The organism is Streptomyces sp. NPDC002825, from assembly GCF_040295385.1.
Lineage (GTDB): Bacteria > Actinomycetota > Actinomycetes > Streptomycetales > Streptomycetaceae > Streptomyces.
In genome coordinates, this window is the sequence record NZ_JBEOVH010000020.1 from 1 (window position 1) to 41,638 (window position 41,638).

33 protein-coding genes and 1 pseudogene are annotated in these 41,638 nt (G+C 69.8%); 16 read left to right on the forward strand and 18 right to left on the reverse strand.

The window, feature by feature from the left end:
* Positions 1 to 71: 71 nt before the first annotated feature.
* Together hemQ and hemG are read right to left on the reverse strand one after the other, a co-directional pair.
* Positions 72 to 785 carry a hydrogen peroxide-dependent heme synthase gene (hemQ, locus tag ABT041_RS23955; protein ID WP_351187612.1) on the reverse strand — a complete coding sequence of 238 codons (714 nt, stop codon included), beginning with the start codon at positions 783 to 785 and terminating at the stop codon, positions 72 to 74.
* A 17-nt stretch (positions 786 to 802) separates the two neighbouring features.
* A complete protein-coding gene (gene hemG, locus ABT041_RS23960) occupies positions 803 to 2,311 on the reverse strand; it encodes a protoporphyrinogen oxidase (RefSeq protein ID WP_351187614.1) in 1,509 nt (502 codons plus the stop codon).
* Between the two features lie 138 nt (positions 2,312 to 2,449).
* Between hemG and ABT041_RS23965 the strand changes: the two genes are divergently transcribed.
* The 3 genes from ABT041_RS23965 (at position 2,450) to ABT041_RS23975 (ending at position 5,347) form a co-directional block, all read left to right on the forward strand.
* Positions 2,450 to 3,472, forward strand: coding sequence for a DUF4349 domain-containing protein (locus tag ABT041_RS23965; RefSeq protein ID WP_351187616.1), 1,023 nt, complete (start codon positions 2,450 to 2,452; stop codon positions 3,470 to 3,472).
* Positions 3,473 to 3,482: 10 nt separating this feature from the next.
* Positions 3,483 to 4,856, forward strand: a complete 1,374-nt coding sequence (locus ABT041_RS23970) for an FAD-dependent oxidoreductase (protein WP_351187618.1) — start codon at positions 3,483 to 3,485, stop codon at positions 4,854 to 4,856.
* A gap of 65 nt (positions 4,857 to 4,921) precedes the next feature.
* Positions 4,922 to 5,347 (forward strand): hypothetical protein, encoded by a 426-nt coding sequence (locus tag ABT041_RS23975; RefSeq protein WP_351187620.1) that lies wholly within the window; start codon positions 4,922 to 4,924, stop codon positions 5,345 to 5,347.
* Positions 5,348 to 5,404: 57 nt separating this feature from the next.
* Here the strand turns inward: ABT041_RS23975 and hemE are convergent, their stop codons facing one another.
* On the reverse strand, positions 5,405 to 6,481 hold the full coding sequence (hemE, locus tag ABT041_RS23980) for a uroporphyrinogen decarboxylase (RefSeq protein WP_351187622.1): 1,077 nt from the start codon (positions 6,479 to 6,481) through the stop codon (positions 5,405 to 5,407).
* A gap of 89 nt (positions 6,482 to 6,570) precedes the next feature.
* On the opposite strand from hemE, the gene ABT041_RS23985 reads away from it, so the two are divergent.
* The 3 genes from ABT041_RS23985 (at position 6,571) to ABT041_RS23995 (ending at position 9,521) form a co-directional block, all read left to right on the forward strand.
* Positions 6,571 to 7,263, forward strand: coding sequence for a DUF3000 domain-containing protein (locus ABT041_RS23985; protein WP_351187624.1), 693 nt, complete (start codon positions 6,571 to 6,573; stop codon positions 7,261 to 7,263).
* Positions 7,264 to 7,491: 228 nt separating this feature from the next.
* Positions 7,492 to 8,157, forward strand: a complete 666-nt coding sequence (locus ABT041_RS23990; RefSeq protein WP_015037008.1) for a response regulator transcription factor — start codon at positions 7,492 to 7,494, stop codon at positions 8,155 to 8,157.
* 80 nt (positions 8,158 to 8,237) lie between these two features.
* The gene (locus ABT041_RS23995; RefSeq protein WP_351187626.1) at positions 8,238 to 9,521 is read left to right on the forward strand and encodes a ribonuclease D; all 1,284 of its coding nucleotides are present in this window, start codon (positions 8,238 to 8,240) and stop codon (positions 9,519 to 9,521) included.
* Between the two features lie 49 nt (positions 9,522 to 9,570).
* On the opposite strand, the gene ABT041_RS24000 is transcribed toward ABT041_RS23995, so the two are convergent.
* Entirely contained in the window at positions 9,571 to 10,701 is a 1,131-nt protein-coding gene (locus tag ABT041_RS24000) for an alpha/beta hydrolase (protein WP_351187628.1), read from the reverse strand.
* Between the two features lie 283 nt (positions 10,702 to 10,984).
* On the opposite strand from ABT041_RS24000, the gene ABT041_RS24005 reads away from it, so the two are divergent.
* Positions 10,985 to 12,199, forward strand: a complete 1,215-nt coding sequence (locus ABT041_RS24005) for a thiolase family protein (RefSeq protein ID WP_351187630.1) — start codon at positions 10,985 to 10,987, stop codon at positions 12,197 to 12,199.
* Complete coding sequence (locus tag ABT041_RS24010) at positions 12,196 to 14,334, forward strand: 3-hydroxyacyl-CoA dehydrogenase NAD-binding domain-containing protein (protein ID WP_351187632.1); 2,139 nt, start codon at positions 12,196 to 12,198, stop codon at positions 14,332 to 14,334. The genes ABT041_RS24005 and ABT041_RS24010 overlap by 4 nt, the downstream gene beginning before the upstream one ends.
* A gap of 77 nt (positions 14,335 to 14,411) precedes the next feature.
* Here ABT041_RS24010 and ABT041_RS24015 read toward each other — a convergent pair whose 3' ends face one another.
* From ABT041_RS24015 to ngcE, 10 genes are all read right to left on the reverse strand, one after another.
* Entirely contained in the window at positions 14,412 to 15,491 is a 1,080-nt protein-coding gene (locus ABT041_RS24015; RefSeq protein ID WP_351187634.1) for a PLL family lectin, read from the reverse strand.
* Positions 15,492 to 15,589: 98 nt separating this feature from the next.
* Positions 15,590 to 17,104: an amino acid permease gene (locus tag ABT041_RS24020; protein ID WP_351187636.1), complete on the reverse strand. Its 1,515-nt coding sequence runs from the start codon at positions 17,102 to 17,104 to the stop codon at positions 15,590 to 15,592.
* A gap of 120 nt (positions 17,105 to 17,224) precedes the next feature.
* Complete coding sequence (dxs, locus tag ABT041_RS24025; protein WP_351187638.1) at positions 17,225 to 19,144, reverse strand: 1-deoxy-D-xylulose-5-phosphate synthase; 1,920 nt, start codon at positions 19,142 to 19,144, stop codon at positions 17,225 to 17,227.
* A gap of 210 nt (positions 19,145 to 19,354) precedes the next feature.
* On the reverse strand, positions 19,355 to 20,644 hold the full coding sequence (locus ABT041_RS24030) for a sugar ABC transporter permease (RefSeq protein WP_502976583.1): 1,290 nt from the start codon (positions 20,642 to 20,644) through the stop codon (positions 19,355 to 19,357).
* Positions 20,641 to 21,429 carry an ATP-binding cassette domain-containing protein gene (locus ABT041_RS24035; protein WP_167352215.1) on the reverse strand — a complete coding sequence of 263 codons (789 nt, stop codon included), beginning with the start codon at positions 21,427 to 21,429 and terminating at the stop codon, positions 20,641 to 20,643. Before ABT041_RS24035 ends, ABT041_RS24030 begins: the two co-directional genes overlap by 4 nt.
* Before the next feature lie 281 nt (positions 21,430 to 21,710).
* Complete coding sequence (locus ABT041_RS24040; protein ID WP_351187640.1) at positions 21,711 to 22,775, reverse strand: sugar ABC transporter substrate-binding protein; 1,065 nt, start codon at positions 22,773 to 22,775, stop codon at positions 21,711 to 21,713.
* Between the two features lie 122 nt (positions 22,776 to 22,897).
* On the reverse strand, positions 22,898 to 24,109 hold the full coding sequence (locus ABT041_RS24045; protein ID WP_351187642.1) for an ROK family transcriptional regulator: 1,212 nt from the start codon (positions 24,107 to 24,109) through the stop codon (positions 22,898 to 22,900).
* A 162-nt stretch (positions 24,110 to 24,271) separates the two neighbouring features.
* Positions 24,272 to 25,210 (reverse strand): carbohydrate ABC transporter permease, encoded by a 939-nt coding sequence (locus ABT041_RS24050; RefSeq protein ID WP_351187643.1) that lies wholly within the window; start codon positions 25,208 to 25,210, stop codon positions 24,272 to 24,274.
* Positions 25,210 to 26,139: a carbohydrate ABC transporter permease gene (locus ABT041_RS24055; RefSeq protein ID WP_351187645.1), complete on the reverse strand. Its 930-nt coding sequence runs from the start codon at positions 26,137 to 26,139 to the stop codon at positions 25,210 to 25,212. The genes ABT041_RS24050 and ABT041_RS24055 overlap by 1 nt, the downstream gene beginning before the upstream one ends.
* A 105-nt stretch (positions 26,140 to 26,244) precedes the next feature.
* Positions 26,245 to 27,687: an N-acetylglucosamine/diacetylchitobiose ABC transporter substrate-binding protein gene (gene ngcE, locus ABT041_RS24060; RefSeq protein ID WP_351187647.1), complete on the reverse strand. Its 1,443-nt coding sequence runs from the start codon at positions 27,685 to 27,687 to the stop codon at positions 26,245 to 26,247.
* 541 nt (positions 27,688 to 28,228) lie between these two features.
* Between ngcE and ABT041_RS24065 the strand changes: the two genes are divergently transcribed.
* The gene (locus tag ABT041_RS24065; protein WP_351187649.1) at positions 28,229 to 29,149 is read left to right on the forward strand and encodes an FG-GAP repeat domain-containing protein; all 921 of its coding nucleotides are present in this window, start codon (positions 28,229 to 28,231) and stop codon (positions 29,147 to 29,149) included.
* 91 nt (positions 29,150 to 29,240) lie between these two features.
* Here ABT041_RS24065 and acnA read toward each other — a convergent pair whose 3' ends face one another.
* Positions 29,241 to 31,955, reverse strand: coding sequence for an aconitate hydratase AcnA (gene acnA, locus ABT041_RS24070; protein ID WP_351187651.1), 2,715 nt, complete (start codon positions 31,953 to 31,955; stop codon positions 29,241 to 29,243).
* 320 nt (positions 31,956 to 32,275) lie between these two features.
* Positions 32,276 to 33,025, reverse strand: coding sequence for a hypothetical protein (locus tag ABT041_RS24075; protein WP_351187653.1), 750 nt, complete (start codon positions 33,023 to 33,025; stop codon positions 32,276 to 32,278).
* A 192-nt stretch (positions 33,026 to 33,217) separates the two neighbouring features.
* Between ABT041_RS24075 and ABT041_RS39085 the strand changes: the two genes are divergently transcribed.
* The 7 genes and pseudogenes from ABT041_RS39085 (at position 33,218) to ABT041_RS24105 (ending at position 39,296) form a co-directional block, all read left to right on the forward strand.
* Positions 33,218 to 33,418, forward strand: coding sequence for a hypothetical protein (locus tag ABT041_RS39085; protein ID WP_502976584.1), 201 nt, complete (start codon positions 33,218 to 33,220; stop codon positions 33,416 to 33,418).
* 7 nt (positions 33,419 to 33,425) lie between these two features.
* A pseudogene (locus ABT041_RS39090) lies at positions 33,426 to 33,716 on the forward strand (hypothetical protein); the annotation flags it as partial.
* 322 nt (positions 33,717 to 34,038) lie between these two features.
* Positions 34,039 to 34,380, forward strand: coding sequence for a hypothetical protein (locus ABT041_RS24085; RefSeq protein WP_351187655.1), 342 nt, complete (start codon positions 34,039 to 34,041; stop codon positions 34,378 to 34,380).
* A gap of 246 nt (positions 34,381 to 34,626) precedes the next feature.
* Entirely contained in the window at positions 34,627 to 36,312 is a 1,686-nt protein-coding gene (locus ABT041_RS24090; RefSeq protein WP_351187657.1) for a SpoIIE family protein phosphatase, read from the forward strand.
* Positions 36,313 to 36,557: 245 nt separating this feature from the next.
* Positions 36,558 to 36,914 (forward strand): VOC family protein, encoded by a 357-nt coding sequence (locus tag ABT041_RS24095; RefSeq protein ID WP_351187659.1) that lies wholly within the window; start codon positions 36,558 to 36,560, stop codon positions 36,912 to 36,914.
* A 50-nt stretch (positions 36,915 to 36,964) separates the two neighbouring features.
* Complete coding sequence (locus ABT041_RS24100) at positions 36,965 to 38,494, forward strand: helix-turn-helix domain-containing protein (protein WP_351187661.1); 1,530 nt, start codon at positions 36,965 to 36,967, stop codon at positions 38,492 to 38,494.
* 154 nt (positions 38,495 to 38,648) lie between these two features.
* Complete coding sequence (locus tag ABT041_RS24105) at positions 38,649 to 39,296, forward strand: PASTA domain-containing protein (protein ID WP_351187663.1); 648 nt, start codon at positions 38,649 to 38,651, stop codon at positions 39,294 to 39,296.
* Between the two features lie 167 nt (positions 39,297 to 39,463).
* On the opposite strand, the gene ABT041_RS24110 is transcribed toward ABT041_RS24105, so the two are convergent.
* Together ABT041_RS24110 and ABT041_RS24115 are read right to left on the reverse strand one after the other, a co-directional pair.
* Positions 39,464 to 41,014: an MFS transporter gene (locus ABT041_RS24110; RefSeq protein ID WP_351187665.1), complete on the reverse strand. Its 1,551-nt coding sequence runs from the start codon at positions 41,012 to 41,014 to the stop codon at positions 39,464 to 39,466.
* 102 nt (positions 41,015 to 41,116) lie between these two features.
* A complete protein-coding gene (locus ABT041_RS24115) occupies positions 41,117 to 41,515 on the reverse strand; it encodes a RidA family protein (protein ID WP_351187667.1) in 399 nt (132 codons plus the stop codon).
* Positions 41,516 to 41,638: the final 123 nt, after the last annotated feature.

Here is a 41,638-nt window from a genome sequence, read left to right on the forward strand (position 1 = left end):
GCTCGTCCTGCTCGGCGCGCTGGACTGGGTGGCCTGGCGGTGGGCGCCGGCCGTGTGGTCGTGAACGGCCGTCAGGCCAGGCCCGCCACCAGGTCGGCGACGCTCTTGCGGCGGCCGGTGAAGAACGGGACCTCCTCGCGGACGTGCATCCGCGCCTCGGAGGCGCGCAGGTGGCGCATGAGGTCGACGATGCGGTACAGCTCGTCGGCCTCGAAGGCGAGGAGCCACTCGTAGTCGCCGAGCGAGAAGGAGGCGACCGTGTTGGCGCGGACGTCCGGGAAGCCGCGGGCCATCTTGCCGTGGTCGGCGAGCATGCGGCGGCGGTCCTCGTCCGGCAGCAGGTACCAGTCGTAGGAGCGCACGAAGGGGTACACGGAGACATAGTCGCGCGGGTTCTCGTCGGCCAGGAAGGCCGGGATGTGCGACTTGTTGAACTCGGCGGGGCGGTGCAGCGCCATGTTCGACCAGACCGGCTCCAGAGCGCGGCCCAGCTTGGTGCGGCGGAAGAGGTTGTACGCCTCCTGGAGCTCGTCGCTCGTCTCGGCGTGCCACCAGATCATGACGTCGGCGTCGGCGCGCAGACCGGACAGGTCGTACGTGCCGCGGATCGTGATGTCCTTGGCCGCGAGCTGGTCGAACAGCTCCTGGACCTCGTCGGCGTAACCGCCGCGGTCCTCGGGGAGAACGTCGCGCAGCTTGAAGACGGACCACAGGGTGTAGCGGATGACCTCGTTGAGGTCCTTCGCCTTCTTACCGGCGTTCGGGATCTTTTCGGGCGCACTCATACGCCTATTCTCGCCCGTCACAGGGAGTGCCCCGCACCGGGGTCGGCCGTTTTCGACGTGGCGATGATCTCGTCGGCCGCGCGCTGGGCCGAGGCGATGCAGGCGGGGATGCCGACACCGTCGTACGCGGCGCCCGCGAGGCGCAGTCCGGGGAGGCCTGCGACGGCCTCGCGGACCCGGGCGACCCGGGCCAGGTGGCCCACGGGGTACTGGGGCAGGCCGCCTGTCCAGCGGGTGACCGTGGAGGCGACGGGGCGGGCGGCGAGGCCGGTGGCGGCGGCGAGGTCCTTGAGGGAGGCGGCGACGAGATCGGCGTCCTCGCGGTGGACCTGCTCCTCCTCGCCCTGGCGGCCGACGGAGGTCCGCAGCACGAACAGGTCGGGGGCGGCGTCGGCGACCCACTGCCACTTCTGGGCGGAGAAGGTGGAGGCCTTGATGGTGTGGCCGTCGACGGGCGGCACGAGGAAACCCGAGCCCGGCAGGGCGGGAAGATCCGTGCCGTCCAGGGCGGGCATGTCGGAGCGGCGGAAGGCGAGGGTGACGAGGGCCATGGAGGCGTAGTCGACGGCGTCGAGCTCGGCGGCGGCCCCCGGGGCGTGGCCGCCGAGGAGGCGGGCGGCGATGCCCGCCGGGGTGGCGAGGACGACGGCGTCGGCGTCGAAGGTCCGGTCCCGGGTCACGACCTGCCAGCCGTCGGCGCCGGTGCGCACGAGGGCGGTGACGGGCGTTCCCGTGTGGATCTCGCCGCCGGCGGCGAGGATCGCGTCGGCGACCGCGCCGGGGAGGGTGCCGATGCCGCCCCGGATGCCGAGGAAGACGGAGCCGCCGAGGCCGGTGGCGGCGCCCGCCGCGTCGGCGGGGGTGGCGGCGCCCGCCCGCTGGACGGCGTGGACGGCGGCGGTGAGCGTGGGATGGACGCGGGCGGCCTCGAAGAGGGCCGGGACGGCGGCCTTCATCGAGATGCGGTGGGCGTCACCGGCGTACACGCCGCCGAGGAGGGGTTCGACGAGCCGGTCGACGACCTCGTGGCCCATGCGGGCGGCGACGTACGCGCCGATGGCGATGTCGTCGCCGATCTCGGTGGGCGGCAGCTCCAGGTCCCCGCCGATGCGGCGCACGCCCTCGGCGGAGAGCAGGCGCTCGACGGCGGCGGGGTCGCCGGGGACGCCCATGACGTGCCCCTTGGGCATGGGGACGAGCTCGCCCCTGGACCAGACGGACGCGGTGGTCGTCGCGGGGGCCTGGAGCCGGTCGCCGAGGCCGACGGCCCGGGCGAGGGCGACGGCCTCGGGGCGACGGGCGAGCAGCGACTCGGCGCCGAGGTCGACGGGGGCGCCCGCGATCTCCCCGGCGAGGAGCTTGCCGCCGAGCCGGGCGTCCGCTTCGAGGAGCGTCACCCGGTGGCCGGCGAGGGCCAGCCGGTGGGCGGCCGCGAGTCCGGCGATCCCGCCTCCGGCGACGACGACATGAGGCCCGGCGTGGTGTCCGTGCGTCCCGGCGTGCTGTCCCGTGGTGTCCGCGTTCATGGCACCACTCTCTCAAATCGCCCGCCCGCTCCCGTTCCGAGGCCGGACCGTGACCGCTTCGCTACCGTCCGGGGGGACCCGTTCGGGAGGACGCTACGTCCAAGGGCCATCACTCACCACGATCCTGGGGGGATCCTCGTGCGGGCAGCAAGAACGAGAACGACGGCCGCGGTCCTGCTGACGGCCTCACTGGTCCTGACCGGCTGCGGCGCGGGCGCCGCGGACACGGCGGCGGACAGCAAGGGCGGGGGCGTGGCGGCGGCGAAGCCCGCCGACGGCGCGGCACGGGACGGGGCGCCCGAGGGAGCGGCCGACAGCGCGCCGGGCGCGGCCGGGAAGCCCGCGCCGAAGACGCCGGTGCAGCAGCACGTCATCCGTACCGCCACGCTCTCCGTCGAGGTGAAGGACGCGGCGAAGGCGCTGGCCGCGGCCCGCCGGGCGGCGACGGACGCGGGCGGGCGCGTGGAGAACGAGACGACGGAGCGGGTCGAGGACTCCCGTCTCACCTCGCGGATCGTGCTGCGGGTGCCGCAGGAGCGGTACGACTCCGTCCTCGCCGAGCTCGCGGGCGCCGGGAAGCTGCTCGACCGCAGCGCGTCGGCCAAGGACGTCACCGACCAGGTGGTGGACGTCGAGAGCCGGATCGCGACCCAGCGGGCGAGCGTGGCGCGGGTGCGGAAGCTGATGGACCGGGCGGAGAAGCTGTCCGACGTGGTGACCCTGGAGGGCGAGCTGAGCCGCCGCCAGGCGGACCTGGAGGCGCTGCTCGCCCAGCAGGACGCACTGAGGGACCGGACGACGCTGGCGACGATCACCCTGCGGCTCGTCGAGCCCGACAAGCAGTCGGCGGAGGAGCGGGAGGAGGGCCGTCCCGGTTTCGGGGAGGCCCTGGGCGGCGGCTGGGACGCGCTGGTGGGGGCGGCGGCCTGGATCGGGATCGTCCTGACCGCGCTGGCCCCGTGGCTCGCGGTGGCCCTGATCGTCTTCGTCCTGTGGCGCCGTCTGATCCGCCCGTTCCTCGCGGCCCGCAGGCCCGGCGCGGCGGCCCCGGCTCCCGTGCTGCCGGACGTCCCGAGGAACGCCGCCGGAGCGCCGGTGGCCGCCGAGCCGGCGCCCGAGTCCCCGGCGGCTCCCCGGCCCCGGAAGGCCCCCGAGAAGTAGCGTCTCCTTCATGAGCGAACGACTGGTGGTCATCGGTGGCGACGCGGCGGGCATGTCCGCCGCGTCGCAGGCGCGCAGGCTCAGGACTCCCGGGGAGCTGGAGATCGTCGCCTTCGAGCGCGGACACTTCTCCTCGTACTCGGCCTGCGGCATCCCGTACTGGGTCGGCGGGGACGTGGAGACGCGCGGGGAGCTGATCGCGCGCTCCCCCGAGGAGCACCGGGCCCGCGACATCGACCTGCGGACGCGGACCGAGGTGACGGAGATCGACGTCCCGGGGCAGCGGGTCCGCACGCGGGACCTGGAGGCGGGCACGGAGGCGTGGACGGGCTTCGACAAGCTGGTGATCGCGACCGGCGCCCGGCCGCTGCGCCCCCCGATGCCGGGGATCGACGCGCCCGGGGTGCACGGGGTGCAGACCCTCGACGACGGGCAGGCGCTGCTCGACTCGCTGTCCGGTACGCCGGGGCGGCGGGCGGTCGTCGTCGGCGCCGGGTACATCGGCGTGGAGATGGCGGAGGCCCTGCTGAACCGGGGCTACGAGGTGACGGTCCTGACCAGGGGCGAGCAGCCGATGGCGACCCTCGATCCGGACATGGGGCGGCTCGTGCACCGGGCGATGGACGGGCTCGGGATCAGGACGGTGGCCTCGGCGCCGGTGACGAAGATCCTGACGGGCGCGGACGGGCGGGTGCGGGCGGTGGCGACGGACGCCGACGAGCACCCGGCGGACGTGGTGGTGCTCGGCACGGGCGTGGTGCCGGAGACCACGCTCGCGCGGGCGGCGGGCCTGCCGCTGGGGGCGTACGGAGGGCTGCTCACCGATCTGGCGATGCGGGTCAGGGGCCACGACAACATCTGGGCCGGCGGTGACTGCGTGGAGGTCCTGGACCTGGTCTCGGGCCGGGAGCGGTACGTCCCCCTTGGCACGCACGCGAACAAGCACGGCCAGGTCATCGGCTCCAACGTGGGCGGCGGCTACGCGACCTTCCCGGGCGTCGTGGGCACGGCGGTCTCCAAGGTGTGCGACCTGGAGATCGCGCGGACGGGGCTGCGGGAGAAGGACGCCCGGGAGGTGGGCCTGCGGTACGTGACGGTGACGGTCGAGTCGACGAGCCGCGCGGGCTACTACCCGGGGGCCGCGCCGATGACGGTGAAGATGCTGGCCGAGAAGCGCACGGGCCGGCTGCTCGGGGTGCAGATCGTGGGCCGGGAGGGCGCGGCGAAGCGGGTGGACATCGCGGCGGTGGCGCTCACGGCGGGGATGACGGTGGAGCAGATGACGATGCTCGACCTGGGGTACGCGCCGCCGTTCTCGCCGGTCTGGGACCCGGTGCTCGTCGCGGCGCGCAAGGCGGTGGCGGCCGTTCGGGCGGCGGAATGACCCGAGCGGTCCACGACGCTTGGTGACGGTTTGCGAGCGATTGTGCACCATGCGTCACTGTTCGCATGATCAGACACGCCGCGCGAGCGCTCTGCGCCGCCTCCCTCATCGTCACGCCGCTCGTCCTGAGCACGCCCGCCCACGCCGCGACCACGTGCCGGGTCAACGGGATCACCGTCACCGGCACCAACATCACGGGAACGCCGGGCTCCGACTACATCACGTGCAACTCGGTCGACGTGATGAACACGGTCAACGGCCTGGGCGGGAACGACTACATCTCCATCGCCACCACCAGCAGCGGAGCGGTGCTCGGCGGTGACGGCGGCGACTACGTCACGGTCGGCACGGTCGTCTCCGGCGTGGTCGACGGCGGACCCGGCAACGACTACCTCCGCGTCGGCACGAACAACTCCACCGTCAGCGGTGGCACCGGGTGGGACGTGTGCCGGGTGAGCGCCGGCAACCCGCCCGTCAACTGCGAGGCCTGACTCCCGCACCCCCTGTGCGCCGCCGGTACCCGGCGGCGCACAGCCGCGCGCGGCGGCTCAGACGGCCGTCCGCGTGTGCACGTACTCGACGAGACGGGTCAGGGCGTCCGGGTCCATCGACGGCATGACGCCGTGGCCCAGGTTGAAGACGTGCCCCTCCAGGTCCTTCGCGGCGGCGAGGACCTCGTCGGCCTTGGCCTCCACGACCTCGCGCGAGGCGAAGAGCACGGCCGGGTCCAGGTTGCCCTGGAGGGCCTTGCCGGGGCCGACGCGGCGGGCGGCCTCGTCGAGCGGGACGCGCCAGTCGACGCCGACGACGTCCGCGCCCGCCTCGCCCATCAGGCCGAGGAGCTCGCCCGTACCGACACCGAAGTGGATGCGCGGGACGCCGTGGCCGGCGACCGCGTCGAAGACCTTGGCGGAGGCCGGCATCACCGAGCGGCGGTAGTCGGCCGGGGCGAGGGCGCCGACCCAGGAGTCGAAGAGCTGCACGGCGGAGGCGCCGGCCTCGATCTGCACCTCGAGGAAGGCCGAGGTGATCTCGGCGAGGCGGTCGAGCAGGTCGGCCCAGAGCTGCGGGTCGCCGTACATCATCGCCTTGGTGCGCTCGTGGCTGCGCGACGGGCCGCCCTCGACGAGGTAGCTCGCAAGGGTGAAAGGCGCGCCGGCGAAGCCGATGAGCGGGGTGTCGCCGAGCTCCTCGGTCAGCATCCCGATGGCCTCGGTGACGTAGTGGACGTCCTCCGGGGTCAGGTCGCGCAGCCGGTCCAGATCGGCGCGGGTGCGGATCGGGTCGGCGACGACCGGGCCGACACCGGGCTTGATGTCGAGGTCGAGACCGATCGCCTTGAGCGGGACGACGATGTCGCTGAAGAAGATCGCGGCGTCGACCTTGTGGCGCCGGACCGGCTGGAGCGTGATCTCGGTGACCAGCTCGGGCCGCATGCACGACTCGAGCATGGGGATGCCCTCGCGGACCTTCAGGTACTCGGGGAGGGAGCGCCCGGCCTGCCGCATGAACCAGACGGGGGTGTGCGGCACCGGCTCGCGTCGGCACGCCTTGAGGAACGCGGAGTCGTGCGTCCGCGACTGCTGCTTCGTCTGCTGGCCCGTGGGGCGGTCATTGGCACTCACGCCAGAATCTTCGCATGTGGCGTGAAGCCGCTCGTCCGGGCCGGGTGTCCTCCCTGCACGGAGGCCCCGTTCCGCCTACTCTTCCCCGCATGGCTGCGGCTCAGGGACATTTTTCCGATCATTCCGACGGCGATCGAGGGACGGACGAAACGGCGGAGAGCAAGGAGACGAACCCGGTTCCGCCGGCGTTCCGGCGCGCGGTGGAGGCCTTGCGCTCGGCGAGGCTGCGGCCCGAGATCGAGATCGACCCGACCAGGCCGCCGCAGCGGCTCGCTCCGTACGCGTACGCGGTGGAGGCGGCCGTCGTGGACGGCGAGGAGGACCTGGCGGACGGGCGGCTCGTGCTGCTGCACGATCCGGACGGGCACGAGGCCTGGAAGGGCACGTTCCGTCTGGTGACCCTGATCAGGGCGGAGCTGGAGCCGGAGATGGCGGCGGACCCGCTGCTGCCCGAGGTGTGCTGGTCGTGGCTGACCGGCGCGATGGAGGCGCGGGGGCTCGCCTACGGGGAGGCGAGCGGGACGGTCACGATGGCGGGCTCGCACTATTTCGGCGGTCTCGCGGACCGCAGACCGGCGACCCAGATCGAGATCCGGGCGTCCTGGACCCCGCGCGAGGGCGCGGGCGGGGTGCCGGACTCGGGGGCCCATCTGGCGGCCTGGTGCGATCTGCTCTGCCAGATCGCGGGGCTGCCGCCCGCACCGGCGGATCCGGGGTCGGGAACGGTGACGGGCGCGGGGGTCGTCTCACTGCCCCAGCGCCGGGGGCCGCAGGGGGCCTGAGACGCCCCGCCCGGGGGTCCCTCGTGGGGGTGATGGGACGGGGCCCGCTCGTAGGATGATCGATCACGCGTCCGAATTGCCCTAATTGTTACTCACCAAATCGTGATCTTTCCCTAAAGGCGGGCGGCCCAGCTGCCGAAGGAGTCAGTGACCCCTTCACAGCACGGGTTCGCCCCCGGCTTCTTCCCCGAGCCGGCTCCGTCCCGCACCCTTCCCCCAGGAGGCCTGGTGTCCGTTCTCCTCGAGCAGCCCGCAAGCCTGGTCGCCTACCGCCCGAACAAGCCGACGGCCATGGTCGTCGTGGCCGATCCGCGCGTCCGTTCCACCGTGACCCGCCACCTGTGGGCCCTTGGAGTACGCGACGTGATCGAGGCTTCGTCCATCGCGGAGGCCCGTCCCCGCGTCGGCAACCCGCGCGACATCTGCGTGGCCGACGTCCACCTGCCCGACGGCAGCGGCCTGACCCTGCTGTCCGAGACCCGCGCGGCGGGCTGGCCGAACGGCCTCGCCCTCTCGGCCGCCGACGACATCGGCGCCGTGCGCAACGCCCTGGCGGGCGGCGTGAAGGGCTATGTCGTCACCGGCACCCGGACCAACATCGGCCACCCGACCCGCCCCGGCGCCGCCCCCATCGGCGCCGCGGCGGCCCGTCTCGGCCACCGCCGCCCCCCGGGTGCCCCGAGCCACCCGGGCGGCTACCGCGAGCTCTCCGGCCGTGAGGTCGAGGTGCTGCGGCTCGTCGCGGAGGGCCAGTCGAACAAGGCGATCGGCGTCTCCATGGGGCTCTCCGCCCTCACCGTCAAGAGCCACCTCGCCCGCATCGCCCGCAAGCTGGGCACGGGGGACCGCGCCGGCATGGTCGCGGTCGCCCTGCGGACGGGGATCATCCACTGACGGCCGGTGGACACGGGCCCGCGCCTGTCGACGGAACGTTCCGTCGGCAGGCGCTTGCCGTCGACCGATACCCTTGACACGTGACCGACGCCCAAGAGACCGCAGCAGACACAGCACTGCGCACCACCGGGGGCGGCCCCCCGGACGACGATGTCCCTGCGAATGGGCTTCCGATCCCGTTGCTGGAGCCCCGCGAGGGGATTCCTCCCGTCGTCGAGACCGAGGACGCCCTCGCCGAGGTGATCGCCGCGTTCGCCGCCGGAAGCGGTCCCGTGGCCGTGGACGCCGAGCGCGCCTCCGGCTACCGCTACGGCCAGCGCGCCTATCTCGTCCAGCTCCGCCGCGAGGGCGCGGGCACCGCGCTGATCGACCCCGTCGGCTGCCCCGACCTGTCGGGGCTCGGCGAGGCGCTCGCCGGGACCGAGTGGATCCTGCACGCCGCCACCCAGGACCTCCCCTGCCTGCGTGACATAGGCATGCTCCCCACCTCGCTCTTCGACACCGAGCTCGCCGGGCGCCTCGCGGGCTTCCCCCGGGTCGGCCTCGGCGCGATGGTGGAGTCCGTCCTCGGCTACGCCCTGGAGAAGGGCCACTCCGCCGTGGACTGGTCCACCCGCCCGCTGCCCGAGCCGTGGCTGCGGTACGCGGCCCTGGACGTCGAGCTCCTCGTCGACCTGCGGGACGCCCTGGAGAAGGAGCTGGACCGGCAGGGCAAGCTGGAGTGGGCCCACCAGGAGTTCGACGCGATCGCCTCGGCCCCGCCCGCTCCGCCGCGCAAGGACCCGTGGCGCCGGACCTCCGGCATGCACAAGGTGCGGCGCCGCCGTCAGATGGCGGTCGTACGGGAGCTGTGGACCGCCCGTGACAAGGTCGCCCAGCGGCGTGACGTCTCCCCCGGCAAGGTGCTGAGCGACGCGGCGATCGTGGAGGCCGCGCTCGCGGTGCCGGTGAACGTGGGTGCGCTCCTCGCGCTGCCCGGCTTCGGCAACCGGATGAACCGCCGCCAGCTGGAGCAGTGGCAGGCCGCGGTGGACCGGGCCAGGGCCCTCCCGGAGAGCGAGCTGCCCCAGCCGGGCCAGCAGGTCGCGGGTCCGCCCCCGCCGCGCGCCTGGGCGGACAAGGACCCGGCCGCGGCGGCCCGCCTCGCGGCGGCGCGCACGGCGGTCTCGGCGCTCGCGGAGGAGCTGAACCTCCCGCAGGAGAACCTGATCACCCCGGACACGGTGCGCCGCGTCTGCTGGGAGCCGCCGTCCCCGGCGACCCCCGACACGGTGTCCGCGGCGCTGTCCGGCCACGGCGCCCGGCCGTGGCAGGTGGAGCTGGTGACCCCGCTGCTCGTGAAGGCGCTGTCGGCGAGCGCGTGATCCGGCCGGAAGAGCCCCCGGTGCCCCTCGGGGCGCCGGGGGCTCTTGGCTAGGGCGCCGGGCTGAGGTTGCCGGCGGTGTCCATGTCGAAGACCCCGTTGGTCTTGCCGTCGACCTTGAGGTTCTTCAGCCAGTGCTTCGAGAGCTCGTGCACGTTCCCGTGCTGCATCTCCCACGGCACGGAATGCCCCGCGCAGGCCAGCTTGACCATCAGCTTGTGGCTGCCCGCGACCGCGTTGTAGAGCGCGGGGACGGAGAAGTTGAGTTCCGGGTTGGCGTTGGGCGGATTCGTGTTCGCCTGCTTGTCGTACTCCCCGTACACGATGAGTACGGGCACGCTTCCCCCGAGAACCCCGCCCTGCGCCGCGGTGGTCTCGTTCCACCCCCACCGGGTGAAGCTCCTGAAGCGGCTGAGCCCGTCGATGCCTCCCCAGACGCTGCCGACCGGATCGCTCTTCAGCAGCGCGTCCCAGACCACGTCGACGATGCCGTCCTCACGCTGACCCTCGCAGTGCAGTTCGCCGCCCCAGCCGCCCGGGGAAGACAGTCCGGCCTTCGTGCTGAGGTTGGTCGGGAAGCCCGTCACCGGCAGCGAGGCCGGCGGAGTCGAGCTGCCCTTGGCCGGGAAGATCGGCGCCAGCAGGAACAGGCTCTCGACCCTGCCGGGGTTCTTGACCGCGTACGGCCCCATCCAGAACGCGGCGGCGGACCAGCCGATGAAGGCGACTTTTTCCACCTCGCACAGCTCGCGGACGAACTCCACGACGGTATGGAGCTCGTCCCAGTCGCTGTACGAGTCGTTCAGCTGGTACGGGTAGTTCGGGCTGCCCGGCGTGAATCCCGGCGGCCGCGGTGTGAGCAGGTTCTGCTGGAGGGGGTTGACGTTGTGGGGGTCGTTCATCTGGGGCCGAGCCGAGAGGCCGGAGCCCTGGAGGTCCATCATGAAGACGTCGTAGCCGGCCTGCGCCAGCGCACCGGCCCAGCTGTACGTCTTGTACCGGAGGTCGAAGCCCGGGAGCGCCGGGACGCTCCGGCCGTGGAGCATGAGGACCGGCTTGCGCTTCTGACCCTTGGGGGTGCCGTTGCGTTCTCGTACGAAGAGCTCGACCTCCTCGTCCTTGTTCGCGGGGACTGTGGACGTGTGCCAGACCCAGTGGTCGGTGGTGATGACCTTCGCCATGGGAGTCCGTTCCGTGTGGGGGGCCGGAGCCCTTCGCCCCGGCCCGGCCAGACTCCGTCCGCCCTGGAGCGGGCGCCATGGGACGGCCGCCGGTCTGGGTCCATCGGGGTTGCGGGACCCTCCGATCGGAGGGGCGCACGGGGGCGCACGAGTGTGACCTTCACCGCTTGGCCCGCAAGGGGTGGGCAGCTTGGTTACCCACAAGTAGCATGGGTGGAGCAAGCGCACGCTTAGGCGTGGGCCGCAGCAGCAGTGCCATCCCGCACCCTGGAGGAGAGCCATCGTGCCTCGTACCGTCAGGGACGTCGTCTTCGTCGACGGCGTCCGCACCCCGTTCGGCAAGGCGGGCCCGAAGGGCATCTACCACGAGACCCGCGCCGACGACCTCGTCGTGAAGGCCATCCGGGAGCTGCTGCGCCGCAACCCGGGCCTCGACCCCGCGAAGATCGACGAGGTCGCCATCGCCGCGACCACGCAGATCGGTGACCAGGGCCTGACCCTCGGCCGCACGGCGGGCATCCTCGCCGGGCTGCCGCAGTCGGTGCCGGGCTACTCCATCGACCGCATGTGCGCCGGCGCCCTCACGGCCGTCACCAGCGTCGCCGGTTCGATCGCCTTCGGCGCGTACGACGCCGTCATCGCCGGTGGCGTCGAGCACATGGGCCGTCACCCCATGGGCGAGGGCGTCGACCCGAACCCGCGCTTCGTCAGCGAGAAGCTGGTCGACGAGTCCGCCCTGTTCATGGGCATGACCGCCGAGAACCTGCACGACCGCTACCCGAGCATCACCAAGCAGCGCGCCGACGAGTACGCCGTGCGCTCGCAGGAGAAGGCCGCCAAGGCGTACGCCGACGGCAAGATCCAGCAGGACCTGGTGCCGATCTCGGTGCGCCGCACCGACGCCTCCACCGGTGAGACCGGCTGGGGTCTGGTCACCGCCGACGAGCCGATGCGCCCGGGCACCACGCTGGAGTCGCTGGCCAACCTGAAGACGCCGTTCCGCGTCCACGGCAACGTCACCGCGGGCAACGCGGCCGGCCTCAACGACGGCGCCACCGCCTCGATCATCGCCTCCGAGGACTTCGCCCGGGAGAACGACCTCCCGGTGAAGATGCGCCTCGTCTCGTACGCCTTCGCCGGCGTCGAGCCCGAGGTCATGGGCTACGGCCCGATCCCGGCGACCGAGAAGGCCCTGGCCAAGGCCGGCCTGACGATCGACGACATCCAGCTGTTCGAGATCAACGAGGCCTTCGCCGTTCAGGTCCTCGCGTTCCTGGAGCACTACGGCATCGCCGACGACGACGCCCGCGTGAACCAGTACGGCGGCGCGATCGCCTACGGTCACCCGCTCGCCTCCTCCGGCGTCCGTCTGATGACGCAGCTGGCCCGCCAGTTCGAGGAGCAGCCGCAGGTCCGTTACGGCCTCACCACCATGTGCGTCGGCTTCGGCATGGGCGCGACGGTCATCTGGGAGAACCCCCACTGGGAGGGCAAGTGAGCACCACCGCCGAGCTTCTGAAGGGCGCCGCCGAGCTCTTCCCGGACGAGGTCGTCACCTCGGCCCACGTACGGCACTTCGAACTCCCGGCGAACGCCGGCCGGTTCGCGCTGATCACGCTGGACAACGGCTTCGACCACACCAAGCCGACCACCTTCGGCCCGCAGTCCCTCGCCAACCTCAACGCGGCGATCGACCAGGTCGAGGCCGAGGCCGCGAACGGTGACATCGTCGGCGTCGGCATCACCGGCAAGCCGTTCATCTTCGCCGTCGGCGCCGACCTCAAGGGCGTCGAGCTGCTGAAGAAGCACGACGAGGCGCTCGCCATCGGCAAGGGCGGCCACGACGTCTTCAAGCGTCTGTCCGCGCTCGCCGTGCCGACCTTCGCGTACTACAACGGCGCGGCCATGGGCGGCGGCGTCGAGGTCGGTCTGCACTGCTCCTACCGCACCGTGTCGAAGGCCCTCCCGGCCTTCTCGCTGCCCGAGGTCTTCCTCGGCCTGGTGCCCGGCTGGGGCGGCTGCGCGATCCTGCCGAACCTGATCGGCGCCGAGAAGGCCGTCTCGGTCATCATCGAGAACTCGCTGAACCAGAACCGTCAGCTCAAGGGCAAGCAGGTCTTCGAGCTCGGCATCGCCGACGCGATCTTCGAGGGCGCCGACTTCCTGGAGCAGTCGCTCATCTGGACCGCCGGTGTCCTGGGCGGCTCCGTCACCGTCGAGCGTCCCGAGGTCGACCGCGGCGAGGCCTGGGACCAGGCCGTCGCCAAGGGCCGTGCCATCGCCGACTCCAAGGTGCACGGCGCCGCCCCGGCCGCCTACCGCGCCCTCGACATCATCGAGGCCGCCAAGGACGGCGACCTGCAGAAGGGCTTCGACGCCGAGGACCAGGCCCTCGCGGACCTGATCATGGGCGGCGAGCTCCGCTCCGGCATCTACGCCTTCAACCTGGTGCAGAAGCGCGGCAAGCGCCCGGCCGGTGCCCCGGACAAGTCCCTGGCCCGCCCGGTCACCAAGGTCGGTGTCGTCGGCGCCGGTCTGATGGCCTCCCAGCTGGCCCTGCTCTTCCTGCGCCGCCTCGAGGTGCCGGTCGTCCTGACCGACATCGACCAGGAGCGCATCGACAAGGGCGTGGGCTACGTCCACGGCGAGATCGAGAAGCTGCTCGGCAAGGGCCGCATCAACCAGGACAAGGCCAACCGTCTCAAGGGCCTGGTCTCCGGTGTCCTCGACAAGGCCGAGGGCTTCGCGGACGCGGACTTCATCATCGAGGCCGTGTTCGAGGAGATGGGCGTCAAGCAGCAGGTGTTCGCGGAGGTCGAGGCGGTCGCCCCGGCGCACGCGATCCTCGCCACCAACACCTCCTCGCTGTCCGTCTCGGAGATGGCCTCGAAGCTCCAGCACCCGGAGCGCGTGGTCGGCTTCCACTTCTTCAACCCGGTCGCGATCCTCCCGCTCCTGGAGATCGTCCGCGGCGAGAAGACCGACGACGCCTCGCTCGCCACCGCCTTCGGCGTGGCGAAGAAGCTGAAGAAGACCGCGGTCCTCACCAAGGACGCCCCGGCGTTCGTCGTGAACCGCATCCTCACCCGCTTCATGGGCGAGATCCAGAACGTCATCGACGAGGGCACCCCGGTCGAGACGGCCGAGAAGGCCATCGAGCCGCTCGGTCTGCCGATGTCCCCGCTGGTCCTTCTGGAGCTCGTCGGCCCGGCCATCGGTCTGCACGTCTCCGAGACCCTGAACCGCGCCTTCCCGGAGCGCTTCACGGTCTCCCCCAACCTGAAGGCGGTCGTCGAGGCCGGCAAGCGCGGCTTCTACGTCTACAAGCCGGAGAACGGCTTCAAGCCGGAGCTCGACCCCGAGGTCGCCGCGCTTCTCGTCCAGGGCGACTCCGTCCTGACCGAGGAGCAGGTCCGCGACCGCGTCCTGGACGCGGTGGCGCAGGAGATCGGCCTCATGCTGGAGGAGGGTGTCGTCGCCGAGGCGCAGGACATCGACCTCTGCCTGATCACGGGCGCGGGCTGGCCCTTCCACCTGGGCGGCATCACGCCGTACCTGGACCGTGAGGGCGTCTCCGAGCGCGTCAACGGCAAGCGTTTCCTGGCCCAGGGCGTGGCGAGCGTCCCGGCCTGACGGCAGGGCGCGTCATAGGACGACGGCCCCGGCACCTCGCACAGGTGCCGGGGCCGTTTCCCGTTGCGCGGGCGGTGTCACCCTATGGAGCGCCAGCCTTCGAGCAGCAGGCCCTCGGCACCCACCTTCTGACGGGTGGTGAGCGGGGTGCGGCCGTCGGCCACGGTCACCGCGACGAGGCCGCCGTCGAGGCCCCGGGTGAGGACGGCGGCCAGGTTCCCGTGCCGCTCGCCGGTCTCGGACCAGCTCAGGCCCTCCGCCTCCTGCTCGCTGGGGTAGGCGGCGAGGGCGAGCCGGCCGTCCTCGGACTGCTGGGCGAGGACCGTGCAGTCGAAGCCGTCGATGAGACAGCGGGTGACGGACAGGCGTCCGGCGCCGACCGACTTGCCCAGCGGCGTCGGCGCGAGCTCGCGCTCCGGCGACCAGGCCATGACCTGGCCCTCCTGGTCCAGGTAGAAGAGCGTGACGTGGCCTGAGGGGCCTGTGACGGCCGCGAGGGTTCCCATGGTCACCGAGGCGGGCAGCAGCTCCTCGCGGATCGGCCTGGCCCCGGACTCGCGCTGCACGTAGCGGACGAGGCCCTTGGCGTGCGAGCTGTACAGCTCGACGAAGCCGGAGCCGTTGGTGATGGCGACCGGCGAGGGGTCGGTCTTGGAGCCGAGCAGGTCCCACCAGGGGTGCCAGCCGCCCGCGTCCTTCTGCGCCCGCACGCTGAGGCCCCCGCCCCCGTTCCGTACGAAGACGTAGACGCGGCCCAGGGCGTCCACGGCGACCGCCGGGTGGCCCGTCCAGGGGGACTTGCCGTTCGAGTGCCCGATGGACCGCCAGGCGGCCGCCGGACGGCCCGTCTGGAACTGGACGGCGTGCACCAGCTCGACGTGCCCCTCGTCGCCGCCCGTCGGCCGCACGCCGACGAGGTGGACGTACCGGTCGGCGCCCTGGCCGACCGCGAGGAACGGGGTCAGGCCGTCGCCGCCGAGGGAGACGGGGCCGCTCCAGCCGCCTCCGGGCTCCTCGGTCCAGCGCACCACCTCGCCGTCCCGGGGCAGGTAGGCGCTGAACCGGCCCTCCTCCCCTCTGGTCAGCCAGCCGCCCTGGAGCACGGGGGCGGCGGGGCCGTGGGAACGGTCGTTGGGGGCCTGGGATCGATTCGCCATGGGGGGATCCAGCACTCCGGTCGTCGGGAGGAGTTCGGGTACGAACCGACTGTAGTCGCCCTCCCGGACGGTCTCCCCCGCGCCTACGGCCTCACCGTTCAGTACATGGCGTCCCGGCCCTGCCGCCCGAGCCGGCTGTGACCGCGCCCGTACAGGAAGTACACGAAGAAGCCGATCACCATCCAGACGGCGAAGCGGAACCAGGTCTCGCCGGGCAGGTTGAGCATGAGCCAGACGGAGGCCGCGACGGAGAGGATCGGGAGGACCGGCACCCACGGGGTGCGGAAGGCCCGGTGCAGGTCGGGGCGGGTGCGGCGGAGGATGATGACGCCGATGGCGACCATGACGAAGGCGAAGAGGGTGCCGATGTTCACCAGGGTCGCGAGCTCGTTGATGCTGGTGAAGCCGGCGACGATGGCGATGATCACACCGAGCAGGATGGTCGGCCGGTACGGCGTCCTGAACCGCGGGTGGGTCACGGAGAAGAAGCGCGGCAGCAGACCGTCGCGGCTCATCGCGAAGAAGACACGGGTCTGGCCGAGCAGCAGGATCAGACAGACCGTGGTGAGGCCGACGGCGGCGCCGAAGCTGATCACGCCCGCGTACCAGGGGTGTCCCGCCGCCTTGAAGGCGTCCGCCAGCGGGGCGCTGGTGGACAGCTTGGTGTACTTCTCCATGCCGGTGACGACGAGGGCCACCGCCACGTACAGCACGGTGCAGATGAACAGCGAGCCGAGGATGCCCCGGGGCATGTCCCGCTGCGGCAGCTTGGTCTCCTCGGCCGCCGTGGCGACCACGTCGAAGCCGATGAAGGCGAAGAAGACGACGGAGGCGGCGGTGAAGATGCCCATGACGCCGAAGTTCGTCGGCTCGTAGCCGAAGATCAGCTGGACCATCGGGGAGTCCCAGCCGGACGTACCGCCGGGCGGGGTGACGGCCGGCGGGATGAAGGGCTTGTAGTTGTCGCCGACGATGAAGAACAGGCCCGCGACGATCACGATCATCACGACGGTCACCTTGATCGCGACGACGACCGCGGTGATCCGGGCGGAGAGCTTCATGCCGAGGACGAGGACCACGGTGAGCACGAGGACGAGCAGGAAGGCCAGGATGTCGAAGGTGCCGCCCGAGACGTCCGGGCCCTCGAGCGAGGCCGGCAGGTGCCAGCCGATGTTGTCCATCAGGGATCTGACGTATCCGGACCAGCCGACGGCCACCACCGCCGTACCGAGCGCGAACTCCAGGACCAGGTCCCAGCCGATGATCCAGGCCGGCAGCTCGCCGATCGAGGCGTACGCGAAGGTGTACGCCGATCCCGCCACCGGCACCGTCGAGGCGAACTCGGCGTAGCACAGGGCGGCCAGGGCGCAGACGATGCCCGCGGCGACGAAGGCGAGGGCGGTCGCCGGCCCCGCGTTCTCCTTGGCGACCTTGCCGGTCAGCACGAAGATGCCGGTGCCGATGATGACACCGACGCCGAACACCGTCAGATCCCAGGCCGACAGGGATTTCCGGAGCGCGTGCTCCGGCTCCTCCGTGTCGCGGATCGACTGCTCGACCGACTTCGTCCGGAACAATCCGGTATTGGCGCGTGGCTGCTGGTCCGTACTCACGTCGCACCTCCCTGCCGTGGGGCTGCCCGCCCTCTGGTCAGAATGCACGCGAAAGGGCCGGTCGGCACTCCGAAGAGTGAGCCGACCGGCCCAAAGGTGACGCCGGGTGACGGAGCTCCGTCAGTCGCGGGCGGGTTCCACGGCCTTGCTGCTGCTCTCGAACCGTCCGTCCAGCCGGGACACGAGGCCGGTGACCTGGCGGGCGATGTCCGGGGCGGTCAGACCGATCTCGGCCAGGACCTCGCCGCGGGACGCGTGGTCGAGGAAGCGCGGCGGGATGCCGAAGTCACGCAGCGGTACGTCGACGCCGGCGTCGCGCAGCGCCTGGGCGACGGCGGAGCCGACACCGCCGACACGGCTGTTGTCCTCGACGGTGACGACGACCCGGTGGCGCTCGGCCAGCGGGGCGAGGGCCTCGTCGACGGGCTTGACCCAGCGGGGGTCGACGACCGTGGTGGAGATGCCCTGCCGGTCGAGGAGGTCGGCGATCTCCAGGCACATGGGGGCCAGGGCGCCCACGGAGACCAGGAGGACGTCCGGCCGGTCGCTGTCGGGCTCGCGGAGCACGTCCATGCCGCCGACGCGGCGCAGCGCGGGGACGGCCGGGCCGACCGCGCCCTTGGAGAAGCGGACCACGGTCGGGGCGTCGGTGACCTCGACGGCCTCGCGCAGCTGGGCGCGGACCTGGTCGGCGTCGCGCGGGGCGGCGAGCCGCAGGCCGGGCACGACCTGGAGGATCGACATGTCCCACATGCCGTTGTGCGAGGCGCCGTCGGTGCCGGTGACGCCGGCCCGGTCCAGGACGAAGGTGACGCCGCACTTGTGCAGGGCCACGTCCATCAGGACCTGGTCGAAGGCGCGGTTGAGGAAGGTCGCGTACACGGCGAAGACCGGGTGCAGACCGCCGGTGGCGAGGCCGGCCGCGGAGACCGCGCCGTGCTGCTCGGCGATGCCGACGTCGAAGACCCGCTCGGGGAAGGCCTTGGCGAACTTGTCGAGCCCGACGGGCTGGAGCATGGCCGCGGTGATGGCGACGATGTCCTCGCGCTCCTTGCCGAGCGCGACCATCTCCTCGCCGAAGACGCTGGTCCAGTCGGCTCCGGAGGAGGCGATGGGCAGGCCGGTGTCGGGGTGGATCTTGCCGACGGCGTGGAAGCGGTCGGCCTCGTCCTGGAGGGCGGGCTGGTAGCCGCGGCCCTTCTCGGTGAGGCAGTGGACGATCACGGGGCCGCCGAAGCGCTTGGCGCGCGTGAGGGCGGACTCCAGGGCCTCGATGTCGTGGCCGTCGATGGGGCCGACGTACTTGAGGCCGAGGTCCTCGAACATGCCCTGCGGGGCGATGAAGTCCTTGAGGCCCTTCTTGGCGCCGTGCAGGGTCTCGTACAGCGGCTTCCCGACGACCGGGGTGCGCTCCAGGATGTCCTTGCCGCGGGCGAGGAAGCGCTCGTAGCCGTCGGTGGTGCGCAGGGTGGCCAGGTGGTTGGCGAGGCCGCCGATGGTGGGCGCGTAGGAGCGCTCGTTGTCGTTGACGACGATGACGAGCGGGCGGTCCTTGGCGGCGGCGATGTTGTTCAGCGCCTCCCAGGCCATGCCGCCGGTGAGCGCGCCGTCGCCGATGACGGCGACGACGTGGTCGTCCTTCTTCAGGACCTCGTTCGCCTTGGCCAGGCCGTCGGCCCAGCCGAGGACGGTGGAGGCGTGCGAGTTCTCGATGACGTCGTGCTCGGACTCGGCCTGCGAGGGGTAGCCGGAGAGGCCGCCCTTCATCTTGAGCTTCGAGAAGTCCTGGCGTCCGGTGAGGAGCTTGTGGACGTAGCTCTGGTGGCCGGTGTCCCAGAGGACCTTGTCCTTAGGGGAGTCGAACACCCGGTGCAGGGCGATGGTCAGCTCGACCACACCGAGGTTGGGGCCGAGGTGCCCGCCGGTCTTGGAGACGGCGTCCACGAGGAACGTCCTGATCTCGTCGGCCAGCTGGTCCAGCTGTTCCGGGGAGAGCCGGTCCAGATCTCGCGGTCCCCTGATACGGGTCAGCAGAGCCACCCGTTCCTCCTTGCTTTGAGCTGGTCGAGCTTGCCGATTTGTCGAGTCTAATGTTCCGTCTTGGATCGTGGGCATCGGGCCGGGGGGTGAGGCGTCACCCGCACGGCCGACAATCCGCTGATCTGTACGGCTCTGTACGCGCGCGTGCACTGCTCCGGACGCAGCAGTGCCCGGCACCGGTTTCCCGGTGCCGGGCTGCTGTGACGGTTCTTACGCGCGGCCCGCCGTCTTCTGCGTGCGACGGGAGACCGAGTCGATGATCACGGCGATGAGCAGGACCGCTCCGGTGATCATGTACTGGATCGCGTTCGAGGACAGGTTCATCTGGTTGAGGCCCTGGACGATCGACTGGATGACCAGGATGCCGAGGAGCGCCGACCAGACCTTGCCGCGTCCGCCGAACAGGGACGTGCCGCCGATGACCGCCGCGGCGATGCACATCATCAGCTGGTTGCCGCCGCCGAGGGAGCGGTCGGCGCCGCCCGTCGCGGAGGCGAGGAAGAGACCGCCGACGGCGCCCAGCGTGCCGGAGATCATGAAGACCGAGATCCGGATCCAGTCCACGCTGATGCCTGCGCGGCGGGCGGCCTCGATGCCGCCGCCGACCGCGAAGACCTGACGGCCGTACGTGGTGCGGCGCAGGACGAAGTCGGTGGCGAGCAGGATGACCAGGAAGATCACCAGGGAGAGGGGCAGGCCCTTCTCCTGGTTGAAGCCGTACGCGGCGACGAGGACCAGGACCGCGAGGACGGCGGTGCGCAGGATGATCTCGCTCTGCGGGCGGTGCGGGAGCTCGGCGGCCTTGCGGCGGCGGGAGTCGCGCAGCTGGGCGAGGTAGAAGCCGGCGATGACGGCCACGGCGAGGCCGTAGGCGGCGGCGACGTCGGAGAAGTAGTACTTGGTGAGGTCCTCGACGAAGCTGCCGATCGGGGTGGGGATGGTCGACCGGTCGCCCATCACCCAGGTCTGCAGGCCGGCCCAGCCGAGGAAGCCGGCGAGGGTGACGACGAAGGCGGGCACGCCGATCTTGGCGAAGACGATGCCGTGGAAGGCGCCGATCAGGGTGCCGGACAGGATGCCGAGGAGGATGGCGACCCCGTCGGGCATGTCCGTGCCGAGGACGCCCCAGACCGAGCCGGCGAGGCCCGCGACGGAGCCGACGGCGAGGTCGATCTCGCCGAGCAGCAGCACGAAGACGATGCCGACGGCCATGATGCCGGGGCCGACCGCGTACAGCGTGATCTGGTCGAGGTTGTACGAGGTGATGAAGTTGCCGGTGAGGGCCTGGAAGACGACGCCGATGACGATCAGGCCGACGACGACGGGCAGCGAGCCGATCTCGCCCGAGCGGATCTTGCGCTTGAACTCGTCGACGTATCCCTTGAAGCCCTGCTCGCGGACGAGGAGGCGGGGGTCGACGGCGGGGACGGGCGCGGTGGCCGGCGTCTCCGTGCGCGGCTCGGGCACCGTGTCCTCGGAGGTGCTGGGGGTGGTGCTCACTTGGCTACCTCCGCGTTGCGGGCCTGACGGCGGGTCACGGCGTTGTCCGTGGCACCGGTGATCGCGGCGATGATCTCTTCGTGCGTGGTGGTGGCGACCGGGAAGGTGCCGTTGTTGCGGCCCAGGCGGAGGACGGCCACGGTGTCGGCGACGGCCTTCACATCGGCCATGTTGTGGCTGATGAGGATGACGCCGAGGCCCTGCTCGCGCAGCCGCTCGACCAGGTCGAGGACCTGCGCGGTCTGCTCGACGCCGAGCGCGGCGGTGGGCTCGTCCAGGATCACGATCTTGGGGTTGCCGACCAGGGCGCGGGCGATGGCGACGACCTGCCGCTGACCGCCGGAGAGGGCGGCGACGGGGATGCGGACGCTGGGGATGCGGATGGAGAGCGTGGAGAGCAGGTCCTTGGCCCGCTTCTCCATGGCGACCTCGTCGAGGACGCCGCCCTTCTTGATCTCGCGGCCGAGGAACAGGTTGGCGACGACGTCGAGGTTGTCGCAGAGCGCGAGGTCCTGGTAGACGGTCGCGACACCGAGGTTCTGGGAGTCGTGCGGCCGCTGGATCTCGACGCGCTCGCCCTCCCACTCGATGACGCCCTCGTCGATGGGGTGCACGCCGGCGATCGTCTTGACCAGCGTGGACTTTCCCGCTCCGTTGTCGCCGACGAGCGCGACGACCTCTCCTGCGTGGACTTCGAGATCGACGCCGGAGAGGACCTGAACCGCTCCGAATCGCTTGAAGATCCCGCGCAACGCCAGCACGGGCGTCTGGGACACGTGAACCAACTCCTTCGCCGCCCGAGGGGGCGACGGCATGTCGCGCCGTCGTGCGGCGCCGAAGACTTCGAGGGGGGGCTGGGCTCGTCCGGCCCCCGGACCGACAGCGGGGTCTGGGTCGGCCAGGGGGCCGGACGGGCTGGGGGACGGATCCGTTCGTCGTACGCCGCCCTTGTTACCGAGGGTCTTCACCCTCTGTACGCGGGGCCGTGCGGCGCCCTCTCCAAGGGGCGGCGGACGTGCGGGATCCGTGGCGCCGGGCCCTCAGGGCCCGGCGGGTGGAGCCGGGGTTACTTGATGCCCAGCTCGGCGCACTTGGCGGCGAGGTCCGCGGTGCAGAGGTCGGCGGCCTTGTAGATGCCGTCCTTGACGACCGTGGACTGGATGTTGGTCTTGTCGACCACGACCGGGGCGAAGAGCGTGGAGGGCACGCCGTCCGTCTCGCCCTGGGCGCCGAGCTCCTTGCCCTTGAGCAGGTTCACCGCGAACTTGGCGGCCTCGGGGGCCAGCTGGAGCGGCGACTTGTAAATCGTGAAGGTCTGGGTGCCGGCGATGATGCGCTGGATGCCCGCGACCTCGGCGTCCTGGCCACCCACCGGGATGCCCTTGACGCCGGCGTTCTCGAGGGAGGTGATGATGCCGCCGGCCATGCCGTCGTTCGCGGAGTAGACGGCGCCGATCTTGTCCTTGCCGACCGAGGAGATCGCGGCGGACATCTTCTCGCCGGCGACCTTCGGGTCCCACTCGCCGGAGGCCTCGTAGGCGATCTTGCCGACCTTGCCGTCGAGCGCGGTGTGGGCGCCCTTCTTGAACAGCGCGGCGTTCGGGTCCTTCTCGTCGCCGTTGATCATCACGACGTTGGCGGTGGCGGCCTTCGCGCCGAGCGCGGTCAGCAGGGCCTGGCCCTGGAGCTCGCCGACCTTGTTGTTGTCGTGGCTGACGTAGGCGTCGGCGCCCGGGACGGCGCGGTCGTACGCGACGACCTTGACGCCCTTGGCCTTCGCGTCCTTGACCCAGCCCTCGGCCTTGGCGGCGTCCACCGGGTCCAGGGCGATGACCTTGACGCCGTCGGCGATCAGCTGGTCGAACTGCTGCTTCTGCTTGACGACGTCGGAGACGGCGTTGTTGTAGACGATCTCGCAGTCGGAGCAGGCGGCCTTGACGGCCTTCTCGAACTGGGGCTTGTCCAGCGCCTCGTAGCGCGAGGTCTTGTTCTCCGGCAGGAGCAGACCGATCTTGGTCGAGCTGCCCTTGTCGCCGCTGTCGCCGCCGCCGGCCTGGCCGCAGGCGGCGAGCGAGAGGGCCATCGAGACCGCGGCCGTGGCTATGACGGCACGACGCGTCACTGCGTTCATGTGGGGTTGCCTCCCTGACGAGGCCGCGACGTTGCGGCCGAGGTGGCACGAAGTCAACTCGGCCGAAACGTTAACGTCAAGAAGTAAATCCTTAACGAGATGACAACGACGTTGTTCGTTATCTAAGTGAAGGCAAGCCGTGAGGCAGGGGCGGACGCGGGCAGCGCACTCTCCAACAGGGTCGAATCGCCCATTTCGCTCAGCGCGAGGGCGAGGGCGCCCAGCACTTCGGCGCGCCCGCCGAGGGCCCCCTGGGCCAGCGAGAGCTGCCGGGCGGCGCTGGGGATCGCGTACCGCGAGACGGAGTCCCTGATGGGCCCCAGGACCAGCTCGCCGGCCTCGGCGAGGTCGCCGCCGAGCACCACCCGGCTGGGGTTCAGGAGGTTGCAGAGGTTGGCGATGCCGCTGCCGATGTGCCGTCCGACGTCGGCGATCACCCGGCGGCAGCCGGGGTCGCCCTCCCTGGCCAGCTGGACGACCCGCTCCATCGTCAGGTCGGGGCCGTGGCTCGGCTGGAGCAGCGGGAGCACGTACCGCGCGGCCGTGAAGGTCTCCAGGCAGCCGCGGTTGCCGCAGCGGCAGACCGGTCCCGACTCGTCCAGGGTGATGTGCCCGATCTCCCCCGCGGTGCCGCCGGGGCCCCGGTAGACCCGGCCGTCGATGACGAGTCCGGCGCCGACGCCGCTGGCCACCTTGATGTACGCCAGGTCCTTGACGCCCCGGCCGCTGCCCCAGACGAGCTCGCCGAGCGCGCCGAGGTTGGCGTCGTTGTCGACGTGCACGGGGACGCCGAGCCGGGCCGAGAGCTCCTCGGCGGGGTTGATGCCGCTCCAGCCCGGCAGGATCGAGGTCGAGCCGAGGGTCCCCGAGGAGACGTCGATCGGTCCCGGCACGCCGAGGCCGACGCCGATCACCTTGTCGTAGCCGATGCCGGTGGCCCGGATCAGCCGCTTGACCAGCTGCTCCGCGCGGTCGAAGCCCTCGGCTGCGGAGGCGTCCACGTCGAGCGGCTCGGCCTCCTCGGCGAGCACCTGGTGGGCCAGGTTGCCGACCGCGACCCGGAGGTGGGTGTGGCCGAAGTCCACGCCGATCACGATGCCCGCGTCACCGGAGAGCGAGACGCTGCGGGCGCGGCGGCCGCCGGCCGAGGTGGGCGTCACCTCGACGGTGCCGCCGTCCTTCAACTCCCGCACGATGTTGGAGACCGTGGCGGCGGAGAGGCCCGTCGCCCGGGCGATCTCCGCCTGGGTGAGCGAGCCGGCCATGCGCACCGCCCGGACGACCCGTTCGAGATTGGCCCTGTGCAGAGACGTCTGCGACCCCGGAGTCTCCATCGACTCACTCACTCCCACCGTTTTCTCCAACATGTGAACCCTAAGGGGACTCTTTCGGCTTGGTCCCCGTCAAGAGCTTGAGTGTGGGGCGGCGAGGGTCACACGACGCGACAGGGCCCCCGGCGCGGGTGCGCGGGGGCCCTGCGGAGTGCGACGGCGGGGTTACTTCACGGCGCCGGCGGTGAGACCGGCCACCACCTGCCGCTGGAAGATGATGTACGCGGCGAGGACCGGGAGCATCGCCATCACGAGGCCGGCGAAGAGGCCGGACCAGTCGCCCTTGTAGCCCTGGCTGACGGCCAGCTGGACGAGGCCCTGCGAGAGCACCTTGTTCTCCGGCTCGGTGTTGAGCACCGTCGGCAGCAGGTACTGGTTCCACTGGCCGAGGAAGTTGAAGATGCCGACGCTGATGAGGCCGGGCTTGGCCATCGGCAGCATGACCTGGAAGAAGGTCCGGGTGTGCGAGGCGCCGTCGACGAAGGCCGCCTCCGCCACCGAGGTCGGCAGGGTGCGGAAGAAGGCCGTGAGGAAGAAGACGGTGAACGGCAGCGAGTACGCGATGTAGACCAGGATCAGGCCGTGCAGCGTGTTCAGCAGGGCCATGTTCTGCATGACGTAGAAGAGCGGCACGAGCGCCAGGATGATCGGGAAGCTCATCCCTCCGATGAAGAGGAAGTAGATGAAGCGGTTGCCCGGGAAGTCGAAGCGGGCCAGTACGTAGGCCGCCATCGAGCCGAAGAGGAGCGTGCCGAGGAGCGAGCCGCCGACCACCAGGATGGTGTTCAGGAAGTAGTCGCTCATGTGCGCCTCGGTCCAGGCGCGCGACCAGTTCTCGAAGTGCAGCCTGTCGGGCAGCGCCCAGGGCGAGGTGAAGATCGCCTTGTCGCTCTTGAAGGAGGTCATGACCGCCCAGAGCAGCGGCATGACGACCATGATCGCCCAGATGATCAGGACGCCGTGCGAGAAGACGTTGAGGGTCGCGCCCTCGGCCTTGGCGGTCCTGCGCGGGGCGGGCGGCGCCGTCTTGGTGACCGCGGGTCCCGGTCCGGCCGGGGAGCCGGGGGTCTCGACGCCGGTGAGGGCAGTGTCGGTCGGTTTCATCAGAACTCCAGCCGCTCGCGCCGGCCCAGCTTCATCACGACGGCCGCGAAGGCGAGCGTGACGAGGAGGAGCGCGACACCGATGGTCGTTGCGTAGGCGGCCTGACCGTCCCGGAACGCCTTCTGGTACACGTACAGCGGAAGGACGATGGTGGAGAAGTCCGGCCCGCCGCCGTTGGGGCCGACGGTCATGATCTGCACGACGGCGAAGGACTCCGCGCCGAGCGCGAGGATGCCCATGTAGATCCAGCCCGACTGCACGGTGTCCCAGAGCAGCGGCAGGGTGATCTTGAAGAAGGTCGTGAAGCGGTTCGCGCCGTCGAGCAGGGCCGCCTCGTAGAAGTCCCGCGGAATGGACGCCATGCCGGCCGAGAAGAGGACGACGAAGAATCCGACGGTGGACCAGACGAGGACCACCATCACGCAGATGAGGGCGAGGTTCGGATCACCGAGCCAGTCCGGCTGAACGCTGCCGAGACCGACACCCTTCAATACGGAATTGATGGCTCCGCTGTTCGGGTTGTACGCGAACTGGAAGAGCAGCGCGACGATCGCGATCGACAGCACCTGCGGGAAGAAATAGACGATCTTGTAGAACGAGGAACCGCGCACACCCGCGATCGCCGCGCCCTTGCGGCGCCGACCGCCGACATTGAGCATGAACGCGAAGAAAAGCGCGAGCCCCACGGTCACGAGCGGCAGCACCACCGCGAAGGTCAGACTGTGCTGGACCGATTTCCAGAAGACCTCGTCGTCCAGCATTCTGCTGTAGTTGTCGAATCCGACCATCCCGAATTCGGGACTCAGCCCGGTCCAGTCCGTGAACGAGTAGTAGATGGCCTGGATGAACGGCCAGATCACGAACAGCGCGTAGAGCGCGAGGGGGACCGCCAGGAACCCCACGATGAAACGGTACTTGCCGTGTTGCATTCCTACCGACCCCGATCTTTCCCGCGCCGGGCGCGCCGCTGATGCCGCGCGCGAAGGAGCCGGGGCCCGCTCCCGGTCGGCGGGAAGGGGCCCCGGCACTGTGCGTCAGTGCTTGTAGTGCTTGATGCTCGAGTCCTTGGCCGCCTCATCGGCGTACTTCTGGATCTTCTTGATCGTCTCGGCCGGGGTCGCGCGGCCGGCCATCATCTCGCCGAGGCCGGCGACACCGATCTTCTCCTTCTGGAGGGCGACGTACCAGTCCTGGAGGCGCGGGTTGACGACGTTCTGGCCGGCCTTCTCCAGGGCGGCGACACCGGACTTGAGGCCCGGGGTCAGCTCGATGCCGTCGGTGCCGCCGTTGAAGGCCGTCAGGGACTTCACCGACTGGGTGAAGTTCTTGGAGGAGGCCTCGCTGAGCATGATGCGCAGCTGCTCCAGACCGCCCTCCATGTTCTTCGCCTTCGCCGGGACGATGAAGGGCTCACCGCCGGAGGCCCAGATCGTGCCGAAGGGCATCTTGTCGGAGGAGTCGATGCCGGTCGGGGCCGAGACCGCCAGGTTGAAGTCGGCCGGCATGGTCTTCGCGGCCTCGTTCTCGACCCAGGAGCCGTTCGGGATGAACAGCGCCTTGCCCTCGGTCCAGGCGGTCTGCGACTGGATGTGGTCGAGGCCGGGGGTGCCCTGGAGGATGTAGCCCTTCTTGACCAGCTCGTAGTAGGCCTCGAAACAGGCCTTGACCGCGGGGTGCTCCCAGGCCTTCGGCTCCAGGTTGTCGATGGCGTCGAGGACCTCGCGGCCGCCGACCTTGCCGATCATCGGGTAGAGCGAGAAGGGGACGTAGTACGGGTACTTGCCGGCGTACGTCCAGCCGGCGATGCCCTTCTTCTTGGCCTTCTCGCAGACGGCCAGCATCTCGTCCCAGGTCTCGGGGTACTTCGCGTCGAGGGAGTCGAGCAGCTTCTGCGAGTACCAGACGCCGTAGACCGTGTACGCGTAGTACATGATCCACACCGGGTCGCCCTCGAACTGGCCCATCTCGATGATGCCCGGCCGCAGGGTGTCACGGACCTTCTTGCTCGGGTCGTCGACGGACGGCGCGTCCAGGAGCGGGGTGAGGTCCGCGAGCTGCTTCTGGCCGACGAGGACGCCCATGTCCATCTGCTCGGCGCCGGAGTTGTCGATGAGGTCCGGCGGGGTGCCGCCGTTGAAGCGCGGCTGCAGGGTGGTGGTGATCTTCTGGGTCGGCGTGAACTTGACCTGCGCCTTGGGGTAATTCGTCTCGTAGACCTTGATCGCGTCCTTGGCGTACTGCTGTCCGAATCCGCCGTCGAAGAGGACGAAATCGAGCGGCGCCGACTCGTTCACCCCGAGCGGGTTCTTATCGGACTTCGTGCCCTTTTCGACCTTCTCGTTACCACCGTCACCGCTGCTCGCGCAGGCGGACAGGAAGCCCATCGTCGGTACGGAGATCAGACCGATAGCGGCGGAACGCTTGATCAGATCGCGACGGCCGAGGCCCTCACCGTTGTGTGCGGAGGTGGATCCCATGCTCAAGTCCTCGCCTTCATTCAGGACTCAGGCGGTGTACCGGTCGCCCGTTTCTCACTCGCCACAGGCGAAGGGCCCCGCCACCGCGGTCATTTGCAGCCGGGTCGTGCACGCGTCGGGCCGTCGTCGGATTGCTCCGACTGGCTGGACGCCGACAGGTATAGTCCACTTCCCTTCACGGGAGCAAGATCGAAACCAGCTTTCCACGACCATCTTTCCCGAGTTGAGACCTCCGGGATAAGCACGCTGGATCTGCGGCGTTTCGTCCAACCATTCGCGACGCAACACTCTTGACACGGCATCAGGGCCACCCCACCTCCCGGGACCCGCGGCGCGGGCGGCCGACAGCGGGCGGAAGGGAAGGGAAGGAAGGGGCAATTGGGACATACGATCGCCATCGAAACAGTTGTGTCACAAACCAGTTGCCCGGTGAAGATTCCGTGAGAAGGATCCGGGATCATAGAGGTCCCCACCGCCCCCTGCCCCCGGGCACGGGCGCGCGGCGGGACCTGCCTCATTCCATACGGATCTGGAGATCTACGTGGCCAACTCTTCTGGCCTGAACCGCACGGGCGTTCTGTCCCGTGTCACGGTCGCGGCGATAACCGCCGCCCTCGTCGGTACCACGACGGCTGCCGTCGCCGCCGACGCACCGCAGGAGCGGACGGCCTCCGCCGCCGTCCAGCAGCCCTCGGGCAACGCGAGCGCCTTCGCCGCCGAGACCACCAGCGACGCCCAGGTGAACGCCCTCTACGGCGTCGACTCCCGCGGCGACATGTACGGCTACGCGCCGAACGGCGAGGGCGGCCTCGACGCCCGCGTCTACACCGGCTACGGCTGGGGCAACGCCAAGTTCATCAACCAGGTCGACCAGAACCACGACGGCAGCGCCGACGGCATCTGGGACGTCACCGCGGGCCGCCTGTCGTACATGGCGTTCGGCGGCGACCCGGTCTCCATCGGCACCGGCTGGAGCATCTACAACAAGGTCCTGTCCGCGGGCCAGCTCGGTGGCGGCACGGCCGACGACCTGCTCGCCCGTGACAGCTACGGCACGCTGTGGCTGTACCTGGGCTACGGCAACGGCAAGGTCGCGACCCGCGTCAAGATCGGCGGCGGCTGGCAGGCCTACAACCAGATCGCCGGCAAGGGCGACCTGAGCGGCGACGGCAAGGACGACATCGTCGCCCGCGACGGTGCCGGTGTGCTGTGGCTCTACAAGGGCACCGGCAACTACAGCGCGCCGTTCGCCGCCCGCACCAAGATCGGTGGCGGCTGGCAGATCTACAACACCCTGGTCTCCACCGGCGACATCGACCTCGACGGCATCGCCGACCTGATCGCCCGGGACAGCTACGGCGCCCTGTGGCTGTACAAGGGCACCGCGAACGGCACCACGCCCTACAAGCCGCGCGTGAAGATCGGCACCAGCGGCTGGAACACCTACCGCCTCATGTTCTGATCCTCGCCCCGTCGTGAGACGGCGCACGTGAAGAACGAAAGGGCCCCGCTCCTCTTCCGAGGAGCGGGGCCCTTGCCGTTCACCCGATGCGTCAGCCGCGGATCAGGTTGCGGAGCACGTACTGCATGATGCCGCCGTTGCGGTAGTAGTCCGCCTCACCGGGGGTGTCGATGCGGACGACCGCGTCGAACTCGACACCGGTGTCGGTGGTGACCTTGACCGTGCTCGGCGTGGTGCCCTCGTTCAGCTCCGTGACGCCCGTGATGGAGAAGGTCTCCTCACCGGTCAGGCCGAGCGAGTCGGCCGACTGGCCGGCCGGGAACTGGAGCGGCAGGACGCCCATGCCGATGAGGTTCGAGCGGTGGATGCGCTCGTACGACTCGGTGATGACGGCCTTGACGCCGAGGAGCGCGGTGCCCTTGGCGGCCCAGTCGCGGGACGAGCCGGAGCCGTACTCCTTGCCGCCCAGGATGACCAGCGGGGTGCCGGCGGCCTGGTAGTTCTGCGAGGCGTCGTAGATGAAGGAGACCGGACCGTCGGTCTGGGTGAAGTCGCGGGTGTAGCCGCCCTCCGTGCCCGGCGCGATCTGGTTGCGCAGGCGGATGTTGGCGAAGGTGCCGCGGATCATGACCTCGTGGTTGCCACGGCGCGAGCCGTAGGAGTTGAAGTCACGACGCTCCACACCGTGCTCGGTGAGGTACTTGCCGGCCGGGGTGTCGGCCTTGATGGCGCCGGCCGGGGAGATGTGGTCGGTGGTGACCGAGTCGCCCAGCTTGGCCAGGACGCGGGCGCCGACGATGTCGGTGACCGGGGTGGTCTCCATCGTCATGCCCTCGAAGTACGGGGGCTTCCGCACGTAGGTGGACTCGGCGTCCCACTCGAAGGTGGAGCCGGTCGGGATCGACAGGGCCTGCCACTGGGCGTCGCCCGCGAAGACGTCCTGGTAGGACTTCGAGAACATGTCCTCGCCGATGGCGTTGGCGACGACGTCGTTGACCTCGGACTCCGACGGCCAGATGTCGGCCAGGTAGACGGGCTTGCCGTCCTGGTCGACGCCGAGGGCGTCCTTGGTGATGTCCACCTTCATGGAGCCCGCGATGGCGTACGCGACGACCAGCGGCGGGGAGGCCAGGTAGTTCATCTTGACGTCGGGGTTGATGCGGCCCTCGAAGTTCCGGTTGCCGGAGAGGACCGAGGTCACGGCCAGGTCGTGCTCGTTGACGGCCTTGGAGACCTCCTCCGGCAGCGGGCCGGAGTTGCCGATGCAGGTGGTGCAGCCGTAGCCGACGAGGTTGAAGCCGACCTTGTCGAGGTACGGGGTGAGGCCCGCCTTGTCGAAGTAGTCGGTGACGACCTTCGAGCCCGGGGCGAGGGTGGTCTTGACCCACGGCTTGCGGGTCAGGCCCTTCTCGACGGCCTTCTTCGCGACGAGCGCGGCGGCGACCATCACGTACGGGTTCGACGTGTTGGTGCAGGAGGTGATCGCGGCGACGGTGACGGCGCCGTGGTCGATCGTGTACGTCGTGCCGTCGGGGGCGGTCACCTGGACCGGGTTCGACGGGACGCCGTTGCTGACGGCCGGGGCGTCGGAGGCCGGGAAGGACTCCTCGCCGGCCTCGTCGGCGGTGGCGACGTAGTTGCGGACGTCCTGGGCGAACTGCGCGGCGGCGTTCGCGAGGACGATGCGGTCCTGCGGGCGCTTCGGGCCGGCGATGGACGGGACGACCGTGGAGAGGTCGAGCTCCAGCTTCTCGGAGAAGTCGGGCTCGGCGGCCGGGTCGAGCCAGAGGCCCTGCTCCTTGGCGTACGCCTCGACGAGCGCGACCTGCTGCTCGGAGCGGCCGGTGAGCTTGAGGTAGTTCAGGGTCTCGTCGTCGATCGGGAAGACCGCGGCGGTGGAGCCGAACTCCGGCGACATGTTGCCGATGGTGGCGCGGTTCGCGAGGGAGGTGGCGGCGACGCCCTCACCGTAGAACTCGACGAACTTGCCGACGACACCGTGCTTGCGCAGCATCTCGGTGATGGTCAGCACGAGGTCGGTGGCGGTGGTGCCGGTGGGCAGCTCGCCGGTCAGCTTGAAGCCGACGACACGCGGGATGAGCATGGAGACCGGCTGGCCGAGCATGGCGGCCTCGGCCTCGATGCCGCCGACGCCCCAGCCCAGCACACCGAGGCCGTTGACCATGGTGGTGTGCGAGTCGGTGCCGACGAGGGTGTCGGGGTACGCCTGGCCGTTGCGGACCATGACGGTGCGGGCCAGGTGCTCGATGTTCACCTGGTGGACGATGCCGGTGCCCGGCGGGACGACCTTGAAGTCGTCGAAGGCGGTCTGGCCCCAGCGCAGGAACTGGTAGCGCTCCTTGTTGCGGCCGTACTCCAGCTCGACGTTCTGCGCGAAGGCGTCGTTGGTGCCGAACTTGTCGGCGATGACGGAGTGGTCGATGACCATCTCGGCCGGGGACAGCGGGTTGATCTTCGCCGGGTCGCCGCCGAGCGCGGCGACGGCCTCACGCATGGTGGCGAGGTCGACGACGCAGGGCACACCGGTGAAGTCCTGCATGATCACGCGGGCGGGCGTGAACTGGATCTCCTGGCTCGGCTGAGCCTGCGAGTCCCAGTTTCCGAGGGCCCGGATGTGGTCGGCGGTGATGTTCGCGCCGTCCTCGGTGCGGAGCAGGTTCTCCAGGAGGACCTTCAGGCTGTAAGGGAGGCGCGCGGAGCCCTCGACCTTGTCCAGCTTGAAGATCTCGTACGACTCGTCGCCCACGCGCAGCGTGCTGCGGGCGTCGAAGCTGTTCGCCGACACGACAGTCTCCTTCATCAATGTGCGCGTACTACCGTCATGCTGCCGCCACGACTCCTCGCCGATCCGCTAAGGTAAGGCTAAGTTAGGTAACCCTTACCGGGCAGGCGGCCGCAGTGCGCCGTAAGCAGTTATCTCGATGTCGAGATAACTCTAGTGCATCCCCGCCTCGCGGTCATGCCCGGGCGCCCGCGTGCTGTCTCATCGAAGGCTGATCGATGTCACCGAAGGTTGATGACTGGCAGTTTCGTCTCACCGAAGTTTGAGTGGTCGGGGTGCCAGCGCCCGTTCCGGCGAAGGCGGCTGCGTTTCGCTGGCGGCGCTCAGTGTGTGGCGGACCAATCGGCGCTGACCTGGTCCGCTACGGAGAAGGCTGTTTCGCAGTCCGGGCACGCCGCGTCGCCGAAGACGTAGGTCATCGCGTTGGCGACTTCTCGGTGGCCGTCGGTGAGCGCGATGTCGTGGAGCCGTCTGCCGATGCCGTCCATGTCTGCGGGGTTCGCGGGACGCAGGGGCGTCGTCTCGACGTCGTCGTCCGACAGTGCGTAGTCGCCGCTCGTGGAGAAGAATCCGCGGTCGCCGATGACGATGAACAGGTTGGCTTGGCAGCTGGGGCAGGAGACCTCGTACTCCTCGTTAACAAGGCCCGAGGCCAGGTCTTCGCTCCAGCTCAGGACGCCTTCGAAGCTCAGCATGGCTTCGAGGAGGTAGGCGTACTCGGTGCGATCGGACGCCGTCCGGAGGGGTTGGTGCGCCACTGCCAGCAGGGTCTCGACCTCCGCCACGTGCTGCGCGCGGACGTCGCCGGCCCCGTGCGGCTGGTCGGCTCCCGCCATGATCGCGCCCGCCAGATTCAGGGCACTGACCGCCTGCTCTCGGTCATCGCTGCCGGCTACGTCGGCTAGCCAGGGCAGGGCCGCGAAGCTGGCCGAGTAGACACTGCCTTGATGACACAGCGCCGACCACAGCTCGTTCCAACGCTCGGCGTTCGGCTCCGACGCGATCTGGTCCAGCAGTGCCGGGATGTCTTCCGCGGAGCCGTAAGCATGGCCGAGTTGCGACCAATCCGTCATGCGGGGATCCAACCAGGTCAGTGAATCGACACGCCAAGCGCACCCTCCGTTACCCCAGCCGGGTGGTCGACCCCGAGACATGAAGTTTCACCCAGCTGAGGGGTTTCATGCAATTTGCCCCTGAGTGAGTCCCGCCAGACCCGGACAGTTGTCTTCATAGGGCGGTGGGTACGGGGCGGACAGGGGTGGACGGTGGGAGAACTCGCGGGTGCGTACGCGGATCCGGCACTTGGGTCGTTTGACCTGGACTTCTACGAGGGTGGCACGCGGGTTCGCAGTCCGCTGGGGGTGAGCTGGAACATGCGCTTCGAGCAGGCGGACCCGGTGCGTTCATTCCGCTGGGCAAAGGGGGGCAAGCTTCGCGGGCTGGCACTGGTCGGCGACGACTGGTGACCACGTCGGGTATGAGTCGTGGCTGGAGCGAGACCGGCTGATCCTCCTCGACGCCGATCCGGATGTGACGGGGATCGCCTCGCAGCCTTTCTGGCTGCACTGGCATGACGGATCACGCAAGCGTCGTCACGCCCCGGACTACTTCGTGCGGCTCGCGCTCTCCCACGCCATCCGCGGAGCCGCGATCGACGCGATCCTCACCGGCACCGAGAAGATCACGAAAAGATCCCTCGAAGCGATTCCACTGGACCACTCCGCCCAGAATGCCGCAGGCCTATCGACGGCGGTCAGCCGGTGACATCCGAACTGCCTGAACGCATCGCCCGGCTCTCCGTGAACGTCCGCCCGCGGCTCGGCGAGACCACCGACTCCTACATCCGACGGCTGGCCCGAGCCAACCACCTCAAGCCCAGCTACCTGCACTGTTTCCTCTGCGGACCACCTTTCTGGGTCGGGAAACCCTGATCGAACGGCTCGCCGCTGCCTCCGGACGCTCAGCGGAAGCCCTACAGCACACACTCTCAGACGCCAGCTCTCCCAGAGGCCGTGCCAAGCCGAACCCTCGCACCCTGCGCCTCCACCAGCACAAAGCGCTCACCAAGAATCGACTCGATCGGACCGTGCTGATCCAGCACGACGCGCTGGACGGAAGCATGACCATCCGGACCGTCTCGGAAGAGTGGGAAGTTCCTCGCTGGCTGGTCCGGCGCGTCCTGACCTCATCAATCTTCCCCGAACACAGCACCCGCCGACGACGCAATGCCCTCGACGACCAGGACAGGGAACTGATCGCCGCCATGATCGACAAGGGCATGGGCGCCAAGCAGACCTGGACCGAGCTCATGGACACTCACGACATCTCGGTATCGATCGCGAACCTGCAGATCATGGCCACCAAGCAACGCCGGACAGCTCAGATCCATCCGCCGCGGCTCTCGCTCGACAGCCCGGAGGCAGCCTGACTCGGATCACTCAAACTTCGATGAGACGCGCTCAATCTTCGATGAGACAGGACAGTGCGGTTGATCTCTCGCAGCGAAGGTTGAGCAGTTCTCAGCAAAGACTGGGGACTGATGGACTCTGCTAACAGCGCGCACCGCGTTCAACGTTTATGCGCCCAGCCTCACCGCGAGAGGTCACTTCATCGACGGGGTATGCATTGGCCCAGTGAAGACAGCGAGAGGGAATCTGTGAACGGTGAGGGCCCCATGCCGCAGTGGCCTCTTCCGGAGGGTGATGGCCTTCCGGCGTATCAGCTCGTAGAGGGGACCTTGGCCCCCATCGTCGTTCTCGACGCGCAGCTGCGCCATCTGTACGTCAACCCGGCATGGGTCCGGGTCAGCGGCGTGCCCGCCGCTGCGTTCCTGGGACGAACGCTCGGGGAAGTGCTGCCGGACCTCCAGAGCCCAGACGACGTCCTGTTCGAGGTACTCGCAGACGGGCAGCCTCGGGAGGCAGCCATCGCTGGAACGACAGGGGTCTCCTCGCCGCTGGGGCAGAGGCTCTGGAGAGCCGTCTATCACCGGGTGGATCTGCCGGGAGGGGATGCGCGTCTGTGCGGGATCGGCGTGGAGATCAGCAGTCTGCGCCGCTATCTGGACGACCTGGAGACCGCGCATCGGCGGCTTGCCCTGCTGGATGCCGCGGCCGCGCGCGTCGGAACGACACTCGACATTGAAACCACGTGCCAGGAGCTGGTCGACTTCCTGGCCCCTTCGCTCGCCGACATGGCCGCGGTGGGAATCGTCGAAGAGGAGTTCACCGGTGCTCCCCCGCCTCCTCCCGGCTTCCTACGGCTGCGCAAGGTGAGGGGCTCAGCGCCCCCTGGGATGGAATGGGTGCTGCACCAGCTGGGCGGACCAGGACCGTACGTCGACGTTCCCCGTGGCGTCGCAACACGGCATTGCTTGGACAGCGGGCGGCCATGGCTGGGCAACCTGGCCTCGGACGAGCTGTTCAAAAAGGTGACCGTGGACCCCGAACGGACCAAGATCTTCCGCGCGGCGGGCATCCACTCGCTTCTCATCACCCCGCTGATCACCGCAGGTCGCCCGGTCGGCGTCGTCCTACTGGGTCGGGCCGGCACATCTCAGCCCTTTGACGACAACGACCTCGTGACGCTCCAGGCGCTGGCCGGCCGGGCCGCCCTCTCCATCGACAGCGCGCGCCGCTACAGCTACGAACACACCATGGCGCTGGAACTCCAGCGGGCCCTGCTGTCCGAACCCCGCACCCCTCACCCCGCTGTGGAAGTGGCCGCCCGCTACCTCCCATCCGGCCGCAGCGTCCTCGTCGGTGGGGACTGGTACGACTCGATTCCCCTGTCGGACTCCCGCACCTTGCTGGTCATGGGCGATGTGATGGGCCACGGCTTCCAGGCCGCTGTCGCGATGAGCCAGTACCGCTCCCTGCTACGCACCATTGCCGCTTCCGGCGCGGGCGTCGACAAGATCCTTGGCGAGTTCGACCGCCAGGTCGCGCACCTCGGCCTTGACCGCCTCGCCACCTGTCTTCTCGCGGTCATGGATCCCGGTGCGGGCACCTGTACGACCGCCAGCGCAGGGCATCTGCCGCCCGCCGCCGTGCGACCGGACGGAAGCATCGAGGTCTTGTGGCTCCCGGCCGGCCCGCCCATCGGCACCGGACTCGGTGGCTACGAATCGCTCACCGTACGAATGGACCGCGGCACCACTCTGGTGCTCTACACCGACGGCCTGGTGGAACGACGCGGCAGAGACATCGAACACTCGGTGCAGGCGCTTGAGACGCTGAGCCTTCCAGCGGACGGCCCTCTCGACGACATGCTCGACACGTTCCTGACCCGCCTGGCGAACGGTGCGTACGAGGACGACGTCGCAATCCTCGCCGCTCGCCAGCGCGATGGAAATGAATGACCCTCCCCGCTCAACCTTCGATGAGAAACGCTCAACGTTCGCTGCGACAGAACACCCGCCGACCGCGGCATGTCGATCCGGGATCCCGATGCCGGACCCCGATCCCGGGACACCGGCCCCGACGCCTCCGCATCGCCGCCAGCCGCGAAGGGGGGACATCAGGGACTCGACAGGAGACAAAGGGGACTTACCCGTACGGACGCGCACGAATGGCCGTACCGGCGCCGCGCGTCGACGATCGAGCCATGTTCAGCGGCGCGCATGTGATTCTCTACACCCGGGACGCGGAGGCCGACCGGGCCTTCCTCAAGGACGTCTTCGGTTTCGAGCACGTGGACGCCGGAGGCGGCTGGCTCATCTTCAAGCTGCCGCCGGCGGAGGTGGCGGTGCACCCGACGGAGGGCGAGCCGAAGCACGAGATGTACCTCATGTGCGAGGACCTCACCCACACCCTGACCACCCTGGAGGACCGGGGCGCGGAGATCTCACGGGCCATCACCGACCAGGGCTGGGGCCTGCTCGCGGCCGTACGACTGCCGAGCGGGACCGAACTCCCGCTGTACGAACCGCGCCACCCGATCGCGCACGGTGATTCACCCTGACGGCCCACCCCATGTCGATCACCATCTCATATCTGAGATAACGTGACGCCATGGCAGACGACTACCTCGTACGCATCGGCAAGCTCATCCGTGACGCCCGGCAGCACCGCGGCTGGACGCAGACGCAGCTCGCCGAGGCGCTGGCCACGAGCCAGAGCGCCGTCAACCGGATCGAGCGCGGCAACCAGAACATCAGCCTTGAGATGATCGCCCGCATCGGCGAAGCCCTCGACAGCGAGATCGTCTCACTCGGCTACGCGGGCCCCATGCACCTCCGGGTCGTCGGCCGCCGCCGTCTCTCCGGCGCCATCGACGTCAAGACGAGCAAGAACGCCTGTGTCGCGCTGCTCTGCGCCTCGCTCCTCAACAAGGGCCGCACCGTCCTGCGTCGGGTCGCCCGCATCGAGGAGGTCTTCAGGCTCCTGGAAGTCCTCAACTCCATCGGCGTCCGCACCCGCTGGGTCAACGACGGCGTGGACCTGGAGATCGTGCCGCCGGCCGAGCTCGACATGGAGTCCATCGACGCCGAGGCCGCGATCCGCACGCGCTCGATCATCATGTTCCTCGGCCCGCTGCTGCACCGCATGGACCGCTTCAAGCTGCCGTACGCCGGAGGCTGCGACCTCGGCACGCGCACGATCGAGCCGCACATGATCGCGCTGCGCCGCTTCGGCCTCGAGGTCACGGCGACGGACAACCTGTACCACGCCCAGGTCGAGCGCTCCGTCACCCCCGGCCGCCCGATCGTCCTGACCGAGCGCGGCGACACGGTGACCGAGAACGCCCTCCTGGCGGCCGCCCGCCACGACGGCGTGACCGTCATCCGCAACGCCTCCTCCAACTACATGGTCCAGGACCTCTGCTTCTTCCTGGAGGCGCTCGGCGTCCGGGTCGACGGCATCGGCACCACGACCCTGACCGTGCACGGCGTGCCGCAGATCGACGTGGACGTCGACTACTCCCCCTCCGAGGACCCGGTCGAGGCGATGAGCCTGGTGGCCGCGGCGGTCGTGACCGAGTCGGAGCTCACGATCCGCCGGGTCCCGATCGAGTTCATGGAGATCGAGCTCGCGGTCCTGGAGGAGATGGGCCTCGACCACGACCGCTCGGCGGAGTACGCCGCGGACAACGGCCGCACGCGCCTGGTCGACCTGACGGTCCGCCCCTCCAAGCTGGAGGCGCCGATCGACAAGATCCACCCGATGCCGTTCCCGGGCCTGAACATCGACAACGTCCCCTTCTTCGCGGCGATCGCGGCGACGGCCCAGGGCAAGACCCTCATCCACGACTGGGTCTACGACAACCGCGCCATCTACCTCACGGACCTCAACCGCCTCGGCGGCCGCCTCCAGCTCCTGGACCCCCACCGCGTCCTGGTCGAGGGCCCGACCCGCTGGCGCGCCGCCGAAATGATGTGCCCGCCTGCCCTGCGCCCGGCGGTCGTCGTCCTCCTCGCGATGATGGCGGCGGAGGGCACGTCGGTCCTGCGCAACGTGTACGTCATCAACCGCGGTTACGAGGACCTGGCTGAGCGCCTGAACTCGATCGGCGCCCAGATCGAGATCTTCCGGGACATCTAGGACGTCCCGCACGGCGAATCCGGGCACTACGGGGCGGTGGCGTCCGGGGCGTGACTACGATCCCGGCGTGGATTCGAACGCCGCTGTCCCGCCGCCGCCCCCGCTGCCGCCCCGGCCGGTTTCGCGGCCGTGGTGGCGGCATCCCGTGTTCGTCGTGGTCGTGGTGCTCGCGGGCCTCGGGTTCGTGTTGTCCCTCTTCCCAGGGGGAGGCGGGGGCGGCGCGTCCGAAGAGAAGGCGGGGCCGCCCGCGGCGAGCGTCACCGTCTCCGCGTCCGCCCGGCCCACGCCCTCCGGGCCTCCCTCGCTCGTGGGGAAGCGGCTCAAGGACGCGAAGGAGCAGGCCTCAGCCGCAGGGTTCGATGTCGTGTCGCACGATGCTTCCGACCAGGACGCCCGGCAGTGGGACGTCGGTGGGTGGAAGGTGTGTTTTCAGGGGGCGGCGGGGCAGCGCGGTGGTGGGCGGCCGGTGCTCGATCTCGGTGTGGTGCGGGTCGAGGCGCCGTGCCCCCGAGCCGATGGTGGGGAGATTCCCTGGCCTGTCATGCCCGCCGTCGTCGGGATGACCTTCGGTCGGGCCGGCGAGACGCTCGGGCCCCTCGCGTTCAGGAAGGTCGAGCCGGAGAGCGCGTACTCCGATGTGACGCTGCCCGGTGTCGTGGATCCCTGGAAGGTCTGCTTCCAGGATCCCGAGCCGGGCAGGACCGTCGAGAACCCGCAGTTCGGGACCGTCTATCTGAAGCTCGCCCCGCCCGACGCGCCCTGTCCCGAGCGGCCGTACGCCGAGTTGCGTCCCGGCGGCTAGTCCGTCTCTTCCGGATCTTGCCTGACCCGCGACGCCTGGCACCGCACCTCGCAGCGTTGTCGGGCCGCCCAAGTACGTCCAGTAATCGGGCGACCCTCCGCCTTGCGATGCACGGCACCAGACGCCGCGGGCTCGACCGGCAAGATCCGAAAGAGACGACCTGGCGCTCAGGCGCCCGGCATCATCGCGCCGCCCTTGAGGCGTTCGATGTCCGAGGGGCGGACCTGGATCACGAAGATGGCGACCAGGGCGCCGACGACTGCGAAGATCGCCGCTGTGACGAAGCCCGCGGAGACGCCGGTGGCGAGGATCTGGTCGCTCCAGGGCGGTGGGAGCTGGCCGGTCTTGGCGAACTGGGCCTTCTCCAGCGGGCCGGCCTGGGAGAGGAAGGAGGGGACCTGCTTCTCCGCCTCGTTGCGGCTGGCCGTGCCGAAGACGGTCACGAGGATCGAGAGGCCGAGCGAACCGCCCACCTGCTGCGTGGCGTTGAGCAGACCTGACGCGGCCCCGGACTCCTTCGGTTCGACGTTCGACAGCGCCATGATGGTCAGCGAGACGAACATCAGGCCCATGCCGAGACCGAAGACGAGGATCGGTCCGAGGATGCTGCCCGCGTAGGTGGAGTCCACATCGGTGAGCGTCAGCCAGGACAGGCCGACCGCGGTGAGCAGCGAGCCCGTCACCATGAAGGGCTTCGGGCCGAACTTGGGCAGCAGGTTGGACGTGAAACCCGCGCCGACCGCGATGATCGCGCTGACCGGCAGGAACGCGAGGCCCGTCGTCAGGGGGCTGAAGCCCAGCACCTGCTGCACGAAGAGGGTGAGGAAGAAGAACATCCCGAAGATGGCCGCCGCCAGACAGAGCATGATGACGTAGGTGCCCGAGCGGTTGCGGTCGGCGAACATGTGCAGGGGCGTGATGGGTTGCTGCGAGCGCCGTTCGATGAGGATGAACGCGGACAGCAGGACGAGCGCCGCCCCGAACGAGCCGATCGTGTAGGGGTCGCTCCAGCCCTCCTGTGCGGCCCGGATGAATCCGTAGACCAGCGCCACCATGCCGAGCGTCGCCGTCACCGCGCCGGCGAGGTCGAAGTGGCCGGGGTGCCGCTCGGACTCCTTGACGTGACGCGGCGTGAGGACGGCGATCACGATGGCGATCGGGACGTTGACGAAGAAGATCCAGCGCCAGTCGAGCCATTGGACGAGCATGCCTCCGGCCACCAGGCCGATCGCGCCGCCGCCGGCCGAGACGCCCGCGAAGACACCGAAGGCCCGGTTGCGTTCCGGGCCTTCGTCGAACGTGGTGGTGATGAGGGAGAGCGAGGTCGGCGAGGCTATCGCGCCGCCGACGCCCTGGAGTGACCGGGCCGCGAGGAGTTGCCACTCGCTCTGCGCGAGTCCGCAGAAGAGGGAGGCCAGTCCGAAGAGCAGCACGCCGAAGATGAAGACACGGCGGCGGCCGAGGATGTCGCCAGCACGCCCGCCGAGCAGGAGCAGGCCACCGAACGTGAGCGTGTAGGCGTTGACGACCCAGGACAGGCTGGTCGTGGAAAAGTGCAGGGCGCTCTGGATGTGTGGAAGCGCGATGTTCACGATCGTGATGTCGAGGACCACCATCAGCTGGCAGGACGCGATCACGAACAGGGCGATGCCCTTGCCGTCACTGCCCTTCTTCGGGGTGGCGGTCTGTTCCGGTGTCGTCGGCTTGGGTGTACTCATGTGGCGCCTCGAACTTCGCCTGGCGAGTGAGCCGTGGGCCGGTCAGTCCACCTTTCGACCCTAAGCCTGGTCCACACGGGTGACCAGTTGATCAAGCGGCCCCTATTCCAGGACCGCGAAGCCGTCCAGCTCCACCAGGGCCTGCTCGTCCCAGAGGCGTACGACGCCGATGACCGCCATCGCCGGGTAGTCGCGGCCCGCCAACCGGCGCCAGATCCGGCCCAGTTCGTGGGCGTGCTCGCGGTAGGCGGTGACGTCGGTGGTGTAGACGGTGACCCGGGCGAGGTCGGCGGGGGTGCCGCCGGCGTGCCGCAGGGCGGTGAGCAGGTTGCCGAGGGCCGTGGTGAACTGCTCGGTGAGCTCCTCCCCCACGACCTTGCCCTCCGTGTCGAGGGCCGTCTGTCCCGCGAGGAAGACCAGCCGGCTCCCGGTGGCGGTGACGGCGTGGGAGAAACCGGTGGGCGGGGACAGCTCGGCGGGGTTGTGGCGGTGCAGGCTCATGGGGTCGGCTCCTCCGTCTTCTGTTTCTCCGTCTTCTGTTTCTCCGTCTTCTGTTTCTCCGTCTTCTGTTTCTCCGTCTTCTGTTTCTCCGTCTTCTGTTTCTCCGTCTTCTGTTTCTCCGAC

Bases quoted from the DNA above. Each gene is read 5' to 3' on its own strand.
- hemQ (WP_351187612.1), bottom strand. From the start codon at position 785: ATGAGTGCGCCCGAAAAGATCCCGAACGCCGGTAAGAAGGCGAAGGAC.
- hemG (WP_351187614.1), bottom strand. From the start codon at position 2,311: ATGAACGCGGACACCACGGGACAGCACGCCGGGACGCACGGACACCAC.
- ABT041_RS23970 (WP_351187618.1), top strand. From the start codon at position 3,483: ATGAGCGAACGACTGGTGGTCATCGGTGGCGACGCGGCGGGCATGTCC.
- ABT041_RS23975 (WP_351187620.1), top strand. From the start codon at position 4,922: ATGATCAGACACGCCGCGCGAGCGCTCTGCGCCGCCTCCCTCATCGTC.
- ABT041_RS23985 (WP_351187624.1), top strand. From the start codon at position 6,571: ATGGCTGCGGCTCAGGGACATTTTTCCGATCATTCCGACGGCGATCGA.
- ABT041_RS24000 (WP_351187628.1), bottom strand. From the start codon at position 10,701: ATGGCGAAGGTCATCACCACCGACCACTGGGTCTGGCACACGTCCACA.
- ABT041_RS24015 (WP_351187634.1), bottom strand. From the start codon at position 15,491: ATGGCGAATCGATCCCAGGCCCCCAACGACCGTTCCCACGGCCCCGCC.
- ABT041_RS24040 (WP_351187640.1), bottom strand. From the start codon at position 22,775: ATGAACGCAGTGACGCGTCGTGCCGTCATAGCCACGGCCGCGGTCTCG.
- ABT041_RS24045 (WP_351187642.1), bottom strand. From the start codon at position 24,109: ATGGAGACTCCGGGGTCGCAGACGTCTCTGCACAGGGCCAATCTCGAA.
- ABT041_RS24050 (WP_351187643.1), bottom strand. From the start codon at position 25,210: ATGAAACCGACCGACACTGCCCTCACCGGCGTCGAGACCCCCGGCTCC.
- ABT041_RS24055 (WP_351187645.1), bottom strand. From the start codon at position 26,139: ATGCAACACGGCAAGTACCGTTTCATCGTGGGGTTCCTGGCGGTCCCC.
- ngcE (WP_351187647.1), bottom strand. From the start codon at position 27,687: ATGGGATCCACCTCCGCACACAACGGTGAGGGCCTCGGCCGTCGCGAT.
- ABT041_RS24075 (WP_351187653.1), bottom strand. From the start codon at position 33,025: ATGACGGATTGGTCGCAACTCGGCCATGCTTACGGCTCCGCGGAAGAC.
- ABT041_RS24090 (WP_351187657.1), top strand. From the start codon at position 34,627: ATGCCGCAGTGGCCTCTTCCGGAGGGTGATGGCCTTCCGGCGTATCAG.
- ABT041_RS24095 (WP_351187659.1), top strand. From the start codon at position 36,558: ATGTTCAGCGGCGCGCATGTGATTCTCTACACCCGGGACGCGGAGGCC.
- ABT041_RS24100 (WP_351187661.1), top strand. From the start codon at position 36,965: ATGGCAGACGACTACCTCGTACGCATCGGCAAGCTCATCCGTGACGCC.
- ABT041_RS24110 (WP_351187665.1), bottom strand. From the start codon at position 41,014: ATGAGTACACCCAAGCCGACGACACCGGAACAGACCGCCACCCCGAAG.
- ABT041_RS24115 (WP_351187667.1), bottom strand. From the start codon at position 41,515: ATGAGCCTGCACCGCCACAACCCCGCCGAGCTGTCCCCGCCCACCGGT.